Origin of the sequence: Butyrivibrio sp. (assembly GCF_017433805.1) — a bacterium.
Lineage (GTDB): Bacteria > Bacillota > Clostridia > Lachnospirales > Lachnospiraceae > Butyrivibrio.
In genome coordinates, this window is sequence record NZ_JAFRGN010000062.1 from 1 (window position 1) to 54579 (window position 54579).

45 protein-coding genes and 1 riboswitch are annotated in these 54579 nt (G+C 41.2%); of the genes, 38 read left to right on the plus strand and 7 right to left on the minus strand.

The features are described from left to right. Positions 1-146 precede the first annotated feature (146 nt). Genes IJI01_RS13680 through IJI01_RS13705 form a run of 6 tightly spaced genes read left to right on the plus strand, consistent with a single transcriptional unit; the run spans position 147 to position 6946 of the window. Positions 147-1346, plus strand: coding sequence for a methyltransferase domain-containing protein (locus IJI01_RS13680; RefSeq protein WP_292191555.1), 1200 nt, complete (start codon positions 147-149; stop codon positions 1344-1346). 57 nt (positions 1347-1403) lie between these two features. Then, positions 1404-2519: an FkbM family methyltransferase gene (locus IJI01_RS13685; protein ID WP_292191558.1), complete on the plus strand. Its 1116-nt coding sequence runs from the start codon at positions 1404-1406 to the stop codon at positions 2517-2519. A gap of 6 nt (positions 2520-2525) precedes the next feature. Continuing rightward, positions 2526-3575 (plus strand): hypothetical protein, encoded by a 1050-nt coding sequence (locus IJI01_RS13690; RefSeq protein ID WP_292191560.1) that lies wholly within the window; start codon positions 2526-2528, stop codon positions 3573-3575. Beyond that, the gene (locus IJI01_RS13695; RefSeq protein ID WP_292191562.1) at positions 3572-4780 is read left to right on the plus strand and encodes a glycosyltransferase; all 1209 of its coding nucleotides are present in this window, start codon (positions 3572-3574) and stop codon (positions 4778-4780) included. The genes IJI01_RS13690 and IJI01_RS13695 overlap by 4 nt, the downstream gene beginning before the upstream one ends. Continuing rightward, positions 4755-5825, plus strand: a complete 1071-nt coding sequence (locus IJI01_RS13700) for an FkbM family methyltransferase (protein WP_292191564.1) — start codon at positions 4755-4757, stop codon at positions 5823-5825. The genes IJI01_RS13695 and IJI01_RS13700 overlap by 26 nt, the downstream gene beginning before the upstream one ends. A 29-nt stretch (positions 5826-5854) precedes the next feature. Continuing rightward, on the plus strand, positions 5855-6946 hold the full coding sequence (locus IJI01_RS13705) for a DUF4422 domain-containing protein (RefSeq protein ID WP_292191566.1): 1092 nt from the start codon (positions 5855-5857) through the stop codon (positions 6944-6946). On the opposite strand, the gene IJI01_RS13710 is transcribed toward IJI01_RS13705, so the two are convergent. Together IJI01_RS13710 and IJI01_RS13715 are read right to left on the minus strand one after the other, a co-directional pair. After that, the gene (locus IJI01_RS13710; RefSeq protein ID WP_292191569.1) at positions 6943-8001 is read right to left on the minus strand and encodes a hypothetical protein; all 1059 of its coding nucleotides are present in this window, start codon (positions 7999-8001) and stop codon (positions 6943-6945) included. The genes IJI01_RS13705 and IJI01_RS13710 overlap by 4 nt on opposite strands. 199 nt (positions 8002-8200) lie before the next feature. Then, positions 8201-9067: a hypothetical protein gene (locus IJI01_RS13715; RefSeq protein ID WP_292191572.1), complete on the minus strand. Its 867-nt coding sequence runs from the start codon at positions 9065-9067 to the stop codon at positions 8201-8203. A gap of 551 nt (positions 9068-9618) precedes the next feature. On the opposite strand from IJI01_RS13715, the gene IJI01_RS13720 reads away from it, so the two are divergent. Next, on the plus strand, positions 9619-10695 hold the full coding sequence (locus IJI01_RS13720; RefSeq protein ID WP_292191575.1) for an Rpn family recombination-promoting nuclease/putative transposase: 1077 nt from the start codon (positions 9619-9621) through the stop codon (positions 10693-10695). A 47-nt stretch (positions 10696-10742) separates the two neighbouring features. Further along, a riboswitch (TPP riboswitch) is annotated at positions 10743-10845 on the plus strand. Positions 10846-10960: 115 nt separating this feature from the next. Then, positions 10961-11677, plus strand: coding sequence for an energy-coupled thiamine transporter ThiT (locus IJI01_RS13725; protein WP_292191578.1), 717 nt, complete (start codon positions 10961-10963; stop codon positions 11675-11677). An 85-nt stretch (positions 11678-11762) separates the two neighbouring features. On the opposite strand, the gene IJI01_RS13730 is transcribed toward IJI01_RS13725, so the two are convergent. Beyond that, positions 11763-12191 carry a hypothetical protein gene (locus IJI01_RS13730; RefSeq protein ID WP_292191581.1) on the minus strand — a complete coding sequence of 143 codons (429 nt, stop codon included), beginning with the start codon at positions 12189-12191 and terminating at the stop codon, positions 11763-11765. Between the two features lie 302 nt (positions 12192-12493). On the opposite strand from IJI01_RS13730, the gene IJI01_RS13735 reads away from it, so the two are divergent. Together IJI01_RS13735 and IJI01_RS13740 are read left to right on the plus strand one after the other, a co-directional pair. Beyond that, a complete protein-coding gene (locus IJI01_RS13735) occupies positions 12494-15373 on the plus strand; it encodes a response regulator (RefSeq protein WP_292191584.1) in 2880 nt (959 codons plus the stop codon). Between the two features lies 1 nt (position 15374). After that, positions 15375-16142 (plus strand): response regulator, encoded by a 768-nt coding sequence (locus IJI01_RS13740; protein WP_292191587.1) that lies wholly within the window; start codon positions 15375-15377, stop codon positions 16140-16142. A 60-nt stretch (positions 16143-16202) separates the two neighbouring features. Here the strand turns inward: IJI01_RS13740 and IJI01_RS13745 are convergent, their stop codons facing one another. Further along, positions 16203-16604 carry an RrF2 family transcriptional regulator gene (locus IJI01_RS13745; protein WP_292191590.1) on the minus strand — a complete coding sequence of 134 codons (402 nt, stop codon included), beginning with the start codon at positions 16602-16604 and terminating at the stop codon, positions 16203-16205. A gap of 265 nt (positions 16605-16869) precedes the next feature. On the opposite strand from IJI01_RS13745, the gene IJI01_RS13750 reads away from it, so the two are divergent. From IJI01_RS13750 to IJI01_RS13810, 13 genes are all read left to right on the plus strand, one after another. Further along, positions 16870-18153: an O-acetylhomoserine aminocarboxypropyltransferase/cysteine synthase family protein gene (locus IJI01_RS13750; protein ID WP_292191593.1), complete on the plus strand. Its 1284-nt coding sequence runs from the start codon at positions 16870-16872 to the stop codon at positions 18151-18153. Between the two features lie 26 nt (positions 18154-18179). Beyond that, positions 18180-19079 carry a transporter substrate-binding domain-containing protein gene (locus tag IJI01_RS13755; RefSeq protein WP_292191595.1) on the plus strand — a complete coding sequence of 300 codons (900 nt, stop codon included), beginning with the start codon at positions 18180-18182 and terminating at the stop codon, positions 19077-19079. Positions 19080-19089: 10 nt separating this feature from the next. Further along, positions 19090-19749 carry an amino acid ABC transporter permease gene (locus IJI01_RS13760; protein WP_292191600.1) on the plus strand — a complete coding sequence of 220 codons (660 nt, stop codon included), beginning with the start codon at positions 19090-19092 and terminating at the stop codon, positions 19747-19749. Beyond that, positions 19730-20404 (plus strand): amino acid ABC transporter permease, encoded by a 675-nt coding sequence (locus tag IJI01_RS13765; protein ID WP_292191601.1) that lies wholly within the window; start codon positions 19730-19732, stop codon positions 20402-20404. The genes IJI01_RS13760 and IJI01_RS13765 overlap by 20 nt, the downstream gene beginning before the upstream one ends. A 1-nt stretch (position 20405) precedes the next feature. Beyond that, positions 20406-21146 carry an amino acid ABC transporter ATP-binding protein gene (locus IJI01_RS13770; RefSeq protein WP_292191604.1) on the plus strand — a complete coding sequence of 247 codons (741 nt, stop codon included), beginning with the start codon at positions 20406-20408 and terminating at the stop codon, positions 21144-21146. A gap of 80 nt (positions 21147-21226) precedes the next feature. After that, a complete protein-coding gene (locus tag IJI01_RS13775) occupies positions 21227-21829 on the plus strand; it encodes an alpha/beta family hydrolase (protein WP_292191605.1) in 603 nt (200 codons plus the stop codon). A 39-nt stretch (positions 21830-21868) separates the two neighbouring features. Then, positions 21869-22114: a hypothetical protein gene (locus IJI01_RS13780; protein WP_292191608.1), complete on the plus strand. Its 246-nt coding sequence runs from the start codon at positions 21869-21871 to the stop codon at positions 22112-22114. A 21-nt stretch (positions 22115-22135) separates the two neighbouring features. Continuing rightward, on the plus strand, positions 22136-22909 hold the full coding sequence (locus IJI01_RS13785) for a hypothetical protein (RefSeq protein ID WP_292191610.1): 774 nt from the start codon (positions 22136-22138) through the stop codon (positions 22907-22909). A 3-nt stretch (positions 22910-22912) separates the two neighbouring features. After that, positions 22913-23572 carry a DUF1961 family protein gene (locus IJI01_RS13790; protein WP_292191613.1) on the plus strand — a complete coding sequence of 220 codons (660 nt, stop codon included), beginning with the start codon at positions 22913-22915 and terminating at the stop codon, positions 23570-23572. A gap of 76 nt (positions 23573-23648) precedes the next feature. After that, entirely contained in the window at positions 23649-24086 is a 438-nt protein-coding gene (locus tag IJI01_RS13795; RefSeq protein ID WP_292191616.1) for a type II 3-dehydroquinate dehydratase, read from the plus strand. Positions 24087-24237: 151 nt separating this feature from the next. Further along, positions 24238-25608 carry a sensor domain-containing diguanylate cyclase gene (locus IJI01_RS13800; RefSeq protein WP_292191619.1) on the plus strand — a complete coding sequence of 457 codons (1371 nt, stop codon included), beginning with the start codon at positions 24238-24240 and terminating at the stop codon, positions 25606-25608. Between the two features lie 44 nt (positions 25609-25652). Then, positions 25653-27311 carry a sensor domain-containing phosphodiesterase gene (locus IJI01_RS13805; RefSeq protein ID WP_292191631.1) on the plus strand — a complete coding sequence of 553 codons (1659 nt, stop codon included), beginning with the start codon at positions 25653-25655 and terminating at the stop codon, positions 27309-27311. 13 nt (positions 27312-27324) lie between these two features. Then, on the plus strand, positions 27325-28062 hold the full coding sequence (locus IJI01_RS13810; protein WP_292191634.1) for a hypothetical protein: 738 nt from the start codon (positions 27325-27327) through the stop codon (positions 28060-28062). A gap of 66 nt (positions 28063-28128) precedes the next feature. Here the strand turns inward: IJI01_RS13810 and IJI01_RS13815 are convergent, their stop codons facing one another. Continuing rightward, positions 28129-29766 carry an extracellular solute-binding protein gene (locus IJI01_RS13815; protein ID WP_292191637.1) on the minus strand — a complete coding sequence of 546 codons (1638 nt, stop codon included), beginning with the start codon at positions 29764-29766 and terminating at the stop codon, positions 28129-28131. Positions 29767-30117: 351 nt separating this feature from the next. Here IJI01_RS13815 and IJI01_RS13820 point away from each other — a divergent pair, with 351 nt between their 5' ends. From IJI01_RS13820 to IJI01_RS13860, 9 genes are all read left to right on the plus strand, one after another. Then, positions 30118-32376, plus strand: a complete 2259-nt coding sequence (locus IJI01_RS13820) for a helix-turn-helix transcriptional regulator (protein ID WP_292191640.1) — start codon at positions 30118-30120, stop codon at positions 32374-32376. 169 nt (positions 32377-32545) lie between these two features. Then, positions 32546-33481 (plus strand): ABC transporter permease, encoded by a 936-nt coding sequence (locus IJI01_RS13825; protein ID WP_292191642.1) that lies wholly within the window; start codon positions 32546-32548, stop codon positions 33479-33481. 14 nt (positions 33482-33495) lie between these two features. Further along, on the plus strand, positions 33496-34458 hold the full coding sequence (locus IJI01_RS13830) for a carbohydrate ABC transporter permease (protein WP_292191646.1): 963 nt from the start codon (positions 33496-33498) through the stop codon (positions 34456-34458). 174 nt (positions 34459-34632) lie between these two features. Next, positions 34633-36183, plus strand: a complete 1551-nt coding sequence (locus IJI01_RS13835; protein ID WP_292191650.1) for a carboxylesterase/lipase family protein — start codon at positions 34633-34635, stop codon at positions 36181-36183. A 20-nt stretch (positions 36184-36203) separates the two neighbouring features. Beyond that, positions 36204-39020 carry a glycoside hydrolase family 3 protein gene (locus tag IJI01_RS13840; protein ID WP_292191653.1) on the plus strand — a complete coding sequence of 939 codons (2817 nt, stop codon included), beginning with the start codon at positions 36204-36206 and terminating at the stop codon, positions 39018-39020. A gap of 195 nt (positions 39021-39215) precedes the next feature. Continuing rightward, the gene (locus IJI01_RS13845; RefSeq protein ID WP_292191656.1) at positions 39216-41642 is read left to right on the plus strand and encodes a glycoside hydrolase family 3 N-terminal domain-containing protein; all 2427 of its coding nucleotides are present in this window, start codon (positions 39216-39218) and stop codon (positions 41640-41642) included. A gap of 317 nt (positions 41643-41959) precedes the next feature. After that, positions 41960-42205 (plus strand): hypothetical protein, encoded by a 246-nt coding sequence (locus IJI01_RS13850; protein WP_292191659.1) that lies wholly within the window; start codon positions 41960-41962, stop codon positions 42203-42205. Between the two features lie 521 nt (positions 42206-42726). Beyond that, positions 42727-44190, plus strand: a complete 1464-nt coding sequence (locus IJI01_RS13855) for a prolyl oligopeptidase family serine peptidase (protein WP_292191660.1) — start codon at positions 42727-42729, stop codon at positions 44188-44190. 114 nt (positions 44191-44304) lie between these two features. After that, positions 44305-44460 (plus strand): hypothetical protein, encoded by a 156-nt coding sequence (locus tag IJI01_RS13860; protein ID WP_292191661.1) that lies wholly within the window; start codon positions 44305-44307, stop codon positions 44458-44460. Between the two features lie 638 nt (positions 44461-45098). Here the strand turns inward: IJI01_RS13860 and IJI01_RS13865 are convergent. Then, positions 45099-45764 carry a YczE/YyaS/YitT family protein gene (locus IJI01_RS13865; RefSeq protein WP_292191663.1) on the minus strand — a complete coding sequence of 222 codons (666 nt, stop codon included), beginning with the start codon at positions 45762-45764 and terminating at the stop codon, positions 45099-45101. Positions 45765-45818: 54 nt separating this feature from the next. Further along, positions 45819-46016, minus strand: a complete 198-nt coding sequence (locus IJI01_RS13870; RefSeq protein ID WP_292191665.1) for a hypothetical protein — start codon at positions 46014-46016, stop codon at positions 45819-45821. A 288-nt stretch (positions 46017-46304) separates the two neighbouring features. On the opposite strand from IJI01_RS13870, the gene larB reads away from it, so the two are divergent. The 6 genes from larB to pyrF all read left to right on the plus strand — a co-directional run bounded on the left by larB (position 46305) and on the right by pyrF (position 54412). After that, the gene (gene larB / locus IJI01_RS13875) at positions 46305-47072 is read left to right on the plus strand and encodes a nickel pincer cofactor biosynthesis protein LarB (protein WP_292191668.1); all 768 of its coding nucleotides are present in this window, start codon (positions 46305-46307) and stop codon (positions 47070-47072) included. 170 nt (positions 47073-47242) lie between these two features. Continuing rightward, a complete protein-coding gene (locus tag IJI01_RS13880) occupies positions 47243-47824 on the plus strand; it encodes an ABC transporter ATP-binding protein (RefSeq protein ID WP_292191671.1) in 582 nt (193 codons plus the stop codon). A 250-nt stretch (positions 47825-48074) separates the two neighbouring features. Next, complete coding sequence (locus IJI01_RS13885) at positions 48075-49547, plus strand: 4Fe-4S dicluster domain-containing protein (protein ID WP_292191674.1); 1473 nt, start codon at positions 48075-48077, stop codon at positions 49545-49547. A 51-nt stretch (positions 49548-49598) separates the two neighbouring features. After that, complete coding sequence (locus tag IJI01_RS13890; protein ID WP_292191677.1) at positions 49599-52664, plus strand: response regulator; 3066 nt, start codon at positions 49599-49601, stop codon at positions 52662-52664. A 30-nt stretch (positions 52665-52694) separates the two neighbouring features. Further along, entirely contained in the window at positions 52695-53468 is a 774-nt protein-coding gene (locus tag IJI01_RS13895; protein ID WP_292191680.1) for a response regulator, read from the plus strand. 23 nt (positions 53469-53491) lie between these two features. After that, positions 53492-54412, plus strand: coding sequence for an orotidine-5'-phosphate decarboxylase (gene pyrF / locus IJI01_RS13900; RefSeq protein WP_292191683.1), 921 nt, complete (start codon positions 53492-53494; stop codon positions 54410-54412). Positions 54413-54579 lie beyond the last annotated feature (167 nt).

The window sequence follows — 54579 nt, forward strand, 5'->3', positions numbered from 1 at the left end:
ACACATATGCATTGTACCTGAAATGACATAGTTTTCGCCCATTATTTATTGCTTATCATTGTTTGTAACTTATTAACCAATTGCACATAGGGCTTAAATACTGGTTCTTTTGTGCAAAATATATAAGAAAGTATAGAGAGAATCATATGCAATTAAATGGTAATAGAATTATTATCTGGGGAGCAAAGGATAGAGGGCGTGTTGTTTTAAAAGTTTTAAGAGAAAGATTGAACATAGACGCCGAATGTTTTGTTGACAGAGATATAAATCTCATTGACCAGCAAATAGACGGCATTTATGTTTTGTCAGATGTGAATTTTATTACTAAGTATAATGCAGATGATGTACTGATAATAATTGGTGGGTATAATCCACAGAATAAGGAACAGATTACGGAGTTTCTAGAAAAAAATAATTTTACCGGGAAGTTGATGGATACTTATGAATTCCATCATATGTATGAAATACCGGTATTACTTCAACGTGAAGATAAAAAAGTAATAGATTATGAAAGCAAAATACAGCAATGGTTTAAATCTTTTTTAGCTGAAGCGCATTTTTGGAGAGATGAAGTTATTAATCCTGAAGGCTATTATCATAACCATTATTTAGCCAGAGTGGATTCATCAAAAGAGTTTGAATGTGATAGGGTGAAAGAATTCGTCAAACAGGATTCGGTAATATTAGATGTGGGATGCGGTATTTGCAGTAATTACGGAAAGGGATGGAATGGAAAACAATTATCATTAATAGGTGTTGACCCATTGGCACATATTTATAATCGACTTAATCAGAGGGCTTTTTCTATGGGATGTACAAATGGGAAAATGCCTGATGGAATAAAGTTTGGAATGTTTGAAATGCTTTCATATATGATTGAGAAAAATAGCGCAGATATTATACTGATTGATAATGCTTTGGATCATTGTATTGATCCTATTAGTGCAATATTAGAGTGTCTAAGAGTCGTAAAAAAATATGGTGTAGTATCTACATTCCACCATATTAACGAGGCTTACAAAGCATTTTACGCAGATATGCATCAATGGAATATTTGCTCAAATGAAGAAGGACATCTTGTTGTATGGAACAATGAATCATGCATTGATATTAACAAATTATTAGGTGAGTATGTTGAAATAACAACTTATGTTCACGAGAATCATGTGGCAGAAATACCATTTGGTGGATTGGTGTGCAATATCGTAAAAAAGAAGGATATACCTGATGATTTTATGGATGAAACGAAGGAAAGGCTTGGGATGGTAATAAATCAAGTAATGCTTAGGATTTCTGACCCTGAATTTATGCTTGAATATCTTGAGTTTTATTTACATGAGCGATAAAAAAGGTAGATGATACATAACTTATATTTTTACTGATATTATAACGGAGAATTTGAAATGATAGACATATATCTTTGGGGAGCGGGACACATAGCTGATTTAGCATTACTAGGAGCAGAGGACAATAATATTTGCCTTAGTAGTAATATGACTTTTAATATAAAGGGCATTATTGATAATGATTTGTCCAAGAGAGGATGCTTGTTTCATGGCTTTAAGATAGTGTCACCTGGAGAAGCGATAGAGGGAGGATTTGATTATATAGCTATTTTGATGGAAAACGAGTGGGATGTGTCTATTCAAGCCAAATATGGATATAGGATACCAGAAGAAAAGGTAAAAGATAAATATTTCTTTCTAAAACTGTTACTAATTGAGAAATATAGTGGTACTAAGGATTATGAGATAAAGAAAACAATAGAGTATTTGAAAAAAAATGATTTGACTATGTTTAATCAGTCACTTCCCAAGAGGGAACATAATCATCCAGTTATATGGGATAAGAAGAATAATCTTCCCTATATTGAGTTTGAAGATGTAACAAATCAGATTCAAAGGATGTATTTTCCTAGAAATTATCAATTTACTAATCGTGATGGAATGCAGTTTTGCGAAGATATGAATTGGGAACAAATGCCGTCATCGCCGCATCTATATGTGACGTCTGATCATGGAGTATCCGAGGGAGGGGTTATTGTTGATGGAGGTGTCTGTGAAGGGAATTTCGCTTTAAAATATTTGTCTATAGCAGCTAAAATGTTTTTATTTGAGCCGGATTGGTGGTGGGATGAACCTAATTATTATACCTTTTTGCCTTTTAAAGACAAAATAGAATACTCTCATAAAGCATTATCAAATTATGATAGTCGATTAACGACTAGGCTAGATAGCATAGTTTCACAGAATGAAAAAGTTACTTTTATTAAGCTGGATATTGAGGGACATGAAGCAGATGCAATAGAAGGCGCAGAGAATACTTTTAGAAATAACTGTGTTAAGGCATCAGTTTGTTGCTATCATAGAAATGACGATCTGGAATTATTGGAAAGGAGATTTAAAGAGTACGGATATGAGACTAGGTGCTCTAACGGCAATGTTGTCTTTTTGTGGGATGAAGATGTGTGGCACAGTTTAAGTATAAGAAAGTGTGTTGTATATGCTTCAAAAGGGTAAAAGTATATGTTGAGTATAGATGAGATCGTTGTAAAAAGTATACCAATCTTATCTTCATGTATAGAATTTAGGGAAAGAATATTCTATGCGTACTGCTATGGAATTGGGATAGCTTCTTTTGATTTACTTTCGTATGAGAAATTATTTTATGATGAATCATATTTGGGGTGGGGAGGATATCATTTTTCAATATGCTATCAAGGAAAAATCGTCTTTGCTCCAGCAACAATGAACAGCATTTTAGTTTTTGATCCCGTTGATAATACTGAGTTCACAGTAAGCGTTCCACAAAAGAAAGATAACGAAGTGCTAATACCATATTTATCTGGAAATGAACTTATCCTTTTTGGAGCAGAATCTCAGATTACATATTGTGTTGATCCAGATTTTACGGTGAGAATACTGGACCGTAGATGTGAAGATAATACAATTTGGTTGACATATTTATCGCAAACAGAAAAATATATTTGTTTATGGAATAGTGAAGCGTCAAAAATTGGAATCATACAAAAAGAAGAAAAAGAATTAAAAACATATGAATATTATTACGGTAATATTTCGAGTGCAGCTGTTCATGACGAGAAATGTTACGTATTAACGACTGAAGGTGATGTTGATGTAATATCACTTCAAACTGGTACTTGTGAAGCAATTATTAGAACGGGAATAAAAGCAAATAATAATAACGTGATGATATTTAATGATAAATGTTTATTTATAATGCCGTCATCTACTAATGAAATTATTAAAATGGATATTGAGGATGAATACAAGGTGACTGTAACAAAATTAAATATCAATGTTCATGATAAAAAATTGATGTGGTGCAAGTTAAAGGATGGAATAGCTATTTGTGAAATGCAACACAATGTTGAAGCATGGAAATACAAGACTGTGTTTTTTGAATATGATTTAAATAATGGAATCATCATTGAGTATCCGTTAGATATGATGTTAAGATCAAGTATATTTGATGATAAAAACGAAGGCATCAAGATAGATGAAGATAGAATACATTGTTTAAGAGATTTTATTGAGCTTGTGGAGCGAAGATGATAAGCATTGTCGTTACCGTATATAACTTGGGAAACTATATAGAATGTTGCTTGAAAAGCATTATAATGCAGACCTATATGGATATTGAGGTTATTGTGGTTGATGATGGATCTACCGATAATAGTGCTAGGATATGTGATGAATATGCTGCAAGGGATTCGCGAGTAAAAGTTATTCACCAGGAAAACTCCGGCATTGTCAGGGCAAGAAAAAACGGTTTGTTGGCATCAAGAGGAGAATATATAGGCTTTGTCGATGGAGATGATTGGATTGAGCCAGAAATGTATGAGAAGCTGTATAGAGCCTTGACGGATGAGAATGTGCAAGTATCCATGTGCGGTAGAATTGAAGAGATGGGTGACTTAAGCCGCCGAGTATGTCAGGGAATTGAGGCGGGGCGGTATGGAAGAAATGAATTACTGACACAGGTATTTCCCCGGATGATTGTTAAAGAAGGTTTTTTTGAGTGGGGAATTTACCCTGGGTACTGGGATAAGCTGTTTAGTAGATGCACATTAGAACCGCATCTTATGAATGAAGACGATAGAATTGTAATGGGTGAAGATGCAGCGGGTGTTTATCCATGCCTTTTATCAGCTGAGAGCATTTATATAATGCAGGATTGTCTTTACCATTACAGACAGAGCAGCAATTCCATGGTGAAGAAAAAGGTAGCAGATTACGAGTCTGAGAGACTTCGTTTCAAAGTCCTATATCAGTCAGTTAATGAGATTTTTTCCAAGGCAGCAGATAATTTATTGGCAGATCAATGGCTTTTGTACGTGCTTTTTCTCATGATTCCAAGGGCAGATGTTTTGTATGCCGGTATAGAAAAACTAGATTATCTTTTCCCATTTCCTGAAGTAAAAAGAGGTGAAAGGGTAATCATATATGGAGCGGGGTTATATGGAACAAGGCTCTATAGATATTTAAAGGATACAGGATTTTGCGATGTAGTAGCAATTGCTGACAGAGATTATGCCCGTCTAAAAGACGACGATATGAATGTTATTTCTCCGGAAGAAATTGATGATCATATTTATGATGCGGTAGTTGTTGCAAGTTCCTATCAGCATACGAGGGATGCGATTATCGCAGATCTGAATCAGAAGCTTAAGTGCAATAGAATATATGGCTTTGATATGGATGAGGTGTTAAGTGAAAGAACTCGAGTTGCATTTGGACTTAATCAAACAGGTAAATGATAAGCTTGCAGATGAAGAGTCAAAGAGAATCTTCGCTATGAGAGTACTGTATTCATTAACGTTGGATGAGCAGTATTTGTATGGCCTTGGACATGAAGTCGAGAAAAAAGTCGAAACAGATTCTTTATGGAAGGATTACATTTCTATATTAGAGAAGGCTCAGAGTGGAGATGGCCTTTTCCTATATGGTGCCGGAGCCTACGGTGAAAAAATGCTGAAGATGACGCCCACTATATCATGGAGAGGTGTTATTGATAAGAATCCTAAAACTGACACACTAAGCGGTGTTGCTATAGTAAGTACATCAGAATTTCTGAGAAAACTAGGGAATAGTAAGATAGTAGTTTCTTCTAAACGTTATTATGAGGATATAGTAAGAAATTTAACAGAGAATGGAGTAGACGTAGATAGGATTGTCGATGGAAGAGTGTTGTACGACCTCACTGAGGGAAAACAGTACTTTGACCTTGATGAGCTTCCACATATAGATGGCCAAGAAGTGTTCATTGATGCTGGGGCTTGTGATGGTATGTCTACTGTACAGTTCCTGAAATGGTGTGAAGGCAATGGATACAGCTTTTGTTTTGAACCAGATGGAAGAAACATTGATAATATAAAAGCCAACATGGAAGATAAAAAAGTAAATGCCGAAGCATACTGCATTGTACCTAAGGGAGCCTGGGATAAGCAGTGTAGATTATCCTTCGTAGCTACAGGAAATGCCACTTCTCATATAGTAGAAGGGGAAATTGCTGATGCCATAGGAGATACTGAGTCTATAGAGACTAATTCGATAGACAATGAGGCTGGGGATATGGCTGTTTCTTTTATCAAGATGGATATAGAAGGGGCAGAACTACGGGCTCTACATGGCGCAGAAAATTCGATAAGAAATAATAAGCCTAAGCTGGCCATATGTGTGTATCATAATCCTGAGGATATTTTCGAGATACCGGAATATATATTGAGAATACGTCCAGATTATAAATTGTACCTAAGACATTATTCTTTTGACGGAACAGAAACTGTTCTATATGCTTTTTGAACGCTACAGTAGTTAGATGAGGATCATATATGGAAATGGTTATCTATGGCGCTCAAGGAATTGCCCTGGGAGCCTTTGAAGCTATTACAACTATATATCCTGAGCATAATATCAAATGCTTTCTTGTCACTGAAAAGGGTATCAATGCAGATACTCTTGGAGGGCTTCCGGTCAGAGAAATAGCGTCTTTTGCCACGGGAATTTCTGAGAATGAAAAGAAAGAATTATTTGTCCTGATTGCTGTGCCTGAAAATGTTCAGAATCAAATAGTTAGTACGTTAGAAAAATATGGATTTACAAATTATCAAGGGCTTAATCAAAGCTCTTTTTCTGATTGCATCGGCAATTATTTTGCCTTAAAGGGTGATTTCTTGCCGCTTTCACATTTCCCTGTCGGGAGAAATAAGCCGGAAATACATGTATATATGACCAAACACGAGAAGGATAAAAAGCTTACCGGGAAATACGATTTTCCAGAATATATGATTCCGATCCAGGTTGGCGCTGGTATGGCAAGTAGTAAAGTTGCGGATATGACAGATGATACTGGAGACAACATTTCTTTCAAAAATGGTAACTATTCTGAACTGACTGGATTGTACTGGATATGGAAGAATGTTCTGGAGTGCAGTAAGGATGAATTCAGTGGTAAGGGAGCATATTATGGTCTTGCTCATTATAGGAGAGTATTGGAAATATCTGATGAAGATTTGCTGCGCTTATATGACAATGAAATAGACGTGGTACTCCCTTATCCAATGCCATATGAACCTGATATTCACTCTCACCACAAGAGATATTTAAAGGATTCTGATTATACTGCCCTTAAGGAAGCTGTAGAAAAGGTTTGTCCTGAGTATGCCAAGGATTGGGATAATATACTGGGGCAAAGATATATGTATAACTACAATATAATCTTGGCTAAGAAGAAAGTGCTTATTGATTATTGTCGTTGGTTATTTCCTATTCTAAAAAAGGTTGAAGAACTTTCTGTTCCTAGAGGAAAAGAGCGATCTGATCGATATATAGGATATATGTGTGAAACGCTGGAAACGGTATATTTTATGAGGAACCGAGATGATTTCAATATTGCTCATGCTAGGTGTAGGCTGTTTGTTTAATTGTTTTGGTAATGCTTTAACGATATAATATTTTTAATAGCCTCATTCATCATCTGCGGTCTTTCCTCAAAAAATGCAGAATTTATTTGTTGATTTACAACAGGAACTTCCGAGATATAGTCATACATCTCAGTGTTATAGCTAATCGGAAGTCCAAGTTGATATTCCATAAATAGATCAAGCTTATTACTATAAGAGCGTGTAATGATGTTTACGCGCTCTTTATCTATGGCATGATTTAGATAGTATTCTTCCACCTGCGAAGGGGTAGGGAGAAGAGATGTATTTATGATGTTCCTGTCTTGCACCAGGTCAAGTCTTTTGACTTCCTGCTTGATAATACCATTATCCTCGAGATGCAGGAGTGAAGCTCTGTTAAGTGGTGAGTAAATGTTATAGAACATGGAGTTACCATTGTCGTAAATGGGCGCCATAGATACAAAACGCAGAGTCTCTGTATCACGCAAGATGCCAAAGTTATACCAGTGTCTGTCGGAGTTGGTTATTATAAAATCAGTCATCAACATATAATCCAGGAAATGTCTCACGTAATCAGCGTTTAATCCATTGTTTATACAACTGCGTATGAATTTCGCAAGCTCTTTTCCACCATCATAGTCATTACTCAGATCATAGCCTCCTGTAACTTCAAAGGCTGGGATGAGTTCTAAATCTTTGGTGGTAAAATATCTGCATCTACTAATACTATTCTTGGCGCCATCTGAGATGATCTCATAAGATGTATACTCTTTGAATCCCTGCATGTTATGGAGCATCGAAACAAAGCCTTCATTAACATTCTGAAGGCCATCAGGGTATTTGCTGTCACTATATTTATCAAGATACCAGATATCATCTTCCTTGATGGAATATTTGTCTAGATTTCCTCCTAATGAAGCATCCTTTTGATTGGAGTAGTGGACTCTGCCATCTGCACTATGAAAATGAATAGTCTTATTTCCGTTATCATAAAGATTGGCTTCTTCCCAAGTAAGATCCAGCTCTGCCGGAGAAATCCAGTAAGCATCTGATAAGCTCAATCCCAAATTTTTCATGAGAAATTCACTTGGAGATTGACAATCGTATTGTTTTAGTAGTTCAACAAGACGAGCTCTACCTTCAGGAATCGCTCGATTCTTCCACCAAGTATGAATGTTCCTTGCATCTGTTGATCCGACATATGGCATCCTTGCTGGATTTATGATCTGATAATTCTCTATGTCACCATCTGCACTCAATTGGAGAATGGCGACATCATGATTTTTGTGTTTCAGTATGAACATTTTGTCTTCGTTCATAATATTTATGTACCTCGTTTGCAAATGCATTCATTCTTATAAATTGCTCTATTTTAAATCCCATTCTGGCTAATTCTATTTTGTTGATATCTCCTGAATATTGGGCATAAGGAGTATAGTCGATACTGTATTTTTTCTTTTTATAAAAGAAACTAAGGGTATAGCCTGATTTGCTTGGCTGATATTTAAATGTTATTCCGCTCTTTGTATGGTACTGGCCCGTTGATGGGGGAGTTAATGCGGAAGATGTCGTGTTCTCTTTGGCCAGGTTATCTGCAGCTTCGTCTACAATACATGATGCTGAGATTATGTAATCGCCGATTCTGCTCTCTAGGTGTTCGTTGACGAAAATCATAGGAACATTATGGATTTCTTTTTTGGTGAAAAAGTGTATTTGGTAGTCTCCAGCTTCTTCTCCAGCAGTAAGGTAAAAGAGGTACTTATGTCTGGGGCTAATTCCTACGGCGTTATCAAGTATTCTCTGGCTAGACTGGCTATCATCACTTGTAATATCTTGGTTTGAATCTATTTCCACAAGGCTTAAAAGACGAAGATCCTCATCGATTTCCTGCAGCTCTTTTTCCAGACTCGCCTTTTGAGAAAAAGCGCTTTGGCACAGAGCTAGCTTATCTTTGGAAAGGTGGACTGAAATTAGTTTGCTATATTCATCTCTGTACTGGAGATAATATGTCTCTTTACCCCGTATGTTTTTGAGCGAAATATATCCAGGCAGTGCATATTTGGTTAGCGCTGTCTGAGTCATTTTTCTCTTGCGGAGAAGATCGATTTTGGTAGCCTTAAGAGTAGAATAAAGTTCCGACATAAAACAACCTCATATTTATATCTATGTAGATATTATAGGTTGTATTTGGGAGATATTCAAGATTAATAGGGGCGATTTACCGTTAGATGAGGCTGGAGATGTAAATGCAAATTGGAGAAACGTCAGATAAATTCTCGATTCAAAACACCTTTTATCACTATAGAGTCAAATTCTTGCGATTTTCTTAAGGCTTTCTTAAGATTTCTTTAAGATTGCACCGAATCTATTTACAGCAGATTATTCTTTTGATAATCTGTCACAGGTGCGAACAACAACTACATCAGCTCCATTCGGAGCATTTGGTTATGCGGACAGCGTGTCTAATTCGCTGAGCTTCCTTGAACAGAATTCTTGCATGACCAAAATCTACCAAACACTTTGTCTATAGGGATTATCCTCAAGACTCCGTGCACATTTTTCTGTGCCTTCTTTAGTGCGCTCTTTTTTCGGGTGCATGTCTTTTGATCCCTATAGGCGGGTGGATTATCTATTTAAGCCCATATTATTAAGATTATTTATTAACTTGAAATGTTATGAAGGAGGCATATTTTATGCAGGAAAAAGAACAAACTACAGATGAAGCTGGCAATCAGCAGATTTCTAACAGCAAAGTGGAGGATAACGGTGCGAAGCTTATTTTTGAGAATCCTACACTTTGTGCACAGTTATTAAGAGACTATTCAAACATTGATCTTCTTAAGAATGTTCAGGCAGAAGATATCACTGATGTGACAGAACGCTACATTCCAATGTTTACTGAGGAGAGAAATGCCGATGTAGTCAAGCAGGTGAGAGTAGGAGACAACGATGAGGTTTTTGTTACATTGATTGAACACAAATCTCAGGTGGATTATAATGTAAGCATGCAGATACTCCGCTACATGGTCTACATTTGGGAAGACTATGAGAAGAGACAGGAGAAGAAGATTCCGGGAGTTAGCAAACTTGCAGGGTTCAAGTACCCACCGATTTTTCCTATTGTTTATTATAATGGTGAGGAGACTTGGACGGCTGATAACTTTTTAAAGAGTAGGATAGCCCTAAGCGATATCTTTTTACCCTATGTACCAGATTACAAGTACCACCTGGTGAATACAGCAGATCATGATAAGGATGAACTTATAGAGAAAAACGATGGATTATCTTTACTGATGATACTGAATAAGGTACGGAATTCTGAGGAGTTTAACTCGCTTAATCTTCCTAGAGAATACGTTGACAATCTGTCAGCTAATGCGCCTGAAGATGTATTAGATGTTCTGGCAAGGGTTATTGCAGTACTGCTCAGAAAACATCGTGTTTCTGAGGATGAGATTCAAGACTTTGTAAGTCAGATAAAGGAGCGTCGTATGAGTGATTTATTTGCTAACTTTAAGGCTAGCTTCAATGTTATGGAAGAGCGGAAAATCGGCCAGGATAAGGGTGAATTGCTGAACCAAATCAGGTTGATCTGTAAGAAACTGTCTAAAGGAAAAGATTTAGAGACCATATTAGATGAACTTGAAGCTGACGATGAGATAGCTGAGAAGGAAATTTCCGAGATTGTAAATGTGGCTCAGAACTATGCTCCTGAATATGACGAAGAAAAAATATATGACGAACTAGAGAAAACTAAAAAGGCCGATTAGTCTCTTGACATCTTCCCCACGCAAGTGTTTAATGAAATAGAATTAAATAATGCCGCTAGGGGAGCAATGCTGAGAGTGTACGCCATGTGCGTCTAACCCTTATTACCTGACTCGGATAATGCCGACGTAGGGAAGCTAGTAGCCAAGCTATAAATGCATCAGGAGCAGTGAATCAGAAGCGATGATTGGTGCAGGAAGCTTGTAATTATATGAGGAACTTAGGATCCTCCCTGGATGCGGATAGACATCAAGGGAGGATTTTTTAATGAGTCTTTTTCTGGAAAAAGTAGTAGAAGACGGGTATGTTACTTACAACATAACAAAAGGGGGATATGCGCTTGTTATAGTGCTTGCGCTGATTGCATTTGCAATGATCAGCTTTTTTAAGAATGCTGATGGCAAGGGAAAAATGAGTGTTAAACAGATCACAGTTTCTGCTCTGTGCCTGGCACTTGCTTTTGTCCTTTCCAACATCAAGCTGTTCAAGCTTCCATTTGGCGGATCCCTTACAATTTTCAGCATGTTCTTTGTTACATATATTGGATATTTATATGGACCAAGAGTTAGTATTTCTGCGGCTTTTGCTTATGGACTTCTTCAGATGATCGTTGATCCATATATTATTAGCATTCCACAGCTTCTGTGTGACTACATCCTTGCATTCACAGCTCTTGGACTTTCAGGATTTTTCCATAACAGCAAATGGGGGCTGTTCAAGGGATATTTAGTAGGTGTGATTGGAAGATACTTCTTCTCAGTATTGTCTGGTGTGGTTTTCTTCGCCGATTATGCACCTGAAAACATGTCACCACTTGCATATTCAGCATCCTACAATGCCAGCTACATTTTTACAGAAGCAGCAATCACAGTAGCTATACTGTTTGTTCCAGCAATCCGCGTTGCTCTTAACAGAGTTAAGGCAGAGGTAATAGAAAAAGGCGTTACCAAAAAAGAGCGTGAGTTCTTAGAGAAGACAATCTGATAGATTTGCAGACAAGGCATAATAAAACGAGCATACTCAGCTGGGTATGCTCGTTTTTTGCTTTTCTATAGAATTATATACAATCTTACTTACTCTGAAGCTTCAGTGCTTCATCCTCAGTCAGGAGCTTGCATTTAAATACTACACCATCATCTGTCTCAAGATAAGGAGTTCCATCTTTTTCATAATAGTTAAGCTTAAATCCTTCGGCAATCGCTATTCTGTAAACAACGCCATAATCCTTGGTATTTACAGTCTCTTTTGTGTAAGTAGAGTAGCCTTCAGAAAAGCCATCACTGAAATATATCAGATTAGAATCTTTTTTCTCATACAGGGCGATTGTAATGTCGCTTTCGTCCTTGGCAGGTCCCTGCATAGCTTCGATGAATTTGGCATCCTTGAGATAAGTGGTGGCCCTGTCAGCGGCCTTGGCTGTTACGCCCCAAAAACTACCGCTTAGAGCAATTACAACAGCTGCAATAGCGCTTAGTACAGATACAATACGTTTTTTCATAACAACTTCCTCCTTTGGGTCTGAATCAATCTACAGTTATTTATACGAGGAACTATCAGATAATGGCATAATTTCGAATGATCATTATCTGTGTACCATCATTATAATATGATAAATGCTATAAACGCAAAGAATTAATCTAAATATTATAATTTGTACATAAATAATCAGGGTATCAATTGATATAATAAAGTGTAATTGTATGCGCTTTATTATACTTGTTATAAATGAGGTTTTCTATGCTAGGGCTGGAAAAGTATAAAAAATCTATAGTTATAAGGAATTCTCTAATAGGAGTTATTGTGCTGATTCTCTTGGGGATAGGCTGCTGTAACGTGTCTACTTATAGTGAGAATATGTCAATTACTATGGGCGGAGAAGTTATCTTTTCTTTTTTCCTCCTCCCATATCTGCTTGTCGGAGGGCTCTACGGCTATCTTATATCTTCATTAGTTTTTGTTATTGGCTTCATTTATACCCTTATCTATAACATGGATTATGCCTATATTATGTCGGTTTACCTTGTGGCGACACTCTGCTTTTCTTTTATAGGGCAATATATGTGGTTTAAGACCATAAAGTGGACTATTTTGGGAGCTACTATAACACTGATTCTTGACGCCTCTTTTGAAACGCTATGCTTTTCTGTGATTCCCTCAAATGGATATGCACTTGATCAGATGAAAAACTTTTTAAAGAGCTTATCCCAGGAAGCGATTGTAATATATGTGATAGCCTTGCTTTTTCATCTGTATTATTCTAAAGCACCGGATAGCTGGAAGTATCAATTTCCTATATCAGCTGCTTATACAGGCTATTATCTGGAAGAAGATGTTAAAAGAAAGCTTCGAAAAACCAAAGTAAGCTATAAGATTACATTCATTATCATTGCTGTTGAGTTTTTGCTTGCCTTTTTCGTGGCAGTTTTTATGGTGGCTCTTTTCCCTGATCTCAAGGATATGTTCGCTGCCGGTATTCATGTTGGGAAGGTGAATTCAGACCTGGAAGCTATTGAGATAGCAAAACGCATCGAGAACATGAAATATACGCTGAATGCAACTGCTATCAGCTATGATATCAAGATGATGCTGCTTATGTTGTGCGTGGGCGTTCCCATGGCCAGTGTCGCTAATTTCTATACCAAGACAGCCATCGGTGCGCCTCTTGGAAATATGTCAGATTTCATGAAGAGGTATGCTGAGGCTGACGATGAGAAAAAACTTGAGGTAGGTCGCGAGGTTGATGAGATAGCCGTAAGATCACATGATGAGATCCGCATAGTTTATGATTCCATTAAGGAAACGGTTCATGCCATAGAAGATTACATAGGCAGGATCAAAACTGAACATGAATTGGAAAAAGAGCTTGAGGTTGCCAAAGAAGCATCTGAGGCTAAATCAGTTTTTTTATCCAATATGTCTCATGAAATAAGAACTCCTATAAATGCAGTTCTGGGACTCAACGAAATGATCCTTCGCGAGAGTGGCGAAACCCAGACCCTTGAGTATGCAAACAGTGTCAAGAGTGCGGGCAATACTCTTCTTGGAATTGTCAATGATATTTTGGATTTTTCTAAGATTGAAGCTGGTAAGATGGATATTATCCCAGTGGAGTACCACCTCAGTTCAACTATAAATGACCTTGTAAATCTAATAGCTGTCAAGGCAGAAGATAAGCACCTTGAGCTCAAGTTCAATATCGACAAGACACTTCCGGTCAGGTTGATCGGTGATGAGATCAGGATTAAGCAGTGCGTTACAAATATCCTCACCAATGCTGTTAAATATACGGAAAAAGGAAGTGTAACCTTAAATGTATCCTATAGAAAAGCTGATGATGACAGCATTTACCTGCGTTTCCAGGTTATTGACACTGGAATAGGAATAAGGGAAGAGGATATTGAAAGGCTCTATTCGCCATTTGAACGAATTGACGAGATCAGAAATCGTTCTATTGAGGGTACCGGACTTGGCATGAGTATTGTCAAAAAGCTGTTAGCCCTCATGGATACAAGGCTTGAAGTTAAGAGTACTTATGGAAAGGGCTCAGATTTTTCTTTTGAAGTTAAACAGAAAGTGGCTTCATGGGAAGAACTTGGAGATTTCAGGGAAAGATACAGAGAGTATCTAGGCAAGCAGCAGAAATATCAGGAGAGCTTTATTGCTCCTGGTGCGACTATCCTTGTTGTGGATGATACACCTATAAACCTCACCGTAGTGAAAGGCCTTTTGAAAGCCACTCAGATAAGAGTAGACACTGCAGAGAGCGGAATGGAGACCATAGAGCTGGTCAAGAAAAAGAAATATGATTGTCTTTTTATTGACCACAGAATGCCGGAGATGGACGGCATTGAGACCCTTGATGCTCTCAAGAAGATGTGCGGTAACCTGTCCAAGGATACCCCATGTATTGCTCTTACAGCTAACGCCGGAGCAGGAGCCAGGGAAGAATATATTGCTGCAGGTTTTAATGATTATCTGTCTAAACCTGTAAGTGGTGAGAGTCTTGAGGAAATGCTTAAACAGTATCTTCCTAAGGACAAGGTTATCCTGACAGCGAAGGATGCTGGAAGTGACAGCTCTTTTGAAGGTGCTGAAGATGATGAATTTGCAGTTCTCAATAAGCTTCAGGGGATAGACTTATCCGAGGCAGAGAAGAACTGTGGAAGCCAGAAGCTTCTGGTAGATGTGGTAAAAGAATTCCTGACTACGATAAATACCAAGGCAGACAGTATAGAGAAATTTGCAGCGGACAGAGATTATCGCAACTACACAGTAAATGTCCATGCGCTGAAAAGCTCAGCAAGCCTGATCGGTGCAATGGAGTTGTCTCAGCTGGCAGCTCATCTTGAGGACTGCGGCAATAGCGACGATGAAGCTGAGATCATGAATAAGACACCGGAGCTTTTGGAACTTTTTAGAAGCTATAATGAGAAGCTGTCAGCAATAAACGGCGATGTGGATGAGAGTGAGCTTCCGGAAATAGGGGAGGATGAGCTAAAGAATGCCTTTGGCGATATCAGAGAGCTGGTTGAAGCTTATGACTATGATACAGCAGACGGAATCATGAATATGCTGTCTGAATACAGGATTCCTAAGGATTATAAGGACAAGTACGAAAGGGTAAGACAGCTGATTTCAGCAGTTGATAGAGATGCGCTGATCAGTTTACTGGAGGATTAAGATGGAGAAGAGAGTACTACTGATAGGTAGTGGCAAGAGCTTTATGGTGACCTCTATAGCCAAGGAGCTTAAGGAAGAGGGCTTTGATGTAGTTCAAGCCCTGCCTAATGTCACTGAAATTGAACATCTCGAGAACAAGCCAAGTGTTTATCTCATTTATGTGGATGATCTTGACGAGATGATGGAATTCCTGGTGTATCTGCGGGATAAGGGAGTTGACAGTGACCTATCCATCAGCGCCATAGGATCACCTGATGAGATTGAAAAGATATATGGTATCATCTCCAAAGAAAAGATTGCTTCAGTATTCGAGAGACCTGTGAACGTCAAGGAACTGGCTCGTAAAATGAACGAGGTCGTTGAATGCGAAGAAATAAGGAATCAGAAAAAGAAAATCCTTGTGGTGGATGATGATGGTACAATGCTCAGAACTATTAAGAGCTGGTTATCAGAAAAGTATCAGGTTTTCATGGTTAATTCTGGAATGTCTGCGATCACCTTCCTTGCTAAGAATCAGGTGGACCTTATCCTTCTTGACTACGAGATGCCGGTAACCCCAGGTCCTAAGGTACTTGAGATGCTAAGGAGCGAGTCTTTTACCTGTGATATACCTGTAATGTTCCTCACAAACAAAGGCGATAAGGACAGTGTCATGCAGGTTGTATCGCTCAAACCGGAGAAATATCTTCTTAAGACAATGCCCCCCACGGAGCTTATCGCAAACATAGATGAATTCTTTGAAAAACAAAAGATGAAGCCATATATGTAAATGACTTCATCCGGATTGTAAGACTATATGAATGTAAATTATATATTACCCGCGGCCTGGTTAATTGTTGATCAGGTCACTTAATTTTTTGCCATAAAAGAAGTTCTTTTCCAGTTCATAGAACTCTGTCCACATGGGGAGAGTCTTGCACTCTGCGGATTTCTCACATTCAGAGCAGTCATTTTCCAGACATGCAACTGGTGCAAAGGATCCTTCCATTAGTTCTATTATCTCACCAACAGAATAATCTGCTGGCTCTTTACAGAGCTTGTAGCCGCCGTGTTTACCGCTGGCGCCGGTTATAAGACCGCCCTTCACCATTTCTTTTGCTATGATCTCCAGATACTTCTTGGAGATGTCCTGTCTCTCGGCTATATCCTTGAGCGGGATGAATTCGTCGCTTTCCTGCTGAGCCAGATCTATCATTACTCTAAGGGCGTAGCGTCCTTTTGTAGAAAACATAAATGCTCCTTCCATCAAAAAAGAGTACTGTACATTATAGATATAATCATCTCTATAAGACAATATCTAATATGCATGTTCCTCATATATATTATAACACTACGTGACATCTGCGAATTAAGCAGTATTTATCGGGGGTGATAATAATTACTTATCGCAAAACCTATTGACATAGTAGGTAAATACATTTTATTATCAATTCAACACAAACGCAACGGAAATACAGCAAAAACAAAAATATAAATGTCGAAGAGGAGAAAAAGGTATGAGCAATTACAGATTTGAAACACTTCAGTTACACGTAGGACAGGAACAGCCAGATCCAGCAACAGATTCAAGAGCAGTTCCTATTTACCAGACAACATCTTATGTATTCAGAAATTCACAGCACGCAGCAGACAGATTCGGACTTGCTGATGCGGGTAACATCTACGGAAGACTTACAAATTCCACACAGGATGTATTTGAAAAGAGAATTGCAGCACTTGAAGGCGGAAGCGCAGCACTTGCAGTAGCATCCGGAGCAGCAGCTATCACATATACAATCCAGGCTCTTGCAGCAAACGGTGGACACATCGTAGCTCAGAAGACAATCTACGGCGGAAGCTACAACCTTCTGGCACACACACTTCCACAGTACGGAATCACAACTACATTCGTAGATGCTCATAACCTTGCAGAGGTTGAGGGTGCGATCAAAGAGAACACAAGAGCAATCTACCTTGAGACTCTTGGAAATCCTAACAGTGATATTCCAGATATCGATGCAGTAGCAGAAATTGCTCACAAGCACGGTCTTCCACTTGTAATCGATAACACCTTCGGAACACCATATCTCATCAGACCAATTGAGCACGGCGCTGACATCGTAGTTCATTCAGCAACCAAGTTCATCGGTGGCCACGGAACAACACTTGGCGGAATCATCGTAGAGTCAGGTAAGTTCAACTGGAAGGAAAGCGGCAACTATCCACAGATCGCAGCTCCTAACCCAAGCTACCACGGTGTATCTTTCTATGATGCAGTAGGACCAGCTGCTTTTGTTACATACATCAGAGCAATCCTTCTCAGGGATACAGGAGCAACAATTTCTCCATTTAATGCATTCCTTCTTCTTCAGGGTGTTGAGACACTGTCACTTCGTCTTGACAGACATGCGGAGAATACCAAGAAGGTTGTTGAGTTCCTCTCCAAGCACCCACAGGTTGAGAAGGTTAACCATCCATCCCTTCCTGATCACCCAGATCACGCTCTTTATGAGAAGTACTTCCCTAACGGCGGAGCTTCTATCTTCACATTTGAGATCAAGGGCGGCAAAGAGGCAGCTTGGAAGTTTATTGATAACCTTGAGATCTTTTCACTTCTTGCTAACGTAGCAGATGTTAAGAGCCTTGTTATCCATCCAGCAACAACAACTCACTCACAGCTTAACGACGAGGAGCTTGCTGATCAGGGTATCACACAGAGCACAATCAGACTTTCAATTGGTACAGAGCACGTTGACGATATTATTGCAGACCTTGAAAAAGGCTTTGCTGCAGCAAAATAAATAATTTTAATCGGAGGAGAATAATTATGAAAAAGAATCTTTTAACAAAAGTAGTCACAGTATTATCAGCAGCTACACTTGGCGCTGTAGCTCTCACTGGATGCGGAAGTTCAAATGCAACAGCTATCGCTGATGGCCAGACAGCCAAGGCAGCCAGCCCTGACTCATCTGTAGTATACAGAACAGTAGATGAGATCAAGGATAGCGGAACTATCAACATCGGTGTTTTCTCAGATAAGAGCCCATTTGGCTATGTGGATGAGAACGGTAACTATGCTGGTTACGATGTATATTTTGCAGAGAGAATCGGACAGGACCTGGGAGTTAAGATCAACTATGTTTCCACTGAGGCTGCTAACAGAATCGAGTATCTGCAGACAGGTAAGGTTGATATCATTCTTGCAAACTTCACCGTAACTGAGGAGAGAGCTCAGGAAGTTGACTTTGCTCTTCCATACATGAACGTAGCTCTTGGCGTAGTATCACCTTCAGATGCAGTTCTTTCAAGCCTTGATGATGTTAAGGCTGAGGATGAGATCATTGTAATCTCTGGAACAACTGCTGAGACATATCTTGAGAAAAACTACCCTGATATTAAGCTTCAGAAGTACGATGCTTATGCAGAGGCCAAGACAGCTTTTGAAAACGGAAATGCTATTGCATGGGCTAATGACAACACAGAGGTTATCGCTTTTGCTATTGAGAACGAGGGCTTTACAGTAGGTATCCCATCACTTGGCGATGCTGACACAATTGCTCCTGCAGTTACTAAGGGCAATGAATCACTTCTTACATGGCTCAATGAAGAGATCGAGGCAATTGGAGCTGAGAACTTCTTCCATGCAGACTATGAAGCAACACTTCTTGATACTTATGGCGCAGACTATGAGAACACACTTGTAGTTGAGGGTGGCAAGGTTCAGTAAAGGACTTGAAATGGATATTGAAGTAATAAGATCATATATCCCACTTTATAACGAAGCACTCCTTTTGACATTTAAAATAGGCATGCTGGGAATCCTGACAGCTTTTATCATAGGGCTGTCAGGGGCAGCAGCCCTATATTTCAAGGTGCCCGTTATAGGTAAAATACTTACAGCTTACATTGAGCTGTTTAGAAATACTCCGCTGCTTGTGCAGCTTTTCTTTATTTATTTTGCACTTCCCAAGCTCGGAATCAGAATATCAGCACAGACCTGTGGAATAATGGGGCTTGGACTTATAGGCGGAGCTTATATGATAGAGACCATGCGAAGTGGCCTTGAATCAATTGACATTATTCAAAGCGAGAGTGCTCTTTCACTTGGAATGAGTAAGGGACAGGTTTTCTGGAATATCATCCTGCCACAGGCAATTTCCATCAGCATTCCCGGTATTATGGCTAATGTCATTTTTCTTTTAAAAGAGACATCAGTCTTTTCCACTATCAGCTTGATGGACCTGATGTTTACAGCCAAGGATCTGATAGGCATGTATGCCAAGACCATAGAGTGCCTGTTCCTGCTGGTTGTGTACTATCTGATAATGCTGCTTCCTGTATCAATTCTGGGATCAGTAGTTGAGAGGAGAGTTAGATATGCAGGGTTTGGGGATTGATGTTCTGTTCAAAGGAACCAATATGCTAAGACTCCTTAAGGGACTATGGGTATCTGTTGAGATAAGCCTTATATCAGTTGTCATCAGCATTGTTCTGGGACTTATAGTTGGAGTTTTGATGACCTCCAAAAATGGGGCTTTGAGATTACTTTTTAGAAGCTATCTGGAAGTTGTCAGGATAATGCCTCAGATGGTTCTTTTGTTCATAGTTTATTTTGGAACTACCAGAGTATTTGGAATCAACATTTCAGCAGAGCTTTCAGCAATCATAGTATTTGTGTTCTGGGGGACAGCTGAGATGGGAGATCTGGTCAGAGGTTCAATAAAGAGTATTCCAAGGATTCAGTATGATTCGGCTTATGCACTCGGGATGAACAAGTTTCAGGTGCATTTTTATATTGTCTTTCCACAGACAATAAGAAGGCTTCTTCCTCTTTCCATAAATCTTGTTACGAGAATGATCAAGACAACATCTCTTGTAATGATGATCGGAATTGTAGAAGTACTCAAGGTTGCCCAGCAGATAATAGAGGCTAACAGAAAAGCATCGCCCAATGCGGCATTTGGAGTATTCGCTGTAGTTTTCCTCTTGTATTTTATCGTATGCTGGCCAATCAGCAGATTTGCAGTTAAGTTAGAAAAAAGGTGGGTTTGATATGGGTGAGCTTGTTAAGGTTAAGCACCTGCATAAAGAATACGGCAGAAATGTCGTACTTAAGGATATAGATCTTTCTGTTAAGAAGGGAGAGGTTGTAGTTATTATCGGCCCTTCAGGCTGCGGAAAGAGTACCTTCCTTAGGTGCCTTAATGGACTTGAAGAAATCCAGGGGGGAGTCATCACAGTTGATGGTCTTCCTGTTGAACCTGATAAAAAGGATATAACCAAGATCAGACAGAAGATTGGAATGGTTTTCCAGTCCTATGATCTTTTTCCACATAAGACCGTTCTTGAAAATGTAGTCCTTGCTCCTGTCAAGGTACAGAAAAGGTACAAGGATGATGCTATAAGAGAAGCGCTGGTGCTGCTTGATAAGGTTGGTCTTGCTGATAAAAAAGACTATTATCCTCGCCAGCTCTCTGGCGGACAGAAGCAGCGAGTTGCTATCGTAAGAGCACTTCTCATGCATCCAGAGGTCATTCTCTTTGACGAAGTTACAGCAGCCCTCGATCCTGAGATGGTGCACGAGGTTCTCCAGACCATGCTGGACCTCGCAAGGAGCGGATCAACAATGATAATCGTAACCCACGAGATGGCCTTTGCCAAAGCAGTGGCAGATCGAATTGTCTTTTTCGACCAGGGCGAGATTGTCGAGGAAACAACAGATGTTAAGGGCTTCTTTGAGAATCCATCTACAGACAGGGCAAAGAGATTCCTTAAGACTTTTGCGTATGAATGATTTTTGTGGTTCACAGCTATAGTTGTGGACCACTTTTTTGATTGGTATAATGGAGAATAATGATAATAAAGGGAATTGTTATGGGAGAGAAGAGATTACTTGTGATGTTCCCTGGGGTGGGATATCACTGCGACAAACCGTTACTGTATTATGGCAGGAAAATAGCGCGAGAAGCTGGATACGAGGAATGTGTTCAGGTTAGCTACAGCGCGCCTGTGGATAAGATACGCGGCGATGAAGAGAAGATGAATAAGACCTTTGAGTCTATGTATCAGCAGACCGAGGAGCAGCTACAGGATATCAAATGGGATGAATATGATGATGTACTCTTCATGTCCAAGAGCATTGGCACTATAATAGCTGCAGCTTATGCAAAAGAGCACGAACTCAGAAATGTCAGGCAAGTTCTGTATACGCCGCTTGCTGATACCATGAAGGTGCTTGAGGTAAAAGAGATACCACAGGGAGCAGAAAATGCGATTGCATTCATTGGAACTAACGACCCCTGGAGCAACATCGCTGAGATCATAGACTTGGCTTCCGAGATTGGTATAACTCTTCACATTTACGAGGATGCTGATCATTCGCTTGAAACGGGAGACATAATATCAGATCTCGATACCATCAAGGATGTGATGGAGAAGACCAAGACTTTCATCATGGGAAAAGACATAGAGAAATAATATACTACAGAGCCTAAATAGATTCTGTGGGAGGATACAATGAATAAGACAACAGATAAAAAACAAAAAATACTATTTGGCACCAGAGTTTGCCTGTGGATCATAGCGCTTGCATCAACAATCTATTGGATGTACTTTTCTGCCAAGCTCCATGCAGAAGGAATATTTGATTATGAGGGGTATGCCACAACACTCAGACCAGTTCTTTATACATGCCTTGCAATTGCAATAGCTGCGATCTGCATCAGCTTTGCGCTTAGAGCACTTGGCAAGAAACTGGTTTAGCACCAAACACGAGGGGATATTATGAAAAAGAAAAATCTTAGGGCGGTAGCCATAGCTCTTACCATGGCTACGGCAGTATTTAGCTGCATTGGATGCAGCTTCAATCTTTCTGACTACGTTGACGAAGAGACTGCCAGTGAAATAGCATCTTTTGGAAAATCAGTGATTGTAGAAAAAGGCAGTGAAGTAGTATCGGAGATGGTATCAGATGTTGCTGATGCTTCATCCAGCCTGATGTCACAACTGATTGAAGAGGGCAAAAAAGTAACAAGCACATATGGCGAAAGTAATGAAGATACATCAAGCTCTGACGTAGGCAATGAATCAGGAAAGGAATCAGGCTCAGACTCAAGCAATTCAGGCAGCACAACAAAGAGTGGCATCCTTAATTCCACTGCTGACATCGGCCTTAGAGATATGGATGGCAAGGGCAGTAACTACGAATTTACCTACGACAATAAGGTATATACTGCAATCCGCTGGGAAGACCACTGGAAGATCATGGATTCCTACCTGATAGAGAATTCAAATGATATGATCATAATCTGTCAGGCTCTTATTGATGTGTACCCGATTCATGGGGCTGATATGGAGAGCTACAGAACAGCTGATGACATGGCTTATGAGTGGCTTCAGCACAACATCGCTTATGCGTTTCTTCCTGAAGACAATGTCTGGAGGCAGAAGTCCAAGGATGTAGATTTTAACCCTGATGATCAGGGTAAGTCATTTATTGAGATATATGAGCAGAGAACCGGTAAAGAATTCAAATGGTCAGAAATTACAGGGGGGTAATAAATGGCTAAGCTGATATATGAGAATCCACTTAATTCTGAGAGCTGCCTGCAGGACTTCGAGCTTGAAGGCAGGGCCAACAGCTCATTTTCCAAGGGAGTTATGAGACTTGAGAGTGAGCTTGGGCCGGATGAGGGACAGAGGGCCAACTTCGTGTTGTGGTGCAAGGTGGCTTTTCCTTCTGACGTGGCAATTGAGTGGGAATTTCGGCCAATCAAGGAGCCGGGGCTTGCCATGATGTTCTTTGCTGCCAAGGGTAGAAACGGGGCTTCTATATTTGATGAGTCACTTCAGCCCAGAACAGGCGAATATCAACAGTATCACAGTGGAGACATCAATGCCTTCCACGTCTCATATTTCAGACGCAAAGAGGAAAGTGAAAGAGCCTTCCATACCTGTAACCTCAGAAAGAGCTATGGCTTTAACCTGGTTGCTCAGGGGGCAGATCCCATTCCTGATGCAAGCGTAGATGCGCCCTGGTATTCCATGACGATTGTCAAGCAATCAGGAAAGATAAGGTTCAATATCAATCATCTCCAGATTTTTGAATTCGATGACGACGGCATATCCTACGGGGATATCCTGACAGGTGGCTGTATAGGCTTCAGGCAGCTGTCACCTATGGTAGCAGAGTATAGGAACCTTCGTGTTACCTGGATCTGAGACAACCAAATAAAATAGGAATTCACATCAAGAATGATTATCAGATAATACAGAAAAACATAAAACGAGGACTAATATGAGAATTCTAGTAATCAATGGACCAAACTTAAATTTCCTGGGTATTCGTGAAAAGGCAGTATATGGCAATCAGGACTACAACTATCTCTGCCAGATGATAAGAGATAAGGCAGCAGCCGATGGGGATGAGGTAGAACTCTACCAGTCCAATCATGAGGGAGCTATCATCGACAGAATCCAGGCTGCTTACAGCGATGGAACAGATGGAATCGTAATAAATCCAGGAGCTTACACCCATTATAGCTATGCAATCCACGATGCCCTCAAGAGTATCGAGAACATAACCAAGGTTGAGATTCACATTTCAGATATCCAGTCCAGAGAGGAATTCCGCAAGGTATCTGTAACAGCCCCCGCGTGCGATACACAGATCTACGGACATGGCCTTAACGGCTATCTTGAAGCCATGGACTACATAAGAGAAGCATCCAAGTAAGATATTTATCTGATTTAGAATGGAACAGCAACCCATAGCAAGGACGCTAATTATTAAGAGTATCTAAACAGCATATATAGTTATCAAAGTATGGTATAATTACTGTATATGGCGTATAAATGTTCTCAAAAGCGATTCTTGTGAGGGTAAGATGACTAAGCAAAAAAGTATCTCTTTAGGTCTTATTACATTCGTAATTACTCTTGTTATCACAATGGCTCTGGCTGGCCTTTATGTCAACCGCACTTCCAGCTCCCGTAAAGAGAGGGCTAGCTTTATTGCGGATTCTATTGGCGACAGGATTGAAGCGGAGATTGATAACAGAGAGTATATCGCAAGAGTTTTTGAGATTCAGCTTCGCAGCAGCAATGGAGAACTTACCCAGGAGAGCTTTAATGCTATTTCAGATGCTCTTTTCAATGATTATCTTGATGTCATAGACATCTCACTTGCGCCGGATGGTATTGTGGAGTACGTCTATCCTTCAACATCATCTCTTCGTACAGGCTCAAATTTCTTTGAAGATTCCCGTTATGGTGTGTATGCGGATTATAGCAAGATGTCCAAGGTGTCAGTCATTATTGCACCTGCGACTTTGAATGACGATACACCAGGAATAATAATAACCAAGCCTATTTTCCTTGAGGATGAGAGCTTTTGGGGTTTTGCTACTGTTACAGTAGATCAGACTATTTTCATGGCTGATGCTGATATTCCAAGACTTTATGATCAGGGCTATGAGTATGAGCTAGTTGGCAACAATTCCATTAGCGGCGAGAACAGGGTAATTGTTAACAGCTCGGATAAAGAGCTAAAGACGCCTGTAGAATCCATGATCAGTACGGTAGGTGGTGCGTTCTGGACTCTTTATATCGCACCTGCCAAAGACTGGATCAGATGGCCGGAGGTTCTCAGTGCAACGGCAATTGCCTTTGTTATTAGTGCACTGGCAGCGCTCTTTATGTATGCATATATGAACATGCAGGCCAATGCCAAGGAGCTGGAGGTGCTCTCTTACAGAGATGCCCTTACCAATCTATACAATCCCAGAAGTTATCACGAACATATGGATGAGCTCACCAGAAAGAAGCTTCCGTATGGCGTAATTTATATGGACCTGAACGACTTTAAGATGGTCAATGATACTTATGGCCACGATACCGGCGATGCACTTCTTAACATCGTAGCCAAGAGACTTCAGAACAGTATCAGAGAAAAAGACAGAGCGTTCAGAATCGGCGGTGATGAATTCGTGGTAGTTATCCACGGAACTCATGATAAAAAGTTCTATGAAGGCGTTATTTCCAGAATGAGAGACAACGTTGCCAGAGATGTTGTGATCGGAGAGATCAATCTCAAGGTTTCAATAAGCGCTGGTTATGCGAGATGTCCTGAGGATGGCAGCAAGCTTGAGGATGTAATCAAGAAGGCTGATGACGCCATGTACTACAACAAGAGGCTTTTAAAAGCAAGACGTGCCCAGGAAAATGGAGAGGGGGCAGCGTCAAAAAGCTCTAGATAACATGCTGTTTGGGGGAATAGCATTTTTGCTTAGCGAGGAGAAAAATGGCTCAAGGGACTTACGACACAATTAATAGGATATTTGATACCTTCGCAGTTACATCCAGAAGCCGTTATGTGTATGTTTATGACATGGAAAAGAATATTTCCAGATGGTCACTAAACGCAGTAGATTACTTCGGACTTACTGGGGAGTATATCTATAACGCGTCATCAGTTTGGGAGAACAGAATCCATCCTGATGACAGAGACAACTATAACGAATACATACAGGCTAGTTTTGCCGGTAAAAAAGTTAATCCCAACATCGAATACAGAGCCAAGAATAAAAATGGAGAATACGTTGTCTGCTCCTGCAGAGGCGTCGTTATCAAGGATTACGCTGGTAAGCCTGTGTTTTACGCTTGTTCCATCATCAACAAGGGAATTGTTGATAATAATGACCCGATAACTCTTTTGCCTAATCACTATGAGATGCTCAACCACATGAGACAGCTCAAGCTCAAGAAAAAAGAGTATGCCATACTGATGATCAATTTCATGGACTTTGGTGACATCAACAGAAGGTATGGCTATGGAATTGGTAACAATATCCTGAGGGCAACAGCCAAGAAGCTGATCAGTGAGGCAGCAGATGTGGGCAAGGTATACAGAGGAGAAGGAACGACACTTGCCCTTATTTCAGAGACCATGTCCATAGACGACATCAAGAAATTCTATGGTCGCATGAGGAGCTTCACCAGAGAAGCCCTTGCAATAAATGGTAAAAAAGTTGGTGCCGAGATTGGCGGTGGAGTAATCCTTGCTGCTGACTTTGAGGTAGATGAGCATTCAATATACACAAGCGCCAAGTATGCGCTGAATTTCTCCAAGCATCAGAGACACGGTAATCTTATCATCTTCCATAACGATGAGCTTGATAACAAAAAGAGCAATATCGATATGGTAGATGCAGTCAGAAACAGCGTTATTAACGGAATGGATGGCTTTTACCTTGAATATCAGCCTATCGTTTCTTCTGTTGATGGCAGATTAGTGGGAATGGAAGTTTTTGTCAGATGGCAAAAAGAGCCATTTGGAAGCGTTTCTCCTGCTGAATTCGTACCGTGGCTTGAACAGGATCAGGTCTTTTACAATCTGGGCAACTGGATTTTGGAAAATGCCCTTAAGGATGCAACAGAGATCAGGAGAAACATAAGAGATTTCTATCTCAGTGTTAACCTTGCATTTATGCAGCTTGAGAGGTCAGAGTTCAGAACCACACTGATAGATATCCTTCGCAAGACCGGCTATCCTTCAACGGGACTGTGCCTTGAGCTTACATCGGGCAGCAGACAGCTCTCTATCGAGCATCTGGAGAGTCAGGTTGAGTTCCTTAAGGCCTGCGGAGTCAGAATAGGACTTGATGTTACAGATTTTGCTTCCCTTGACTACGCAAGACAGCTGCCAATTGACCTGGTTAACATCGTTCCTGCCCTTACTGAGAACATCAGCAAGAACATGACCAACAAGTATGTGATTGAGAGCATAACATCTTTTACCCACAGACTTCACATCAGAACCTGCTTTACAGGAATAGAAGATGAGGAGACAGCTCAGATCGCCAGACAGTACCCAGTATCTGATCTTATGGGCTACTACTATGGCAGACCATGCAGAATAGAAGCTTTCAAACAGCTTGAGCTATACAAAAACGCTTTATAAAGGACACTATTAGATGAGTAGAACCTTCAGGTACATTCAAAATGATGACGTTCTTAAGTCTTTTAAAGAGTTCAGGGATACCCTGCTCTCTGAGAGGCCTGTTATCATTGCGCGCCATGGGGACTATTCTCTTTATTTGGAAAAGAAATCCGATACCGAGTTAGGTCTTCGAATAATGAACGAAGAAAAAAAGACACTCGTATTAGAGAGAAGCTATGATATCAATAAAAACTCCAATGCGCTCATATCCAGAGGAGTACGACATGCGTGTCAGAAAATGTCAGAGCTTAGTGACGTAGACGTCAATGCCAAGAGACTTCAGATTTGGAAGTGGTTCCTTATGGAGTGGCAAACTGCTCACAAGGAATCTGCCGATGATCTCATCAATAAAGAAATTGAATGGGACGAAGAGACAGTAAACAGGGAAAAAGACCTGATGGATATGGAGGTTTTTTTACATGGTGAGTACTTAAATCTTGGTAATACACTGGCACTTATCGACAAATACCTGTCTGATGAGCACCATAAAGAGAGCTTCAGGAAGTTTGCCATAGCAGACATCATGGAAATGACCAGTGAAGACACCAAGGACAGGTCTATAGCAGAAGCAGAGAAACGTAGCCAGGAAGAGGGACACAAGCTTCATACTTATCAGTTTATAGTAAGTGTCGAAGCTACAGACAAAGAAAAAGCCCGCATGGCGCTTATGAACTATCTTGCAGGAGATGAGAGAATCTCAGTGCAGAAGTAACAATAGAAAATCAAAAAATAAGGTCTGACAACAATTAAGTTGCCAGACCTCTTTTAATGGAGAATATTATTTATTGAAACGGTCAAGAGCAGACTGCTTGAGCTCTACAACTCTTTCGAGGTTCATGCTCTTTACAGTTTCGATGAACTCATCATATTCATCGAGGCTCTTTGAACCAGTAACAAATGAGAGAAGGTTCTCTTGAATGTAAGTGCTAAGATCTGAGAAGATGTCAGAGTACTCAGCTGTCTCTTCAAGTGTAAGTGATGCGTATGAAGGATAGTAAGTAGCTGTGTGATCGAAATCATCCCATGTGTAGCACATCTTGAAGTCGTCCTCAGATACGAACTGAAGCTCTCTCTCCCAATCGTAGTAGATACCAGGCCATGAAGGCTCGTATGTGTAGATACGCATTGCTTCGTCGTATGAAAGGCCATCAGCATTGTTAGAGATAACATCTGTGAATACAGGCTTGCCATCTACCATGTTGAAGGTCTCGCCCTCTTTACCATAGTTTCCGAAAAGAGCTCCCTCTTCTGTGTACATGTAGTCGATCCACTTAAGTACAAGCTCAGGATTCTTACAGTCAGCAGAGATAACCCATGAAGCGTTTGTATCAGGAACTACGTAACCAGCCTTAAGTGTGTCACCAGCGTTCTTTACAGGGCTCTTAAGAGCTGTGAAAGAAGCGTTCTCATTGTTCATTGAAGGAAGGAACAATGCTGAAGGAATTGTGTACATTGTGCATGTAACACCTGTGTTGTTGTTAGCGATAAGAACTGAGTTGCCCCAGAAGTTTGTCTCAGAAGCGAAGTCTGGATCAAGAAGTCCCTCGTTGTACCATCTGTTGAGGAGTGTAAGGAACTCACGAACCTTCTCAGGCTCATCAAGAAGTGCCTGCTTAACCTTGCCATCTTCCTGATAGAAATCATTTATGTTGTATACGCCCATACCATAGCCAAGGTTCCAAAGGAATGTAGGAACTGTGCTAAGTGGAGCAGAAGCGCCATACTTCTCTTTAAATGTCTTGAGCATGTTCTCCCAGTCATCATATGTCTCTGGTGTGCTAAGTCCGCACTCATCAAGCCAGTCCTGACGAACTACATAACCAAAGAATGAAGGCTGTGAAGTCTGAAGAATTGAGTAGATCTGAACATATCTGCCGCCATCTGTTACAGCTGCCTTCTGAACGTTCTCGCTGGACTTTGAAAGTGCCTCGAGATAGTGAGGAGCATATTTAGGAAGAAGATCTGTAAGATCAAGGAAATATCCATCTTCTACTGCAGCATCAAGACCATCCTTGTATGCTACGTTCTGTGTTGCACTGTAGTACATAACATCTGGAAGATTTCCTGATGTAAATAATAAGTTGAACTGCTCTGACTCTGTCTGAGCTGCTGGAACCTGCCATTCAACATGTACGTTTGTACGAGCTTCAAGTTCCTGATAATATGGATTGTTGTTGTAGTCACCACCATTTTTTGCCATTGCTGTGGTGTCGTTTGTCATCCATACTGTGATGGTTTCTTTTTCATCTGTAAGAGGAAGTGTTAATTCCCCTGCTTCTGCTACTGCCTCCCCAGCAGCTGCAGCGGCAGTTGTTTCAGATGATTTTGCTGCTGGCTCTGAAGATGATCCGCATCCTGCGATAACAGATGATGTCATGATCAGAGAGAGCAAAAGAGCTATACCCTTTTTTTTCATTTGTGTTACCCTCCTAAGTGTTTCATTTTCGCATTTATTATTTGGTTGGTTAAATGCGATGGTTTTGCACCGGTGATTTGTTTGTGAGCTCAGTATAATTTTGGAGGCAATATTCTCACAAGAGCTAGTTTTTTTATCGGGTATTATTTTTGATAAAATGGTGCACCCAAAAATTGATTTTATGTTCTATTTATTGATTTTATGCGGTTTTCACAAGGTGTTTTCGAAATTTTTTCTTTTTCTTTTGACCTATTATGATACAATATTTTAGCGCAAAAGACAGTTTGAAAATTTATCCTATGACAAAATTGATACGACTTTTGCAATTATTTATTATCGGAGATATGGATAATGAAAACCAATAAAAAAATTGGTGGTAACATTTTTAAATCAATAATGAGTTCCTACATTGTAATATGTCTGATTGTATTAGCTGGAACAATGGCTGGATATATTTACAATTATAAGGTGATCGATAACAATATAGCATCCCTTGCCCAACAGAGAGCGGTGATCACGGCTGCTAATCTTGATAAAGAGTTTGAACAGTATCGTTCTTCTCTTAGTAGCACTGCTACAGATACCAGATTTATCAAGACATTGGATATGACCTCTGCTGAAATTGGCAGGGAAGTGGCTGTTCTAACAGGGCTCAAGGACGTACTTGTGGACAATATGGACCGTGGTACTATCAAGGATGCTCATATTTATTACTTTGATAAAGATTCGATGATGTCGCTCTACTCAAGGTACTGGGATTCCAGTGTAGTGGACTCTTATATAAACAGTATTGGAATGTCCAAGGAAGAATTTTTGGATTGTGTGGATTTTACTGGAATTGTCCAGGGGACAATTTTTGAGGATGGCAAAATCTGGATCATGCAGAATGTTTATGATAACCATTATGAAAAAAAGGCGGTTATCGTTGTTGAAGGCATGATGAGCGATATTGATGTTGGAGAAGCCAAAGAGAGTGTTACAGTACTAACTGACGCAGCGGAAATGGTGTATATCTCAGATTCATCCAGGCACAATCTCTCTGAGGATGTGCTTTCTACAGAAAATGCCCGCATAGATAAGGACGGTTACTACTATGTGAGAGCAGATCTATCAACAATGCCCTGGTATTGCTATGTCGGGGCACCCAAGACCAGCCTGTACAGGGAAGTAAGGATATTCTGGATAATCATTGTAATTGAGCTTGTCGGAGCTCTTATACTAATTATTTTCCTGTCCTTCAAATCCACTTCCAGACTGTGGAAACCGATGCAGGAGCTGCTGGATGTCATTCAGGAGCAGGAAAATGCAGGCTTCATGGAGACCTTTAAGGGAGTCAACGACAAGGTTTCCCAAATTGTGTCTGAGAACTCTCTGATGCAGAAAAATGTGACCAAGCTTGAGCCATATATGTATGAGAGCAGGATCAGAAGAGTTCTGGATGGCGATATCAGTAACGAAGAGTCTGTAGTTAAGACCTTTAGTGATTTTACTGGCGTTTCAGAGGGACATCCATGGTCAGTTATTCTTGTCAGACCTCAGAGTGTTAAGCAGGGAGAGCTTATTAATAAGAAAGGGGCTATCGGAGTAGACAGCACAGATAAAGACATTATGTCTTTTACCCTTAAAAATATTATTGATGAGCTTACAGAAACTGACAGCAGCAGAGTTTACAAGTACGGTAATGATTACCTTATATTCAGTGCTATTAATAACCCTGATAAAAGAGAACTCTTAGAGCAAAAACTCAACGAAATGAGGGATTTCTATGAGTCAGCGCTCCGAGAGCCAATCTACATCCTGCTTGGCGATGTGTATACTTCCTTTAGTGGCGTAAGAGAAATATATCTGGCTCTTCAGAGCGAGCTGGAGTACAGGATTTTCTGGAATGACAAAGTTGTTCCTGAGTCTGTATGGGTTATGAGAGGCGAGCAGTCAGAGGAGCAGATGGTTGAGTTCGACCAGTACACAGATACAGTTAAGATGATGCTCAACTGTCTTGAAACAGGTAACTTCAAGGAAGCCTATCAGATGCTTGATACCTATCTTGATAAGGCCTTTCCTCATAATAAGAGGTACCTTCGCCAGAATAATTACCGTATGTATGGTCTTGCATCGATCCTGACCATGACGATCTCACATCGTATGGAGAATGAGGATAAAGAATTTCTTGAAAAGCTAGGTTACGAAGAGAGACTCATGGATGTCAGCAACATGGAAGAGCTTCGTGAATCCTGTAAGGACATCTTCTCAGCCATTATTGACTACATGGAGTCCAAGGAAAAAGATGGTATTCCAGCCTGGATGGACGATGTACAGGTTTATATCCACGAACATTACACAGAACAGGGCTTTTCCGTATCCGGAATCGCTGATGAGTACGGCTTTACAGTATCTCATCTGTCTCGTACCTTTAAGAGCGTAGTCGGAACCGGACTTCTTGAGTATATCCAGAAGCTCCGTGTCGAGAAAGCCAAGGAACTCCTTGAAGGAGGCGCTTCGGTTAATGATGCGGCTGTTGGATCAGGTTATCTTGATGCCAAAGCCCTCACAAGAGCCTTCAAGAAATACGAGGGAATCACGCCTGGTTCCTATCGTGACAGCAAAAAATAAACATTGAAGTCAAAAATTGTCCCCCTCGGGAAAGCACAAATTGATAGCTTTAAATCAAAAGCTGGTGCTTTTTCGAGGGGGTATTTTTCGCTATGGTATTGGTATGCAAAAAACGAACCCGTTTTCCTAAAAGGGGAGGAGCTCGGGAATGTTATCAGGAGGGTTACAAATGTCTAAGGAAAAGAAATTTACGAAGGCGGCCATCGCCAAGGATATGAGGAGAAACTGGAAAAGATATCTTTTGGTATTGCCTCTTATTATGTTCTACATTGTGTTTGCATATCTGCCAATGTCAGGTATTCTGATGGCTTTTTCAGACTACAAGCCTAAGCTTGGAATCTTCGGAAGCTTGGTAAAAAGATTTGTAGGCTTTAAGAACTTTACAGAGTTCTTCGGATCTTTTTATTTCTGGAGACTTATGAAAAACACAATACTTCTTAATGGATGGAGCCTTATCATAGGATTTCCACTTACCATTATCCTGGCACTTCTTATTAATGATGTTGCCAACAAGCACTTCAGAAAAACAGTTCAGACAATCAGTTATCTGCCATACTTCATTTCTATGGTAGTTGTATGTGGTATCGTTGTTGATTTCTGTAAGACATCAGGTGTTCTTGGAACAATGATGACAGCACTCACAGGTAAGACTCAGAACCTTCTGGGCGTAGCTTCTTACTGGAGACCAATCTACATTATCTCAGATCTGTGGCAGGGACTTGGTTTTGGAACAATCCTTTATATAGCAGCTCTTTCAGGCGTTGATAAGCAGCTCTACGAAGCAGCCAAGATTGACGGAGCAGGACATTTCAAGCAGCTCATCCACGTTACACTTCCTGGAATCAGCCAGACAATCATCATCATGCTGATCCTCAGAGTCGGAATGCTGATGGCATCAAGCTATGAAAAGACAATCCTTATGTACAATTCACAGATTTATGACACTGCAGACATCATCGCTTCTTATGTATACAGAAAAGGTCTTATGGACGGCGATTACAGCTATTCAACTGCAGTAGGTCTTTTCAACTCACTTATTAACCTTGTGCTGATCGTTACAACTAACAAGCTCAGCCGTAAATATACAGAGACATCACTGTTCTAATAGGGAGGTTTAACATGGATTCATTATCATTGTCTTTTAAGGGTGATAAAGCAAAAGAAAAAACAGTTTTCTATACACCTAAGGAAAATAAAATAAAGAGCAGCATTCCAAGAAAGATTTTCGTTGCTTTCAACTATACACTTCTCACAGCACTTGCTATTGCATTTATACTGCCAGTTATGCATGTTTTCTTTTCATCAATAAGTGACCCATACTGGCTCAACACTAAGAGTGGCCTTGTTCTTGCACCTCACGGCATCAACTTTACAGGTTATCAGCTTGTGTTCAATAACAAAGACCTGGTAAGAGGCTTTGGAAATACAATTATCTACGTTACAGTAGCAACAGTACTCGGCATGCTGATCACAATTATTGGAGCTTATGTACTTTCCAGAAGAGACCTTCTTTTTGCAGATGTGCTCATGATGCTCATTTCTTTCACAATGATCTTTGGAGGCGGTATTGTTCCTTCATATATCATCATGCAGAAGCTTCACCTTCTTAATACAAGATGGGCCGTAATTCTGCCAGCGTGTGTATCTACTTATAACCTGATCATTATGAGAACTGCTTTCTCAACAGTTCCACCAGCACTTGAGGAATCAGCAAGACTTGACGGCGCAGGAGACCTTACAGTTATTTTCCAGGTACTTCTTCCACTTGTTAAGGCAAGCGTAGCAACAATCGCACTTTACTACATCATTGCTCACTGGAATTCATGGTTCCAGGCATCAATGTACCTTCAGAACAGAGAGCTGTTCCCACTTCAGCTGGTACTCAGAGAGATCCTTATCGTCAATGATGCCAACACCGCTGCGAGTATGTCCACACTGGATGCAGTTTCTGATGCTAATGCATACAAGCAGCTGGTTAAGTACGCCGTAATCATCGTGTCCAGTGCACCTATGATCGCTGTATATCCTTTCGTTATGAAGTACTTCGAGTCAGGAGTAATGATCGGTGCGGTGAAGGGCTGAGAGAACTTGGCGAGGTATTGTCGAGCCTAGTTCGAACGTCTACCGGCTCACGAAGTGAGAGCGGTAGGTTCCTTATTATCAAAAAAAGACACACGAATGTAAAAAATATGCACTTTGAAACCGGCTTGTAATGGGGTAATTTATTCTACAGGAGTTCACAAGGAGGGTATAAACATGGGAGTTTTTATACACGACGAAAGTACTATTGTTAGTACAAAGGCAGGTAAACTGCAGGGTTATTTTTACAATGGAGTTTATGTATTCAAGGGAGTACATTATGCAGAAGCTGAGAGATTCATGCAGCCCACAGAGGTTGAGCCTTGGGAGGGCGTAAAAGAGGCTACCAGCTACGGAATGGTTTGTAACCTGATGCACCAGGACAATCCACAGGGCGAGCTTATGGTTCCTCATGCTTACTGGCCACAGTCAGAGCACTGCCAGAACCTCAACATCTGGACAACAGAACTTAATGAGAACAGCAAGAAGCCTGTAATGGTATGGCTTCACGGCGGCGGATTCTTTGCTGGTTCTGCTATAGAGCAGGTAGCTTACGAAGGCGATTCTATGGCTACAAAGGGCGACGTTGTTGTTGTAACAGTTAACCACAGACTTAACATCCTTGGCTACCTTGATCTTGAGCCATTTGGTGATAAGTACAAGAACTCAGCTAACTGCGGAAATGCAGATCTTGTGGCAGCTCTTAAGTGGGTGCACGAGAACATTGCAGCATTTGGTGGAGATCCTGAGAACGTAACAATCTTTGGTCAGTCAGGCGGCGGAATGAAGGTTACAAGCCTTATGCAGACACCTGCAGCTGATGGTCTTTTCCACAAGGCTATTGTAATGAGTGGTGTTCTTGATCCTAGCTTCATGGGTAACGGCAAGACAGGCGGTCAGCAAATCGTATCTGGAATGTTACAGGAGCTTGGTCTTACAGATAAAGATGTAGAGAAGCTTGAGACACTTCCTTATCCACAGCTTGTAGAAGCTTACGAGAAGGCAGCAGCTAAGATCACAGATCCATCAGTATATAAGGGATGTTCACCAATGGTAAATGATTTCTACCTTGGCGAGCCTCACATCACAGGCTTTACAGAGCATGCCAAGACTATTCCAATGATGGTTGGTTCAGTTATCGGTGAGTTTGCTTTCATGCCACTTTTCTTTAATAAGTATGAGATGACAGAAGAGGAGCAGAGAGCAGTTGTAGAAGAGAAATACCACGAGTACACAGATCAGCTTATTGACCTGTTCAAGAAGGCATATCCAGGCAAGAAGATCACAGACCTTGTTTCACTTGACTGCATCTTCAGAGTACCAACAATGAAGCTTATTGCTGAGGCTTCAAAGAGAACAGAAGCAGAAGTTTATTCATATCTTTTTGCTTATGAGTTCCCAATTCAGCACGGTAAGATTGCATGGCACTGCTCAGACATTCCATTCTTCTTCCACAATGTAGACAGAGTTCCATCTGCCAATGTAGAAGGCGAATCAGATAAGCTTGAGGAGCAGGTATTTGCAAGCGTTATGTCTTTTGCCAGAACAGGAAATCCTAATAACGACAAGATGCCTCATTGGGATGCATCAAAAGAGGGTGACGAAGCAACATTTGTCTTTGACAAAGAATGTGAATGCAGACATAATTATGACCATGAATTAATTAAGGTTTGCGGAGAGGCATTTTTCAAATATGCTCAGATGGGATTTGGAAATGTCCAGCACTGATGTATTAGCAGGAGAATATTATGGGAAAAACATGGGATATTGAGAAGTTCAAGGCTACTGCCAGAGCAGCAGCTGCGGAGGGTATTGTCCTTGTCAAGAATGATGACAAGGCACTTCCTCTTAACAAGAACGAGAAGGTAGCCGTTTTCGGACGTAGCCAGATGAATTACTACAAGTCTGGTACAGGTTCAGGCGGTATGGTTAATGTTGACTATATAGTTGGAATCTACGAAGCAATCGCAGATTCTGGTCTCTACAAGGTTAACAAGACAGTAAGAGAAGCCTACGAGAAGTTCGTTGAAGAGAATCCATTTGATTATGGCGCAGGCTGGGCTTCAGAGCCATGGTTCCAGAAGGAAATGCCTCTTACAGATGCTTTCGTTAAGAGCGCTGCCAAGGAGTCTGATACAGCTCTTTTCATCATCGGCAGAACAGCTGGTGAGGATCAGGATAACAAGGATGAGCAGGGAAGCTTCCTTCTGACAGACGAAGAGACTAAGGCACTTAAGGCTGTTACCAAGGCTTTCAAGAAGACAGTAGTTCTTTTGAATGTCGGCAATATCATTGACATGAAGTGGGTTAAAGAGATTGACCCATCAGCAGTTCTTTATGTATGGCAGGGCGGACAGGAAGGCGGAAACGCTGTTCTTGACGTATTAAGCGGAGCAGTTAATCCATCTGGTAAGCTCGCTGATACAATTGCTGAGAACATCGCTGATTATGCTTCCTCTGAGAATTTTGGCTCAGATGTCAAGAACTATCAGAAAGAGGATATCTACGTTGGATATCGTTATTTCGAGACCTTTGATAAGGAGAAGGTTCTTTTCCCATTTGGATTCGGACTTTCATATACAACATTTGATATAGCAGCAGGTGAGTTTGCTTATGACAAAAAAGATGGCATTTCACTTGAAGTTCACGTAGCCAATACTGGCGACGTGGCTGGTAAAGAGGTTGTTCAGGTTTACGTTGAGGCTCCTCAGGGAGAGCTCGGTAAGCCAGCAAGAGCACTTGTAGCATTTAATAAGACAGACGTTCTTAAAAATGGACAGGCTCAGAATATCAGATTTGAGATTCCTAAGTACTGGTTCGCTTCTTATGATGACAGCGGCGTAACTGGCAATAAGTCAGCTTATGTTCTGGAAAAGGGCGAGTACACAGTATACGTTGGAAGCGACGTTAGAAGCGCTGAGGCGGTAGGAACATTTACTATAGATAAGACTGAAGTTGTTAAGCAGTGCGAGGAAGCTTACGCACCAGTTGACAGCTTTGAGAGACTTAAGCCACAAGTTAAGGGTGGCAAGCTCGTTAAGGGATCAGAGAAGGTTACTACAAGAACTCTTGATCCTAATGTTAAGAGAAAAGACAGACTTCCTGATGCTTCTCTTTACAAGTACACAGGAGATAAGGGCTACAAGCTTAAGGATGTGGCTGATGGCAAGGTTTCCATGGAGAAGTTCATTGCTCAGCTCTCAGACGAGGATCTTTGTGCAATGATGAGAGGTGAGGGAATGTGCTCACCTAAGGTTACACCTGGTGTAGCCGGAGCTTACGGCGGAGTTACTGATTCACTTCTTGGCTTTGGTATTCCAATCGCAAGCTGCGCTGATGGTCCTAGCGGAATCCGTATGGACTGCGGAACACATGCGTTCTCACTGCCAAACGGAACATGTCTTGCATGTACCTTTAACGAAGAGATTAACGAAGAGCTCTTTAGATGGGAAGGACTTGACCTTAGAAGACACAGAATTGATGCTCTTTTAGGACCTGGTATGAATATCCACAGAAGTCCTCTTAACGGACGTAACTTTGAGTATTTCTCAGAGGATCCATTCCTTACAGGTAAGCTTGTTGCTGCTCAGCTCAAGGGACTTCACAAATACAGTGTTACAGGCGTTATCAAGCACTTTGCCGGTAACACACAGGAGTTCAAGAGACATACTGTTAACAACGTTGTATCAGAAAGGGCACTTCGTGAGATTTACCTTAAGGGCTTTGAGCTTGCAGTAAGAGAAGGAAATGCAAGAGCTGTAATGACTACTTACGGACCTCTTAACGGTATCTGGACAGCCAGCAGCTATGATCTTCTCACAACTCTTTTACGACAGGAGTGGGGCTTTGACGGCGTTGCAATGACTGACTGGTGGGCAATGGGTAACGATGAAGCTAATGCTCCAGGAAGCTACCAGAACGTAGCAGCTCAGGTTCGTGCTCAGAACGACCTCAACATGGTTAACACATGTGCGGGCGAGAATACTAACCACGATAACCTTGAAGAAGCGCTCAAGGATGGCAAGCTTGAGAGAAGCGAACTTGCAAGATGCGCAGGTAATATCCTCAGATTCCTTCTCAAGACTCCTTCATTCCAGCACATGCTTGGCAATGAATCAGCGCTTGATAAAGAGCTTGCTAATGCAGTATCTGCTGAGGATCAGGCTCTTCAGGAAATGATCGATGTTGTAGTTGATCAGGATGTTACTGAACTTGACGTTAACGATATCAAGGTAGGCAAGAAGTCAACAACAGTATTTGTTATGACAACACCTAGAAGATGTACAATGGATCTTGAGCTTGTTCTCAGAGCTGACAATCAGCCTGATGTAGCTCAGCTTCCACTTTCAATCTTCCAGGATAAGATGCTTCTTAAGACAGTAACACTTACTGGAATGGACAAAGAGTGGCAGACAGTAACAGCTTCTCTGTATCCAGCATTTATCGGTAACTTCTACCTGAAGCTCTATTTCGCTAACGGAGGACTTGAGATCAAGTCAGCAAGACTTGTTAAGACCAAGGACTTAGAGGAAGAGTTCAAGAGAGGTCTTACAGAACTTAAGTAATTAAATAGGGTTCTTTTAATACAATTATTAGGAGGCTGCACCTGCGGGGACAGGCTGCAGCCCTTCTTTTACGCAAAGCCACTGAAATGAATATGTCAGCATTCGCTGACCAGTGGCTTGCGCGCGAGTAGGACAAGGCCTACTCGATTATTAAAAAATAGGGGTAAAGCAAAGAAAAAGAGAGGAAGGGTTACGATGGAAAAATACGAACAGGAACACTTGGAACTTGTTAGGGGAAGCGCAGCAGAGTGTACATTATTCTTGCAGAAGGATGACAAGTTCCCACTTGAAGCACCTTGCAAAATTGCAGCATTTGGAAATGGCGTACGCCACACAATCAAGGGTGGTACAGGATCAGGTGAGGTTAATTCAAGATTTTCTGTTAATGTTGAGCAGGGACTTAAGGATGCGGGCTTTGAGATCACAAGCAAGAACTGGCTTGATGGCTATGATGATATCTTAAGCGAGAATCACAAGACCTTTGTTAAGAAGATTAAAGATGAAGCTAAGGCACTTGGCGTAAATGCAATGATGTACAGCATGGGTAAGATCGAGCCTGAACCAGAGCACGAGCTTTCACTTAATGCTGAGGACGACGTTGCAATCTATGTACTTTCCAGAAACTCAGGAGAGGGTGCTGACCGTAAGGTTGAAAAGGGCGATGTTTTCCTTACAGATTCTGAGGTAAGAGACATTCTTCTTCTCAACGAGAAGTTCGAGAAGTTCATGCTTGTACTTAATGTTGGCGGACCTGTAGATCTTTCACCAGTTCTTGAGGTTAAGAATATCTTTCTCTTATCACAGCTTGGTGTTGTAACAGGAACAGTTCTTGCTGATATCCTTCTTGGCAAGATGAACCCATCAGGTAAGCTTGCGACTACCTGGACAAAGTGGGAAGACTACAGCACTGTTGGCGACTTTGGCGGACATGACGACGTCAACTACAAAGAGGGAATCTATGTTGGCTACAGATACTTTGACAGCGTAGGTGTTAAGCCTCTTTTCCCATTCGGATTCGGATTTTCATATACTGAGTTTGCAATCGAGCCTGTGGCAGTATCTGACGATAAGGACGAGATCACAGTAGAAGCTAAGATCACAAACGTTGGAAATATGGCAGGTAAAGAGGTACTTCAGGTTTATGTTTCCTGTCCTGATGGTAAGCTCGACAAGCCTTCCAAGGATCTTGTTGCCTACGTTAAGAGTAGTGAACTTGCACCTGGACAGAGCGAAGTGGTCAAGGCTAGCTTCAAGCTGTCTGATATAGTTTCCTATGATGAGGAAACTGCTTCATATATTCTTGATGAGGGTGACTATCTTGTATGTGCAGGAAATAGCAGCAGCCAGGTTCTTCTCTATGCTATTGTTACTCTTTCAGAGACTGTTACAACAATCAAGACCAGAAACTGCCTTGGAACACCAGGATTTGAAGATTTTGTTCCAGAGGAAAAGACTGTAGAAATAAATGCAGCCTGCGACAATATTCCATGCATCACTCTTTCTGCCGCTGACTTTGAGACAGTAACTGTAGAGCATGACGTAGAATATCCTGTAGATGATGTGATCGCTGGCCTTACAGATGAAGAGCTTGCGTTCATGAATATCGGAGCCTTCAATCCTGAGGCTACAGGCTTTAGCATTATCGGTAACGCAGCTTTTGCAGTAGCAGGGGCAGCAGGCGAGACAACAACAAGATATAAGGATAAAGGCATTAAGAGCATGGTTATGGCTGACGGTCCTGCAGGTCTTCGTCTTTCACCTGAGTATTTCGAGGATGAAAACGGTGTACATGGCATGGGACTTACAGTTGGCAGCTGGGTAGACTTCATGGAAGATGAGATGCTTGCAGCTATCGAAGAAGCCAAGAAGACCATGGGACCTAAGGAAGGAACTGTAGTTAAGGATCAGTATGCAACAGCTATTCCTATCGGCACAGCTATTGCACAGACCTTCAACTACGAGCTTGCTCTTGCTTACGGAGATATGGTTGGAAAAGAGATGGAGAGATTCGGCGTACAGCTGTGGCTTGCTCCAGCCCTTAACATCCACCGTAGCATCCTGTGCGGACGTAACTTCGAGTACTATTCAGAGGATCCACTTGTATCAGGACTTTGCGCAGCAGCTATTACACAGGGCGTTCAGAAACACAAGGGCTGTGGTACAACAATCAAGCATTATGCAGCTAATAACGCTGAGACTAACAGATATAACTCAAACAGCCACGTTTCAGAGCGTGCTATGAGAGAAATCTATTTAAGGGGCTTTGGAATCTGCGTAAGAAAATCTCAGCCAGCAGCAGTTATGACATCCTACAACCTCTTAAATGGTCAGCATACATCTGAGCACAGAGGACTTATCGAGGATATCCTTCGCTGCGAGTATGGTTTTGAGGGCATTGTAATGACTGACTGGGTAGTTGATGCACTTTCATCATCTCCTGAGAATAAGTACAGAGGAGCCCTCGCACCAGAGGTAATCAAGGCAGGTGGAGATCTCTTTATGCCAGGCTGCAAGAACGACTATGACAGAGTTATTGCAGCACTTGCTGATGGATCAATTGACAGACATCAGATTCAGCAAAATGTGACCAGAGTCTACAGAATGGCAGAGAAAATGAACTAAGTACAAATAAGATAGTAGTGAATTAGTAAATACTTGATTAGATAGCCACATATTCACGATATAGCGAACGTGAAATGTGGCTATTTACGTATATTTGCAAAGCGGTGCATGCTGCCAAACCAGCATTTATGCTATCGAAATAATATTTCATAAAAATTTAATGATTTAATGGGCTAAAGCAGTGGCTTTTCAGTTTCGATTAGTATATAATGTTCCCATTGAATGAAATTTTGTTGTAAAGGTTATCGGTTGAGGGGCCATGAGGCCTTTACAAGCCAGTCATTCAACAATTTCTTATGAGACGGAGGAATTAAATAATGAGAAGTTCCGCTAAGGCAAAAAGAGGCATGAGTCAGAGCTGCATCGAAATCATGTCAGACGCAATCAAGGCAATGGAGCAGAACCTATCATACGGCAAATTTAAGGCTCTTGATATGTTAGGAGCCGGCAGTATGCAGGACGAGTATTACGAATCAGAGTACCAGGTGTACACGGACAACATCGTTCGCAAGACTGAGCACACTGAGACCAAGAAAGCAGTAGCTTTTGTAAAAGTTAGATAAATCTTTTTCTGACAACTGAATATGGTGAAATGTTGGGGCCACTACGAGGCTATCGTAGTGGTCCTTTTATATTGGGGGATGGATTTTTGGGGGCACTTGCATCTACTTTTCTGATTTTGTTCATAATCGATGCTCATTTCCTAGTGTGATTGTTATCAAATGCATCGGAATAATTGATTATTAGTATTATTGATGTAATTTCTATTACCCAATGCTATGGTAATGGCATCGATAATCTATATTTTCGCGTTTTATGATGCACTTACTGCTTGTATTGCCTATAATTGTGCATCTATTTTGGTTATCTTATTGATATTTGATGCAAAGCAAGTTGCTATGGGGGATGGCGTAGGATTATTTTCTGGAAAAAGATAGTAATCAAAAATTTGATGTTTAAATCAAAAAGTGGACCATGGCAAATGCAGTAAAATAGCGGCTTAAGTCAAAAAACGGCTCTTTTATATGACTATCTTTTTGTGTAAAGTTGTGGTATCAAAAATGCAAAAAGGGAGGTTATACTAATGAAAAGGAAAGTTTTGGTAATTTTACTTTGCAGTGCTCTGTCACTTGGGGGAGTGGCGTGCGGGGCTGTAGAAGTCGGAGAGGTTGCTGGACAACAACGCAGTATCGAGGATACGCCTGCGGTTTCGGAAAGTACAGAGGGTAATGAGGGGACTGAGCAAACAACGGATAAAGAGGAGAATACAGTGAGCAAGGAATTAACAGCAAGTCAGAGAGCAGTAATTGTAGGTCAGGATTGGGGTCCTGCAGTAACTAAGACAATTTTAAAATTTGATGAGAAGGTAAAGGAGACTTCTGTATCAGCTGAGGACTTCAAGGTAATGGAAACCAAGGAGATGTTCAACTGGTCAGCTCTTGCTGAAGGGTCAACAGCTGATCCAACCCAGCACATCGAATTCGAATCAGAGAGAAAAGTAGTTGATGCTTATACTTGTGACGAGAATGGTGAAAAGACATCCGACTCTGAGTATGTGGCTGTAGAGCTGTACTATAGTCCTGATGAGGGATCACCATTTTGCTATGATCTCTTCAAGGGAAACAATACAATCTGCAACCCATATAACCTGGCAGTAACTCTTGCTGATGGACAGACTCTTACAGCAGAGGCTGGAGATGAGGTTGTATCAGTAACTGTTAATGACAAGATTGATTTTGATAATGCATTTTATCCACAGCTTCTTAAGACAGATATTTCACTTGAGTTTACAGGAGCTGAAGGACATACAATTCATTATGCTTCCTATGAACCAGAAGCTGATGGTGCTAAGCACCCTCTTGTAATCTGGCTTCACGGAGCTGGAGAGGGCGGAAATGACCCAAGACTTAACACACTTGGCAACGAGGTTACAGCTCTTTACAGTGATGAGTTCCAGAAGGTAATGGGAGGCGCTTATGTACTTGCTCCTCAGTGCCCAACATTCTGGATGCAGTATGATGAATCAGGCAACTGGATGGATAACAAGGGCGTAGATTCAATTTACCTTCATGATCTCAAGGAGCTTATTGATGCTTATGTAGCTGATCATGAGAACGTTGATGCAGACAGAATCATCATCGGCGGATGCTCAAATGGTGGTTACATGACAATGGATATGATCCTGAACTATCCTGATTACTTTGCAGCAGCTTATCCTATCTGCGAAGCTTACAATAACTCTGGTATCACTGATGAGCAGCTTGCATCAATCAAGGACCTTCCTACATGGTTTATATATGCTAAGAACGACACAACAGTTGATCCTACTGTAATTGAAGAACCAACACTTGCGCGTCTTAATGCAATTGGAGCAAATGTTCATACAAGCGTATTTGATGATGTACACGACACATCTGATACCTACAAGGGTCAGGATGGCAATGCTTATCAGTACATGGGACATTGGTCATGGATTTATTTCTTCAACAATGAGTGCGAAGATAATGGCGTGAACATGTGGCAGTGGATGAGCGAGCAGCATAAATAATTAAAACTTTTTTGCCACAGGATTTTTTGTTTCGTATATATATACAGAAAGTGAAATTTAATAACAAAAACAAATAGCAAAGATGAATGTTGGGCAAAAAAGGAGGCCATAGAAATGGACAGAATGTATAATGCAGTAAACAACACAAAGATGGGTAACAATAAGAAGTCTTCAATCGGTGATTGCAGAGGCAGATTAAGTGATAGAGAGATGAAGGTCATCGAGATCGCACTTATCAGATATGCTGACAGATTCGCAATGGCACACTGAGAATAGTAGATGTTCGTGACCATTGTGATAGTTGGATAAAGGAACAGATAAATTTTTATTATAAGAGGCACGCTACAGTACTGCAGCGTGCCTCTTTTTGCAATTTATATTGATCAATTATGACTTTGGGCCTTGTAATTCCACCTCCTAAGACAGCGCTTCACGAGATATACTGTTGTAATCTTGAATTCTGCGATATCCAACAGTAGTAAAACGAGGTGTATAACTGTTGGAATCTGGAATTTTGCGATATCCAACAGTAGTAAAACGAGGTGTATAACTGTTGGAATTCGGATTTTTGCAAAAACCAACAGTAATAATTTGAACTGTTGTACTGTTGAAATATGAAAAATGTCGAAATTCAACAGTAAAAACAAAGTATAGTTACTGTTGAAATCTTAGAATATGAAAAAACAACAGTATCTGGATGACTAAAATCACTGTTGAAATTCTCGAATATGAAAAAACCAACAGTAACATGATCACAAAAGTTACTGTTGGAATTATCAATTCTATCAAAAACAACAGTTAAAGGCTGTAACACGAACCCTAATAGTCTCTGTTTAACCACCTAATAGACTCTGTTTAACCCCTAACAATTCCTGTTGAAATAGCATGTTTAGTAAAAGCCAAGCGTCTTATGCCATACGGAATACGTGCTTACCAAGGAACTTGCCGACAACGGTGATGATAGGTCCCAGGAAAAGAGCCATGAGGACGATTCCGATGTTAGGTGTTCCGCCAAAGAGAACTCCGATGAGAATTACAAGGAAGTCGTAAGCAATACGGATCACGGCGAAAGGAATCTTCTTGAGCACGCGCTCAGAAAGTATCTGAGGCATTGCATCGTAAGGAGATACGCCCATGTTCGCATTTATATAGAAGGATACTGATATGATGAAAAGAAAAAGAGCAAGAGCGAAGATCACAGCCCTTGAAGGCATATCAGTAAAATAGTGTTCTGGAATTGTCTTTTCCCAAAGCCAGCAGAAGAAATCTGCGATGTATCCGATGAAAACCATATTGGCAATTGTTCCAAAGCCAATAAATTTGCGACCAAAAAGAATTACCAGTATGAATAATACTGAATTAAGCAGAAGCTGCCAGTTACCAAAGCTGATCCCAAAGAACTTTGATAAAGTCAGGTTCATGAAGGTGCATGGATCTGTACCAAGATCAACCTTGATAAGGAAAGATAAGAAGAATCCCATGAAAAATACGCCGATGTTCATGAGCACCAAACGCTTGGTGAAATCCTTCTGTGAAAAATAATCTGTTAACCATTTCTTAAGTGAAGCTATCATAATAATCTCCTAAAAAACTATATATTGCTGCCAGCCATAATTCTGGCATAGGGCTTACTCAACGATGTGAAGAGCCCAGTACTGATTCTTGTAGTTGATGATAACTGGGGCGTTTACAAAAGCCTCATCGCCAACGTAGCAGCGGTCAGCTTCTTTATCGAAGGTATACTTGCGGCCTTCTGAGTCATTTTTGTTGATAAATTCCAGAGCCTGATCCAAAGTTTCATCACCTTTACATAAATGAATATTCATACACCGATCTCCTTACTGATACATGCACTTTGGAAAAAATCAAATCGTGACTTCACTTCCAAACGCATATTTACGAAATTACACATACTATATTTTTAATAACGTTTATACAATTTTCAGATATATATTCTAAAGGAATTGTATGAAACTATGTTACAATGTTAGTAAGTATGAGTATGCTAAAATGCTTATTCTGTCGAAGAAAATAAGTTTAGACCAATAAACATTATACACATTTTTTCCGTCTAGGATAGACCAAAAAATTACAGCAGACAGGCAGAGGATTTCATGGAAGAAAAAGACATACAGAGATTACTGGAATCAGTTAAAAATGGTGAAACGGACATCCAGGATGCTATGCTGCAGCTTAAGCAGGCACCCTTTGAGGACATGGGCTTTGCGCGCCCTGATACACACAGAGGACTCAGACAGGGAGCGGCTGAAGTCATCTTTGGACAGGGCAAGACTCCTGAGCAGAATCTGATGATTGCCGAGAAGCTCCTTGAGAATGGGCAAAAGAGCGTTCTCATCACCAGAATGTCTCAGGAAGCAGCGGACTATTTTACCAAGAACAAGAAAAAAGCTACAGATTTTACCTACGATGCCTACAGCAAGGTTGGTATCGCAGGAGAGCAGATAGATCCTGATAAGGGCGTTGGCAAGATCGTCATCGCAACAGGCGGAACAAGCGATATTCCCGTTGCGGAAGAGGCTGGTAAGACTGCCGAGATCATGGGCAATAAGGTTGTAAGACTCTACGATGTTGGAGTTGCCGGAATCCACAGGCTTCTTGAGAAAAGAGCTATGGACGAGATTATGAGCGCCAACGTTATCATAGCAATTGCAGGAATGGAGGGAGCTCTCGCCAGCGTGGTTGGCGGACTTGCCAACTGTCCGGTTATAGCAGTTCCCACAAGTGTGGGCTATGGAGCATCCTTTGGCGGATTGTCAGCTCTTTTGTCAATGCTCAATTCCTGTGCAAGCGGAGTCAGCGTTGTAAACATTGACAACGGCTTCGGAGCCGGATATCTGGCCAGCATGATCAACAAAAAGTAAAAAGGAAAAATGGGGAAATGAAGGAATTACTAGAACTGGCTAAGGTTTACCGTATGCCAACAGACAGCATCATCAAATATATCTACATTCCAGCGATGCTAGACAAGATCAGAAACGCATTCAAAAAGAAATAAATAGCAATTACAAAAAGTTAGTTAGGGGATAAGACATTGATAATCGAGATAAAAGACGTTTCCAAGTCCTTTGGGGAGAAAAGGGTACTTGAGAACTTTAATTTGAACATAGAGGATGAACATTCCTATGTAATAACCGGGGAGCCAGGCTGTGGCAAGACCACACTGATGCGCCTGATCCTCAAGCTTGATACACCAGATGAAGGTAAGGTTGGCCTCCTTGGAGACTACAAATATCCATTTATTAACGCCGGAGTTGTATTCCAGGATGACAGACTCGTAGAGAGCCTTAACGCCATCACCAACGTTACAATGGTCAGCAAAAAGATATTCCGCGAAACTGTAACTGAGGAACTCCTTAAGTTCCTTCCTGCAGAGGCCCTCACCGTACCAGTGAGAAACCTTACAAAGAGCCAGCGCCGAGTAGTACAGATAGTAAGAGCCTGTGCAATACCAAGCGACGTCCTCATCATGGATGAACCCTTCGACGGAATCGAGCCAGAGCTCAAAGCCAAGCTTATACCATACATAAGAAATGCTCAAGGCAAGGGCTCACTAACAATTTTTACCAGAGACACCACTGACCTGGACTTCGCACGCATCATAGAACTTAAGTAAGTAGCAAAAAACTATAGCTTACATTGCAGAGAGCTTTATCGACAACTTAATATTTTTCTTATTCCATTTGCCGTAGACAGCTAAAATCATTTGGAAGTAATGCAAAATCTTAATCGATTTTAGTGCTGCGGATATGAGACTGCCATTGCAGGCTCATAGGAGTGTCCAGCACTACGAGAGTAAGATTTGCATCACGACAAAAGATTTAGCGTCCAGTTAATCGTAATGAGAAAAAACAAGGGGAGATTTTATGGTAACGAACGACGAAAGCATGAACCGCTTCAAACACAAAATAATGGAGGAAGTTTGCCGCCTTGAGTGGGAGGGCAACAACGACCAGGAACATATAGAACAACTCGTTCTCAAAACTATCCCAGGCCCCAAACCTGAGTATAGATGTTGCATCTACAAAGAGCGAGAAATCGTAAGGCAGCGAATTAACCTCGCTATGGCCAAGAATCCAACCTACAATCCGGATTCACGCAACATCGTTCAGGTCATTGATCCAGCCTGTGACGAGTGCCCGATTTCAGCTTATTCAGTAACTGATAACTGCAGATTCTGCATGGGTAAGGCCTGCCTTAACTCCTGTGAGTTCGGCGCCATATCACCTGGTGATACCCACATGCATATAGATCCTGCCAAGTGTAAGGAATGCGGCAAATGCGCTGCTGCCTGCCCTTACTCCGCAATCGTTCATCTCGAAAGACCTTGTAAGAAGGCTTGTCCTGTAGGAGCCATCACCTATGATGAGTATGGCTACTGCAAGATTGACGAAGATAAATGTATCCAGTGTGGTCACTGCATTCACAGTTGTCCATTTGCAGCTATAGGTAGTAAGACCTTCCTGGTTGATATCATCAAAGAGATCAAGGCAGGAAAAGAAGTTATCGCAATGTGCGCACCTGCTACAGAAGGTCAGTTCGGAGAAGATATCTCCATGGCATCCATAAGAGAAGGCCTCAAGAAGATAGGTTTTTCAGACATGATCGAAGTTGGACTTGGCGGTGATATGACAGCGGCCTACGAGTCTGAGGAGTGGGCAGAGGCCTATAAAGAAGGCAAGAAGATGACCACCTCCTGCTGCCCGGCATTCATCAATATGCTCAAGAAGCACTTCCCTGAGCAGTATGAGAACAACATGTCATCAACAATATCGCCGATGTGCGCTATTTCCAGATACATGAAGGCAACACATCCAGGCTGCGTTACAGTGTTCATCGGACCTTGTATCGCCAAGAAGTCCGAAGCTGCTGATAAGTCGGTAAAAGACAATGCGGATTACGTAGTAACCTACGGAGAACTGAGAGCTCTCATGAGATCCAAGGGTGTTAAGTTTGAGCCTGTAGCTGATGAGTATCAGGAATCTTCAATCTGGGGCAAACGCTTTGCAGGAAGCGGCGGAGTTGCCAAGGCGGTTATAGAGTGTATGCAGGAGCGAGGTATAGAAACTGGGGACATCAAGCTTCTTGCAGCACATGGCGGACTTGAATGTAAAAAAGCTCTTATTCTTCTCAAGATGGGCAAGCTTCCTGAGGACTTCATCGAAGGAATGGTTTGTCCAGGGGGCTGCGTGGGAGGCCCTTCAAGACACAGAGGAATTGGAGAGATCAACAAGGCGAGGGAACATCTGCTGTCCAAGGCGGATGATAGAAAAGTTTTGGAAAACATTAAGAACTATCCGATGGATAAATTCTCAATGCATAGGGACGGACACATGTAACTATCGATTGCACTTACGGATTCATTTGTCTTTTTATGAGGGACAGGATTCATGAAGAGAAAAAACAGTCTGGTTTTCCAAGCTATATTCGGTTCTGCGGATGATCCAAGGATGGTGGGCATTAATGCCTTAATAGTATTTGCTACGGCCTTTTTGTCAATTCTTTATGGCCAGCAGATCGTAAGGGTTGCGCCGCAGAACAATATTGTTTCAGGACTTGTTTACGTACTCAAATACATACCATTTATCCTGGCATCTGCCTTTGGTGGGTCAGTGCCAGGACTTATGGCTGTTCTTATTGTCTTTTTCCATAAAACCTTTGCATATAGCAGTTTTTCTTATCTTACATTCATATATCTTATGGTAGTAATAGTCGTAGAAGCCATGGCTAAAAAGAGATTCTTTAAGCGCTGGTATACGACCCTTCTTGCCGGCTTTTTCCTTCAGTTTATGACAGGCGTATCCTGGGGCGTTGTGCTATGGCTCCTTGCGGGAAAAAGCTTATCTACTCTTGATCTCAGGGTATTCATATATTGTTTCTTAAATGAGCTTCCAGGAAGCTATACAGCCTGCTTTATCGTCTACTTTATATATAAGTATATTCCAGTTGAAAGAAAGAGACTTATCAATAATGGTAAGTATTATATTGATGAGGAATTTCTGACCGATGATGAAAAATATGAAATTTACAGCAAGTCCAAGATAGGGCAGGTTATCCTTCGAATTGTAGTATTCGAAGCTATTGTCCTTGGAGTTTCGGCTGAGATAGCATCTAATACTCTTGTTCCTACCATGAAGTATGTCACTACTCCCAACAGGCAGGAAATAGTCGTAGAAGAGGATTATAGCCATGTTACGAATGCTGGAATATTAGAGAGCAGGGTCAGCTTCAAGCTCCAGAGAGAGGCAGAAAAATCTGCTGAAACTGAGAGAAAATACTCTGTAGACATAGGCTTTAGAAACTCCCAGTTCAGCGTTAAGCTTGCCATGCTCATATCTATTATCGTCATTCCTCTTGCGGTATTCGTTAACAGATATGCCCAAAGAAGAATTGCAAGGCCAATAAGAGACCTGTCCAAAGCAGTTTCAGATATTTATAGCTCTGATGAACTACAGCTAAATGCGAAGGTTACTGATGTTCATAACCTTGCTATCGATACAAAGGATGAGATTGAAGAACTCTATCACGCTGTAGATCTAACTTTCTACAGACTTATGGAGTATATCGAACTCGTTAAGACAAGGCAGAACATTGAGGACCAGCTGGAAATCGAGAAGTCTGCCAATGAAGCTAAATCGAGATTCCTTTCCAATATCTCTCATGAGATCAGAACCCCTATCAATGCAGTTCTTGGTTTTGATGAGATGATCCTTCGCGAGAGTAGCGACGAGTCCATCATCGGCTATGCCAAGGACATTCAGAGCTCTGGTAAAACTCTTTTAACACTGATAAATGATATCCTTGATTTCTCCAAGATCGAAGCGGGAAAGATGGAGATCATTCCTGTAGAATACGAGTTGGGCTCTGTTATCAATGATCTGGTCAACATGGCCAAGATGAGAGCCAAAGACAAACAGCTTGAGTTCACGGTTGATGTAAATGAGAACATTCCGCACATGCTTTATGGCGATGAGGTCAGAATCAAGCAGTGTATACTCAACATCCTCACCAACGCTGTCAAGTATACTGAGGAAGGCAGTGTCAATCTGAACATCGATTACGAGTATGTTGACGCAGAGAAACTAGCCAACATGGAGGATGATGTTATCATCGATGACTATATTCTTCTTAAGGTCAAGGTCAAGGATACCGGAATTGGTATCAAGGAAGAGGATATAGATAAGCTCTCGGCAGCATTTGAGAGAATCGATGAAAAGAGAAACAGAACCATCGAAGGAACAGGTCTTGGAATCAATATCGTCAACAGCCTGCTTGCTATGATGAAATCCAAGCTTGTTGTTAAGAGTGAATATGGTAAGGGCTCCGAATTTTCTTTTGACCTCTTGCAGAGAGTTGTTGATAAAGAGCCTATGGGCGATTTCGCCAGTGCCTACAAGAACTATCAGCAGGAAACAGAAAACTACGAAGAGAGCTTCCATGCGCCTGAGGGCAAGATCCTCGTGGTTGATGATACCAAGACAAACCTTACGGTTATCGTGGGACTTCTTAAGAAGACTCAGATACAGATTGATACGGCAATTAGTGGCTTTGAGGCTCTTGATCTTGTCAGAAAGAAAAAGTATGACATCATCTTCCTTGATCACAGAATGCCTGAGATGGACGGTATTCAGACCTTCCATGCCATGAAGGAAATGGATGATAATGCTTCGATCTTTACGCCTGTTGTGGCCCTTACTGCCAACGCTATCTCTGGATCAAGAGAGATGTACTGTAAGGAAGGCTTTGATAACTACATGTCCAAGCCTGTAGATCCCGGCAAGCTGGAAGAGATGATCCTTACTTATCTGCCTGCGGACAAGGTAATAAGACCTGGAGATGAAGGCTTTGTATCCAATGCAGCGGAAGTTGATGAAGCTGAGAAAAAAGCTATGCAGGATCTGTTGCGTGTTCCCGGTGTTGATATCGAAGTGGCAATCGAAAGATGTGGCTCTGCAGATGCGGCCAGAGATGTTATGAAGGACTTCAGAATGGCCATTACAGAGAGAGCAGAGCTTATTGAGAAGTACGAAAGAGAAGGCGATATCAAGAATTATACTATCTATGTACATGGCCTTAAGAGTTCAGCCCGCGCAATTGGCGCAGTTGACCTTGGCGATCAGGCTGAATACCTTGAGAAATGCGGTAATGACAACTGGGTAGAAGAAATTCATGATATGACACCAGAGCTTTTGGCACTGTACAGGAGCTACCTTGGTAAGCTCGAGATACTGACACTGGAAGACGATGAGGGCAAAGAGGAGATTCCACCGGACGACCTTGAAAATGCCTATGCTTCCATCAAGGAATTTGTCTCTGCATCACTTTTTGACAGTGCGGACGACATCATGAAGATGCTGGAGGATTACAAGATTCCGGCTCAGTATAAAGACAAGCATGAAGAAGTAAAAAGACTCATGGCTGCGGTTGACAGAGATGGTCTTTTAAATATACTTTAATAATAGCGTTTCAATATGAGAGGGCTAAATATGGATAAGCGCGTATTACTTATTGGTAATCAGAAGAGCTTTATGGTTAACGCAATAGCAAAGGGCCTTGAGAAGGAAGGGTACGAGGTTGTGCCTGCAGGTCTTTTGTCACTTGAGATAAAAAACATTGAGAATAAGCCAGGTATCTATATTTTGTATCTTGGTGATATTACGCTCGATGATTCTGAAGTTCTCAGGTATATCAACGAAGCTATCGATACAGAGAGATTTCTTTTGTATATGATCGGTAATCAGGAAGAGCTTTCACTTGGTCTTACCCTTATTGGTAAGGAGAAGATTCAGGAGACTTACATCAGACCTCTCGATGTCAAGATGCTTGCTGAGACCCTGGATACCGTGGTGGATTACAGCGCTGTTGATGAGAATCTCAAGAAGAAAATCCTTATAATTGATGACGACGGAGCTATGCTCAGAATGATGAAGACATGGCTTTCTGTTAAATATAGAGTTTATATGGCTAGTTCAGGTAAGATTGCTATATCTTTCCTCATGCAGAATCCGGTTGATTTAATCCTTTTGGATTATGAGATGCCGGTCATGAATGGACCTGAGGTGTTAAAAGAAATCAGGAACACTCAGGCGCTAAGAGATATGCCGGTTATTTTCCTGACAGCCAAGGATGATAAGGAAAGTATTCTGAAGGTAGTTTCACTTAAGCCTGAGAAGTACCTCCTTAAGTCCATGCCAAAAGAGAAGCTTATAGGCGCTATTGATGAATTTTTCGATAGAAGAGCCAAAAAGGCAAATACATAATACACCAAGGGAAGGTAATCTAAATGATATCCAAGTTAGTAGACAGAATTGTAGACACAGGTGCACCTATTGTTGTGGGACTTGATCCTAAGCTCTCTTTTATCCCTGACAGGATAAAGGACAAGGCTTTTTCTGAAAAAGGAGTTAATCTTGAAGGCGCTGCCGAAGCTTTCTGGCAGTACAACAAAGAGATTATTGACAGTATTTACGATATTGTTCCAGCAGTTAAGCCACAGATCGCTATGTATGAGGAGCTTGGTATTCCGGGACTTATCACCTTCAAGAAAACAGTTGAGTACTGTAAGGAGAAGGGACTTATCGTAATCGGCGATATCAAAAGAGGTGACATCGGCTCTACTTCTGAATCCTATGCAGTTGGCCATCTTGGAAGCGTCAAGATCGGTGATGAGACTTTCAGAGGCTTTGATGAGGATTTTGCTACAGTTAACCCATATCTTGGATCTGACGGCGTTAAGCCTTTCATTTCAGTTTGTAATAAAGAAGACAAGGGAATCTTCGTACTGGTTAAGACTTCTAACCCATCAAGCGGAGAGTTCCAGGATCGTCTCATAGACGGCAGACCACTTTATGAGCATGTTGGAGAACAGGTTGAGAAGTGGGGACTTGAGTCAATGGATGGTTCCTACAGTAACGTTGGCGCAGTAGTTGGCGCTACATACCCAGAGATGGGTAAGATCCTTCGTGACATTATGCCACATGCCTACATCCTTGTTCCTGGCTATGGTGCTCAAGGTGGTAAGGGCAAAGACCTGGTTCATTTCTTTAACAAGGATGGCCTTGGAGCAATCGTTAATTCTTCCCGTGGAATTATCGCTGCATGGCAGAATGAGAACTACAAGCAGTTCGCAGATGGCAAGGTTGGAGATGCAGCAAGGGCAGCAGTATTCGATATGAAAAAAGATATTGCAGATGCGCTTAAATAATGAATTTCGAAAGAGTCACAGTTTTGTGGCTCTTTTTAGTACCATAAAAGTGTAGTTGTTAGAGAGTAATTACCTCTGACATCTGCACTTATTTTTTATAATAAGGGGAGTAATTGGTATGGCGAGGCTCTTTTTGGATTATCACATCCGGCAATAAAAACTGTCAG

Bases quoted from the DNA above. Each gene is read 5' to 3' on its own strand.
- IJI01_RS13680 (WP_292191555.1), top strand. From the start codon at position 147: ATGCAATTAAATGGTAATAGAATTATTATCTGGGGAGCAAAGGATAGA.
- IJI01_RS13685 (WP_292191558.1), top strand. From the start codon at position 1,404: ATGATAGACATATATCTTTGGGGAGCGGGACACATAGCTGATTTAGCA.
- IJI01_RS13690 (WP_292191560.1), top strand. From the start codon at position 2,526: ATGTTGAGTATAGATGAGATCGTTGTAAAAAGTATACCAATCTTATCT.
- IJI01_RS13695 (WP_292191562.1), top strand. From the start codon at position 3,572: ATGATAAGCATTGTCGTTACCGTATATAACTTGGGAAACTATATAGAA.
- IJI01_RS13705 (WP_292191566.1), top strand. From the start codon at position 5,855: ATGGAAATGGTTATCTATGGCGCTCAAGGAATTGCCCTGGGAGCCTTT.
- IJI01_RS13710 (WP_292191569.1), bottom strand. From the start codon at position 8,001: ATGAAAAATTTGGGATTGAGCTTATCAGATGCTTACTGGATTTCTCCG.
- IJI01_RS13715 (WP_292191572.1), bottom strand. From the start codon at position 9,067: ATGTCGGAACTTTATTCTACTCTTAAGGCTACCAAAATCGATCTTCTC.
- IJI01_RS13720 (WP_292191575.1), top strand. From the start codon at position 9,619: ATGCAGGAAAAAGAACAAACTACAGATGAAGCTGGCAATCAGCAGATT.
- IJI01_RS13725 (WP_292191578.1), top strand. From the start codon at position 10,961: ATGAGTCTTTTTCTGGAAAAAGTAGTAGAAGACGGGTATGTTACTTAC.
- IJI01_RS13730 (WP_292191581.1), bottom strand. From the start codon at position 12,191: ATGAAAAAACGTATTGTATCTGTACTAAGCGCTATTGCAGCTGTTGTA.
- IJI01_RS13740 (WP_292191587.1), top strand. From the start codon at position 15,375: ATGGAGAAGAGAGTACTACTGATAGGTAGTGGCAAGAGCTTTATGGTG.
- IJI01_RS13745 (WP_292191590.1), bottom strand. From the start codon at position 16,604: ATGTTTTCTACAAAAGGACGCTACGCCCTTAGAGTAATGATAGATCTG.
- IJI01_RS13750 (WP_292191593.1), top strand. From the start codon at position 16,870: ATGAGCAATTACAGATTTGAAACACTTCAGTTACACGTAGGACAGGAA.
- IJI01_RS13755 (WP_292191595.1), top strand. From the start codon at position 18,180: ATGAAAAAGAATCTTTTAACAAAAGTAGTCACAGTATTATCAGCAGCT.
- IJI01_RS13760 (WP_292191600.1), top strand. From the start codon at position 19,090: ATGGATATTGAAGTAATAAGATCATATATCCCACTTTATAACGAAGCA.
- IJI01_RS13765 (WP_292191601.1), top strand. From the start codon at position 19,730: ATGCAGGGTTTGGGGATTGATGTTCTGTTCAAAGGAACCAATATGCTA.
- IJI01_RS13770 (WP_292191604.1), top strand. From the start codon at position 20,406: ATGGGTGAGCTTGTTAAGGTTAAGCACCTGCATAAAGAATACGGCAGA.
- IJI01_RS13775 (WP_292191605.1), top strand. From the start codon at position 21,227: ATGGGAGAGAAGAGATTACTTGTGATGTTCCCTGGGGTGGGATATCAC.
- IJI01_RS13780 (WP_292191608.1), top strand. From the start codon at position 21,869: ATGAATAAGACAACAGATAAAAAACAAAAAATACTATTTGGCACCAGA.
- IJI01_RS13785 (WP_292191610.1), top strand. From the start codon at position 22,136: ATGAAAAAGAAAAATCTTAGGGCGGTAGCCATAGCTCTTACCATGGCT.
- IJI01_RS13790 (WP_292191613.1), top strand. From the start codon at position 22,913: ATGGCTAAGCTGATATATGAGAATCCACTTAATTCTGAGAGCTGCCTG.
- IJI01_RS13795 (WP_292191616.1), top strand. From the start codon at position 23,649: ATGAGAATTCTAGTAATCAATGGACCAAACTTAAATTTCCTGGGTATT.
- IJI01_RS13800 (WP_292191619.1), top strand. From the start codon at position 24,238: ATGACTAAGCAAAAAAGTATCTCTTTAGGTCTTATTACATTCGTAATT.
- IJI01_RS13805 (WP_292191631.1), top strand. From the start codon at position 25,653: ATGGCTCAAGGGACTTACGACACAATTAATAGGATATTTGATACCTTC.
- IJI01_RS13810 (WP_292191634.1), top strand. From the start codon at position 27,325: ATGAGTAGAACCTTCAGGTACATTCAAAATGATGACGTTCTTAAGTCT.
- IJI01_RS13815 (WP_292191637.1), bottom strand. From the start codon at position 29,766: ATGAAAAAAAAGGGTATAGCTCTTTTGCTCTCTCTGATCATGACATCA.
- IJI01_RS13820 (WP_292191640.1), top strand. From the start codon at position 30,118: ATGAAAACCAATAAAAAAATTGGTGGTAACATTTTTAAATCAATAATG.
- IJI01_RS13825 (WP_292191642.1), top strand. From the start codon at position 32,546: ATGTCTAAGGAAAAGAAATTTACGAAGGCGGCCATCGCCAAGGATATG.
- IJI01_RS13830 (WP_292191646.1), top strand. From the start codon at position 33,496: ATGGATTCATTATCATTGTCTTTTAAGGGTGATAAAGCAAAAGAAAAA.
- IJI01_RS13835 (WP_292191650.1), top strand. From the start codon at position 34,633: ATGGGAGTTTTTATACACGACGAAAGTACTATTGTTAGTACAAAGGCA.
- IJI01_RS13840 (WP_292191653.1), top strand. From the start codon at position 36,204: ATGGGAAAAACATGGGATATTGAGAAGTTCAAGGCTACTGCCAGAGCA.
- IJI01_RS13845 (WP_292191656.1), top strand. From the start codon at position 39,216: ATGGAAAAATACGAACAGGAACACTTGGAACTTGTTAGGGGAAGCGCA.
- IJI01_RS13850 (WP_292191659.1), top strand. From the start codon at position 41,960: ATGAGAAGTTCCGCTAAGGCAAAAAGAGGCATGAGTCAGAGCTGCATC.
- IJI01_RS13855 (WP_292191660.1), top strand. From the start codon at position 42,727: ATGAAAAGGAAAGTTTTGGTAATTTTACTTTGCAGTGCTCTGTCACTT.
- IJI01_RS13860 (WP_292191661.1), top strand. From the start codon at position 44,305: ATGGACAGAATGTATAATGCAGTAAACAACACAAAGATGGGTAACAAT.
- IJI01_RS13865 (WP_292191663.1), bottom strand. From the start codon at position 45,764: ATGATAGCTTCACTTAAGAAATGGTTAACAGATTATTTTTCACAGAAG.
- IJI01_RS13870 (WP_292191665.1), bottom strand. From the start codon at position 46,016: ATGAATATTCATTTATGTAAAGGTGATGAAACTTTGGATCAGGCTCTG.
- larB (WP_292191668.1), top strand. From the start codon at position 46,305: ATGGAAGAAAAAGACATACAGAGATTACTGGAATCAGTTAAAAATGGT.
- IJI01_RS13885 (WP_292191674.1), top strand. From the start codon at position 48,075: ATGGTAACGAACGACGAAAGCATGAACCGCTTCAAACACAAAATAATG.
- IJI01_RS13890 (WP_292191677.1), top strand. From the start codon at position 49,599: ATGAAGAGAAAAAACAGTCTGGTTTTCCAAGCTATATTCGGTTCTGCG.
- IJI01_RS13895 (WP_292191680.1), top strand. From the start codon at position 52,695: ATGGATAAGCGCGTATTACTTATTGGTAATCAGAAGAGCTTTATGGTT.
- pyrF (WP_292191683.1), top strand. From the start codon at position 53,492: ATGATATCCAAGTTAGTAGACAGAATTGTAGACACAGGTGCACCTATT.